Below are 50,175 nucleotides of genomic sequence, written 5' to 3'. Positions count from 1 at the left end.
CTCCGTGTGCGGTGAAGCCTAGACACCTCCACCACACCGGAGGTCTTCGCCATGATCAAGACCAGACAGCGTTAACAACGCTCGTGATCAATACACCTAGGGCCTCTCGTTCGACGAAAGACCCTACCCAGGATGGATGCGTTACGGCTTCTGGAAGCCCGCGTCCTGGAGGATCTTCTGGCCCTCGGGCGAGGACAGCCAGGCCACGAAGGCGGCGGCGGCCTCGGCGTTCTTGGAGTCCTTCAGCGTGGCGGCCGGGTACCGGGCGACGGCGTTCTGGGCGTCCGGGATCTCGACCGCGTCGACCTTGTCCTTGGCGCTCTCGGCGTCCGTCTTGTAGACGAGACCGGCGTCGGCCTCGCCCAGCTCGACCTTGCTGAGCACGGCGCGCACGTTCGGCTCCTGGGAGACCGGCTTCACCGTGATCTTCTGGGCGTCGAGGACCTGCTTGCTGTACTTGCCGGCCGGGACCTCGGGCGCGGCGAGGACGACCTTGAGCTTGGTGTCCGCGAGGTCCTTCAGGTCGTCGACCTTGTGCGGGTTGCCCTCGCCGGTGGCGATGACCAGCCGGTTCTTCGCGATGATCGCCGGGGTGCCGGTGTCGGCCTTCACCTTGTCCATGCTCTTGGTGTCGGCGGTGACCAGGACATCGGCGGGCGCGCCCTGCGAGACCTGCGCGACGAGCTCCTGCGAGCCGGCGAAGGAGAAGGTGACCTTCGTACCGGGGTGGGCCTTCTCGTACGTGGCGCCGGCCGTCTTGAACACGTCGGTCAGCGAAGCCGCGGCGAGCACGGTCAGGTCGGCCTTGGGCGCGGCGCTCGCAGAGCCGGACGCGGAGGCGGTGGAGCCGCCGGTGTCCTTCTTGGTGTCCTCGCTGCCGCACGCGGCGAGCGGGACGAGCAGGGCGGCGGTGAGCGCGACGGTGGCCGTACGGCGTCTGGCGACGGTGAGGGTGAAGGACATGAGGGTCGTAGCTCCTTGGGGACGAACGGAAAGTGCGGCGGGGGCCGGTCGCGCCGACGGCCGGGGTGCCTCGGTGGTGCGTGAGGCGGGGTCAGGTGCGGTCGATGTGCACGCTGGTCGACTTCACGCGGGCGGTGGCCTGCATGCCGACTTCCAGTCCGAGTTCCTCCACGGCCTCGCGGGTGAGGAGGGAGACGAGGCGGTGCGGGCCGGCCTGGATGGTGACCTGGGCCGCGATGTCGCCGAGCTTGATCCCGGTGACGATGCCGGGGAAGGCGTTACGGGCGGAGGTGTAGGACGCGTCGTCCTCGCCCCCGCTCTGGCCGATCTCCGTCGAGAATGAGGCGAGCGACTTGCCGTCGATGACGCGTCGCCCGCTCTCGTCGCGATGCGTCGCGACCCTGCCCGCATCCGCCCAGCGCCGCGCGGTGTCGGGGCTCACGCCCAGAAGCCGTGCGGCCTGCCCGATGGTGTAGGACTGCATGTGCGACACCGTAGGGCGATCTAGCTCTCATCTGCAACAAAGCCGTGCGACTCTCCATCGCGGATGAGAGTGGGGTTGGAGGAAGGTACGGGGCGGGAGGGGTGACGTCTCACCCCTCGGACGGAAGGGGGTCGTGCTCGGCGCGGCCTCTGCGTCGTACCGGCGTCGCCGCGGCGTCGACCCGGTGGAACATTCGAGAGGTATTTCGCCACACTGACTTCGCACTTACGATGATGGAACTCTCATTCACATGGTGAATGTGAGGTGCGGGCCTCGTCCGCGAGCACACAAGGAGTCCCGTATGCAGGTCGATCACCTTCTCCGCCTCGACCGTCTCGACCTGTCCCTCGTCTGGGGCGAAGCGGCCCTGCTCGACCAGGAGATCGGCGGGGTCACGGCGACCGACCTGGAGGACCCGGCCCGGTTCCTGCAGCCGGGCGAGATCGTCCTCAGCGGCCTCGTGTGGTGGGCCCGCGACGGCGATCCGGTCAAGGCCGACCGGTTCGTGTCCGCCCTGAGTGAGGCGGGCGCGGTGGCCCTGCTCGCGGGGGAGGAGACGCACGGCGAGGTGCCGGCCGAGCTGGCGGACGCCTGCCGGAAGCACCGCGTCGCCCTGCTCGCGGTGCCCGCGCACACCAGCTTCCGGGCCATCACCGAGGCCGTCTACCTCCGGCAGTGGGGCGAGTTCAGCCGCCGCCCCACGGACCACTACGCGCTCCCCGAGAACGTACGCGTCGACCTCGAACGCGCCCTGGAACGGGGCGCGTCGGCGGCCGAACTGCTCGACCTCTCCTTCGCCCACCTCGGTACGCCCGACTGCCATCTGCTCACCGGCAGTGGGCGTACGGTCGCCCGGACCGCGACCGCGCCCGAACTCCCGGCCCAGCGCGCGGCGGCGGCGTTGCGCGACCGGCTCGGTACGACCGTACGGATCGAGGCCGACGACAGCGTCTTCGACACCTGGTACCTGCACCTGCCGGAGGACGGTCAGGTGCCGCCCCGGATCCTGCACGAGATCGGCGAGCTGGTCGGCCGCCACCGCCGACGCCAGGACCTGCGTGCGGCGCCCGGCCGACAGGCCCACGAGGAGCTGGTGACCCGGGTGGGCTCGGCGTACGGGGAGGTGAACGTCCTTGAGGAGGCGCTCCGTTCGTGCGGCCTCTCCGGCGCCGCCGCGTACACCGTCGTCGTCGCGGCCTCGGGAAACCCGGACGAGCGGGGCGACGCCGCCGCGGCCCTCGCGGAGGGCCTGAAGCACCTGCGTACGGTCGCTTTCGCCGTCGCCGGACGCGTGGAGGGCGAGGCCGTCGCGGTCCTCGCGCACGAGCCGGACCCGGGCGGCGAAGTGCCCGCACGGCTCCGCGAGGTGTGGCCGCTGCTCCACGCCTGCCGCCCCGGCGCCACCCTGCACGCCGGGGTCAGCGACCCCGTCCCGGGCCCCGCCGACCTCCCGGGCGCCCTCGCCCAGGCCCGTTACGCCCTGGCGGCCGCCCGCTCGGCGACAGCGACAGCGACACCGACAGCGGGGTCGGGGGCAGCCGCCGATGCGGGGGCGGCGGCGCGGGTGGCGCGGCCGGCGGACCTCGCCGACCTCAGGACGCTGCTCGCGGGCGTCCCCGTCGACGTACGGGCGGCGTACCTGGACACCGTCCTCGGCCCGCTGCTGGACGCGGGCAAGGGCTCGCACGCGACCCTCCTGGAGACCCTGGAGGTCTTCCTGGCGCACAACTGCTCCTGGGCGAGGACCGCCGAGGCCCTGCACCTCCACGTCAACACGGTCCACTACCGCGTCGAGCGCATCGAGGCCCTCACCGGCCGCGACCTGTCACGGCTCGACCACAAGCTCGACCTGCGGGCGGCGCTGCTCTGCCGCTGAGGGCTGCCAGGGCGAGGGTCAGGGAAGGTCGATGTGCACGCTGGTCGACTTCACCCGCGCGGTGACCGTAACGCCGACCTCCAGGGCCAGGTCCTCGACGGCCTCGCGCGTCACCAGCGACACCAGGCGGTGCGGCCCGGACTGCACCTCGACCTGCGCGGCCACGTCGTCGACGCGTACGGCGGTCACGATCCCCACGAACGAGTTCCGTACGGAGGTCGGGACATCGTCCTCCGGTACGGCGTGCAGCCCGGCGCCACGCTCTCCCGCGAACCGGGCCAGCGCGACCCCGTCGATCGTGCGCTTGCCGGACCCGTCGCGCTCCATGCCGAGCCTGCCGCCGTCCGCCCACCGGCGAACGGTCTCCGAACTCACTCCGAGCAGCTGCGCGGCCTGCCCAATGCTGTACGACGGCACACCCGCACTCTAGGTCACCGCTCCGGCGGCCGGCGGCAGGGGCGGGGGCGGGATCGCCCACCGGACCAGGGCGATGATCGCGCGCCCGGCGAGCGGGGCGAAGGGCAGCATCAGGCGGACGGAGAGCGGCGGGTCGAGCGAGGCCCTGACCCACCGGGGCAGGAGCGCGACCGCCGCGGCCGCCAGGAAGGCGTACGGGAGCCGCGCGGGGCGGGGGATGGGCGGGTGCGCCAGCAGGAAGCGCGCCGTCGCGCGGGACTCCGGGGTGCCGCGCAGCTCGGGCCGGTACGCGGCGAGGCAGGCGGTCAGTTCGGCCATCGTCTCGGGCGGGTGGGCCACGCCGAGCCGGCGCGCGACGAGCGCCATGTCCGCGACGTAGCCGTCCTGTTCGGCCGTACCGAGGGGGCGGCGGCCGTAGCGTTGGTGGGCCCGCAGGAAGCAGGACGCCTCGGCGATGTGCACCCAGGTGAGGAGGTGCGGATCGGACGCGCGGTACGGCACCCCCTCCGACGTCCGCCCGGTGACCCGCTCGTGCACCTCCCGCACCCTGCGTGCCGCCTGCTCCGCGTCGTCGCTGGTGCCGAACGTCGTGACCGCGAGGAAGGTGCTGGTGCGCTGCAGCCGCCCCCAGGGGTCTCCTTGGAAGCCGGAGTGCGCGGAGACCGCGGCCATGGCGACCGGATGGAGCGACTGGAGCAGCAGGGCCGCGAGCCCCCCGACGTACATCGACGCGTCGGAGTGCACCCGGCGCACGGGCCGGTCGGGGCCGAACCATCGAGGCCCCGGCGTGCCGTGGATACGGGCGCGCTTTTCGTGCGCCGTCGGGCCCGCGACCCGCTGCAGCAGGGCCTCACCGGCTCGTTCCCGCAGTCCTTGGGCGATCAGTGACGGCGATTGCACACGTCCAGTATGTCCGGCAGCGGTACGGGGTGGCCAGGGGCCGGTCAGGACGATTCGGAGGACGCTCCATACCGGATGGCGATCGCCGAGGCGCGGTCGCGCAGGGAGTCGCGCAACCACTGCGGCCCCAGGGCCTCCGCGTTCGTGCCGAGCTGCCAGACCGCCCATTCGGCGTGACGCGGGTCTTGGAAGGTGACCTCGAGCCGCAGCCAGCCGTCTGTCGAGTCGCCTGCTGTGTCGGCTTCCTCGGTGAGGACGGCCAGCGCGGTGCCCACCAGGTCGTCCCGCCGGGCCGGGTGTATCCGTACCAGCGCGGTGACTTGGTCGCCGCCGGTCCGGAACTGCCTGCTGCGTTCCTGCCAGGCCCGGTCCAGGTCGACCCGGTCCGGTCGCTGTGCCGGTTCGGAGAGTTCCTCGGCGGCCAGGATGCGGGACAGCCGGTACGTGCGGTCCGCGCCGGAGCGCGTGGCGAGCAGGTAGCCCTGGTCGCGCACGGTGACCAGGCCGATCGGGTCCACCGTGCGCCACTTCGGCGCCTGGTCCACGGCCGCGTAGTGGATGCGCAGCTTGTGTCCGGCGAACACCGCGCTCCGCACCTCGGCCGCGATGGCGTCGGGGACCTCCTCCGCAACCAGCCGGCGGGAGAGGAGGTCGGTCTCCGGGTCGATGAGCAGCCGCTGAGCCGCGCCGGCGGCGGTGGCCCGATAGCCGGCGGGCAGTGCGTCGACCACCTTGAGCATGGCCGAGGCGAGCGCCGAGCCGAGGCCGAACACCTGCGCGCCGCGCCGCGATCCGGCGACCAGCAGGGCGAGTGCCTCGTCGTGGTTCAGTCCGGTGAGCTCGGTACGGAAGCCGGGCAGCAACGCGAATCCGCCGTGCCGCCCGCGTTCGGCGTAGACCGGGACACCGGCGGCGGACAGCGCGTCGATGTCGCGCAGCACGGTCCGGGTGGAAACCTCGAGTTCGCGGGCGAGGGTTGCCGCGGACAACCGACCGTGCTGCCGCAGCAACAGCACCAGCGAGACCAACCGATCGGCGCGCACGCGAAAACGCTACCGGAATACATGACAGACGGTGTCGTGATTGCTTGCGAGGCTCTCCACACACAGACCAACCGCCCCATCACACACGCGAGGTGACCCGCATGGCACACGCCATCGTCAACCCGGACGGCCTGCACGACCCGGTCCCGTTCGGCTACAGCCACACCGCCACCGTCCCCGCGGGTACGGAACTGGTGCTCGTCGCGGGCCAGTACGGATCCGGTCCCGACGGCGCGGTCGTCTCGTCCGACTTCACCGAGCAGGTGAAGCGGACGTTCCACAACATCGGCGTCGCCCTCGCCGCCCATGGCCTCGACCTCAGCCACGTCGTCCAGCTCAGGACGTACGTCGTGAACCACGACGTCAGCAAGCTCGGCCCGATCGCCGGGGCCGTACAGGAGGTCTGGGGCAAGAACCCGCCCACGCAGACTCTCATCGGTGTCGCGAGCCTGGCCACGTCCGACGTGCTCTTCGAGGTCGAAGCCCTGGCCGCCCGCCCCTGACGCGCGCGCCACCTCCGCGCAGGCGAGCGCACGCACCGGTGGCTCGCCTACGCGGAGCGGCCGGGCGGCGGCAATATTCGGCCAACATCCCGACGATTTCTTCCCTCCGGACAACCCGGCATCCCGCCGCCCCCTCTCTCCCCACGGGCGCAGCGAGTGCCTCTCACCGCGCCGGCCGGACCGAACGGACCGTAAGTCCGTCCCTGTCCCGCTCGGCCGGGTGGCCCGCTGTCCGCTTCCTTCTCACAGCATCCGGAGGACGAGGGAACGATGACCACCAAGCGCACCACCCGGCTGCGGCGTCCGCTGCTCGCCGGTACCACGGCCGTCGCCGCCATGGCCGTGACGGCCGGCTTCATGGCCGCCACGCCGGATCAGGCGAAGGCCGCGACGGGGCCCAAGCTGAGTCTGATCGCGGCGACCGAATCGGTCACGCTCACCTCGTGGAAGGAGGAGCCGGGCGTCTATCTGGACCTGGGCACCTACCTGACCGCGGAGGGGACTCCGCTGGAGTTCAAGGTGAACCGGAAGTCCTACAAGGACCCGGTGACCATCACTCAGACCGTGTTCAACGGCGGCAAGGCCACGTCCAAGACGCTGCCCCTGGGCACCGTGAAGGACTTCTCCGGGCTGCCGGGCTTCGCGGAGATCACCATCACCGACAAGGCGGGCAAGAAGGTCGTCACCCGGACGGAGAGCTTCTGTCCGAACAACGCCAGCGGACGGGTCCGGCCCGACGCGCCCTCCACCTCGAAGTATCCGGAGAGCTGCCCCACCAACCCCTTCACCCTCGGTTCCGTGTGGGGCGTCGAGAAGGGGTGGGCGTCCAACACCTACGCCGGTTCCTACACCGAGTCGGTGAAGCTCGCCGCCGGCACGTACACGGCCAAGGTCGGGGTCGCCAAGAAGTACCGCGACCTCTTCGGCATCGCCGACAAGCCCGCGACGGTGAAGGTCACCGTCGAGGAGCGCAGTTGGGAGGAGGGCCGTGGCGGCGCGGGCGCCCGCTCGGCCGCCGCCGGGGAGCACGCCGGGCACGGCGCCGGCCACCAGGCCGCCCCGTCCGCGCACGCCGGGCACGGGCCGGGTCACGCCCCGACGCCGGCCCAGGCCGGCGCACCGGAGACCAGCGGCGCGGGCGTCTCGTACAACGTGGGCCACGGCCCGCTGAAGGCCGCGCCGCCGGCCCTGCCCTGGGCGCTGAAGAAGCAGCAGCAGGCCGGGCGCGCCGACGCGCAGATGCAGACGGGCGACACCGCCGGGCAGACCGACGGATCGCGCAAGGCGCCCGCCCTCAAGCCGATGTCCCAGCGGCCCACCGGCAAGGCCTCCGTCCCGGACGTCCCCAAGCCCGACCTGCGGTCGCTGCCGGCCTACGGCATCACCATCAGCGACGGTGGCGAGGACGTCCCCGGCAAGGACTACCTGGCCTTCAGCGCCAACGTCTGGAACGCCGGTCCGGCCCAGCTCGTGGTGGACGGCTTCCGTTCGCCCGGCAAGGCCAAGATGGACGCGTACCAGTATTTCTACGACGCCCAGGGCAAGCAGGTCGGCTACACCCCGACCGGCACCATGGAGTGGGACCCGCGTCCGGGCCATGTGCACTGGCACTTCACCGACTTCGCCAGCTACCGGCTGCTGAAGGCGGACCAGAAGGAAGCGGTGCGCAGCGGCAAGGAGGCCTTCTGCCTGGCCAACACCGACGCGGTCGACTACACGGTGAAGAACGCCAACTGGCACCCGTACAACACCGATCTGGCCACCGCCTGCGGCCAGGAGAACTCCATCTCCGTCCGCGAGGTGCTTGACGTCGGCTCCGGTGACACCTACTCCCAGGACCTGCCGGGCCAGTCGTTCGACATCACGGACCTCCCCAACGGCACGTACTACATCCAGGTCCTGGCCAACCCGGCCAAGCGCCTGAAGGAGACCAACCTCGACAACAACAGCGCCCTCCGGAAGATCGTCCTCGGCGGCACCCCCGGCAAGCGCACCGTGACCGTTCCCGCGCACGACCTCGTGAACGCGAACTGATCACAGAAACGCCAACTGATCACAGAATCGCGAACTGATCGCGGAATCGCGAACTGATCGCGGAGCGGGTGGCGCGGCAACCGCCGCGCCACCCGCATCGGTATTTAGTCGGCGTGGTCGAGGAAGGCGAAGAGCTCCTCGTCGGTCGCGGCGTCCAGGTCGGCGTCCCGGTCGGGTCGGGCGGCGGGGTCCTCCCCGGTCGTGTCGAGCAGCCGCCTGAGCTGAGCCGTCAGCGTGGCGCGGGCGGGGTCCTCGACGTCGAGGGTGTCGACGAGGCTCCTTGCCTGGTCGAGAGCGGCGAGGACGGTGGCCAGGGAGGGCGCGCCGGAGCCGGTCTCGGACCGCGGGGTGATGAGCCGGGCGATGTGCCGGGCGAGGGCCTGCGGGTTGGGCTGGTCGAAGACGAGGGTCGTGGGGAGATGGAGCCCCGTGGCCGCGTTGAGCTTGTTGCGGAGTTCCACCGTCGTCAGCGAGTCGAACCCGATCTCCTGGAAGCTCCTTTCGGGGTTGATCGCGGTGCCCGGCGCATGGCCGAGGATGTCGTTGACGTGGCTCTGGATCAGGTCGGCGAGGCTCTGCTCGCGTGCGGCGGCGTCGAGCGCGGCGAGCCGCTGAGGCAGATCGTTGGCCGGCTGCGCGGCGCCGGCCGCCTTCCGGGTACGCGTGGCTGCCGGGACGAGGCCGTGGAGCAGCGGGTGGGCGCGGTCGGGGTTGCGGCGCAGCAGGGCGCTGTCGACGCCGGTGGCCGCGTGGAGCGGATGCTCGGTGGCGGTGGCCCGGTCGAACAGGGCCATGGCGTGCTCGGTCGCGAGCGGGGTGAGACCGAGACGGGAGAGCCGGCGCAGGTCGTTCTCGCCGAGGTCGCCGCTCAGGGCGCTCGACTCCTCCCACAGGCCCCAGGCGAGCGACGTCGCCGGTAGCCCCTGGGCTCGGCGGTGGGCGGCGAGGGCGTCCAGGAAGGTGTTGCCCGCCGCGTAGTTGGCCTGGCCCGCGTTGCCGATGAGACCGGCGATCGACGAGTACAGGACGAACGCGCCGAGGTCGGTGTCACGGGTGAGTTCGTGGAGGTTCCACGCCGCGTCGATCTTGGGGCGGACGACCGCGTCGAGCCGTTCGGGGGTGAGATCGGCGAGGACGGTGTCGTCCAGGACGCCCGCCGTGTGGACGACCGCCCGCAGTGGTGTGGTGAGACCCGAGAGGACGCGGGCCAGCTGCCGGCGGTCGGCGGCGTCGCAGGCCGCGAAGTCGACGGCGGCGCCGAGTCCTTCCAGCTCGGTGCGGAGTTCGGCGGCGCCCGGGGCCTGCTCGCCGCGGCGGCTGAGCAGCAGCAGGGAGCGTGCGCCGTGCCGGGTGACGAGATGCCGGGCCAGGACGCCGCCGAGGGCGCCGGTGGCTCCGGTGATCAGTACGGTGCCGCCCTCCCACGTTCCGTCCGTCGCCGAGGCTGTCGTGTCGGGAGCGGGAGCGGGAGCCGGGGCGGGGGTCAGCCGGGGCCTGAGGATCCGCCCCTCGCGGAGCGCCACCTGCGTCTCGCCACTGCCGACGGCCCGCGCGATCAGCGGCACATGGGCCGGGTCGGCGGGATCGAGATCGGTGTCGACCAGGACGACCCGGCCGGGGTTCTCGGTCTGGGCCACCCGCAGCAGCCCCCAGAGCCCCGCGTGGACGAGGTCGTGGACGCCGTCGCCGTCGCCCTTGCCGTGTCCGTCGCCCCCGCCCTTGCCGTCGCCCTCGCCGATTCCGGCCGCGACGGCGCCACGGGTGACGACGACGAGTCGGGAGGCGGCGAGCCGGTCGTCGGCCAGGAACTGCTGTACGCGCTCCAGGACCCGGCACAGCTCGACCCTCGCGAGGGCGGCGATGCCCTCGCCGTGAACCGGCCCGGGATCGGAGACCAGCGACCACAGCACCGTGCGCGCCCCGGTGGACGCCGCCTCGTCGAGGTCGGCGCAGGCGGGCACCGGACCGGCCGGCCAGGCTCCCCACGTGGCCCACTCCGAAAGGTCGGCCGCCGGAGCGGACACCTCCGACCACGTCATACGGAACAGCCCGTCGCGGCCCGTGTCGGCGCCGCGCAGGGCCGCGCGCGACAGCGGCCGCAGGGTCAGGCCACCCACGGACAGGACCGCCGCGCCGGTCTGATCGGCGACGGTCAGCGACACCACGTTCGGGTCGGTGTCGCCGCGGGTGATGCGTACCCGCAGGTGGGTGGCGCCCACGGCGTGCAGGCGAACGTCGGACCAGGAGAACGGGAGCACGGCGGTGTCCGTGTCGCCGGTCACGCCCGGCAGCAGCGGGTGCAGCGCGGCGTCGAGCAGCGCCGGGTGCAGCAGGAACCGGGCGGCGTCCGCGGCGACCGGCTCGGGCAGCGCCACCTCGGCGAACGTCTCGCCCGGCGCGTGCCACACGCGGCGCAGCCCTTGGAAGGCCGGGCCGTACGCGTAGTCCCCCTCGGCCAGACGGTCGTAGAGGCCGTCGAGGTCGACCGCGGAGGCGTGCGTCGGCGGCCACGGCGCGGTCATCGCGGCGGTGTCCGCGACGTCCGGGAAGGTGTCCGATTCCGGCGCGAGGCTGCCGTGGGCATTGAGCTGCCAGTCGCCGTCCTGGGCGCGCGAGTGGATCTCGAGGGAGCGCCGTCCGTCGGCGTCGGGGAGCCCGGCGCTGACCTGGAGGTGCACGGCGTCGGCCCCGGGCAGCGTCAGTGGGGCTGTCAGGGTGAGCTCCTCGACCCGGGGCGCGCCGGTCTGTTCCCCTGCCCGGGCGGCGAGTTCGAGGAGCGCGGTCGCCGGCAGGACCACGGTTCCGGTGACCGCGTGGTCCGCGAGCCACGGGTGTGTGGCCAAGGCGAGACGTCCGGTGAGCACGGTCTCGTCGCGGCCCGCGATGGGGAGCGCGGCGCTCAGGAGCGGGTGCTCGACGGTGTCGAGACCCAGACCGTCGGCGCTCACGGCGGCGGCCGGTGCGCTGAGCCAGTAGTGGCGGTGCTGGAAGGCGTACGTGGGGAGCGGTACGCGCCGCGCCCCCGGCAGGACGGTGCTCCAGTCGGGCCGGGCGCCCGCCAGGTGCAGTTGGGCGAGGGCGCGGTGGAGGGTTTCGGTCTCGTCGCGGCCCTTGCGCAGGGCGGGCGTCACCAGAGCCCTGTGGTCGTCGGCGTGGTCCGCGGCGAGGGCGTTCTGGACCAGGGCGGTCAGGACGCCGTCCGGCCCCAGTTCGACGAACCGGGTGACGCCCTGCGCGGCGAGGTGCCGTACGCCGTCGTGGAAGCGGACGGCCTGGCGGATGTGGCGGACCCAGTAGTCGGGTGAGGTGAGTTCCTCGTCGGTCGCCGCGGTGCCCGTCACATTGGAGACGATGGGGATGCGCGGGGGGTGGAACGAAAGCCCGGCGGCGACCTCGCGGAACTCCTCCAGGACGTCGTCCATGTGGGCGCTGTGGAACGCGTGGCTGACGGTCAGACGCTTGGTCCGCACGTTCCTGGCCTTCCAGAGGCTCAGCTGATCCTCGACCGCCGCCGCGTCCCCGGAGATGACGACCGCTCGCGGCCCGTTGACCGCGGCGATGTCGACGGTGCCGGTCGCGGACGGGTGGGCGAGGAGCATGGCCCGTACGTCGTCCTCGTCCGCCTCGATCGCCGCCATCGCACCGCCCTCCTGGGCGGACTGCATCAGGCGACCGCGCTCGGCGACCAGGACGGCCGCGTCGGGGAGATTCAGCACGCCCGCGACATGAGCGGCCGTGACTTCGCCGATCGAATGACCCAGGAGGAGGTCGGGGCGGAGCCCGTGGTGCTCGAACCAGCGGAACAGCGCCACCTCAAGGGCGAACAGCGCCGCCTGGGTGAAGGCGGTCCGGTCGATGAGCGCCGCGTCGGCGGTGTTCTCCCGGGCGAACAGCACGTCCTTGACCGGGCGCACGAGCTCACTGTCGAGATGGGCGGCGACCTCGTCGAGCGCCGCGGCGAACACCGGCGAGGAGGCGTACAGCTCCTGCCCCATGGACAGGCGCTGGCTGCCCTGCCCGGAGAAGAGGAACGCGGTCCTGCCCTCACCGACCGGGCGGCCGTGCACAAGGCGGGGGGAGGAGCCGCCCCGCGCCAGGGCGTCGAGTCCTTCGAGGAGCTCCGCGCGACCGGCACCGACGATCGCGGCCCCGTCCTCCAGCGCCGCGCGGTTGGCGACGAGCGAGAACGCGACGTCGGCGGGGGCCAGTTCGGGGCGTCCGTTCAGGTGGTCGTGCAGCCGGCGGGCCTGGTCGCGGAGGGCGTCCTCGCCACGGGCCGTCAGGACCCAGGGCACGACGGCGTCGTCACCCATGTCCGGCGAGGTGCCGTCCGTACCGCCCGCCGCCGAGGACGCCGCGGGCGGCTCCTCGATGATGACGTGGGCGTTGGTCCCACTGATCCCGAAGGACGAGACGCCCACGCGGCGCGGCCGGCCGTGCTCGGGCCACGGACGCGCCTCGGTGAGCAGCTCCACCGCGCCCGACTCCCAGTCGATGTGCGACGACGGCTCGTCCACGTGCAGCGTACGAGGGAGAACCCCGTGCCGCATCGCCTCGACCATCTTGATGATCCCGCCCACTCCGGCCGCGGCCTGGGAGTGGCCGATGTTGGACTTCAGCGAGCCCAGCCACAGCGGGCGGTCCTCGCCCGCACGCTCCTGCCCGTACGTGTTGAGCAGGGCCTGCGCCTCGATGGGGTCGCCGAGCGTGGTGCCCGTGCCGTGCGCCTCGACCGCGTCCACGTCGGCCGCGTCGAGCCGCGCGTTGGCCAGCGCCTGGCGGATCACCCGCTCCTGGGAAGGACCGTTGGGCGCGGTCAAGCCGTTGCTCGCGCCGTCCTGGTTGATCGCGGTGCCCCGCACCACGGCGAGGACCTGGTGGCCGTTGCGCCGGGCGTCGGACAGCCGCTCCACCAGCAGCACGCCGACGCCTTCGGACCAGCCGGTGCCGTCGGCGGACGCGGCGAACGCCTTGCAGCGGCCGTCGGCCGACAGGCCCCGCTGACGGGAGAACTCGACGAACGTCGTCGGCTGCCCCATCACGGTCACGCCACCGGCCAGGGCGAGGTCGCACTCACCTGACCGGAGGGCGTTCGCGGCCAGGTGGAGGGCGACCAGCGAGGACGAGCACGCCGTGTCGACGGTGACGGCAGGGCCCTCCAGACCGTAGGTGTAGGCGACCCGGCCGGACACCACGCTGGAGAGGTTGCCCGCGAGCAGAAAGCCCTCGAACTCGCCCGGCGCGGAGTTCGCGCGGGCCGGATAGTCGTCGTACATGGCACCCGTGAACACCCCCGTGGCACTGCCGCGGACACTGTCCGGGTCGATACCGGCGCTCTCGAACGCCTCCCAGGTGGTCTCGAGGAGCAGCCGCTGCTGCGGGTCTGTCGCGGTGGCCTCGCGCGGCGACATCCCGAAGAACTCGGAGTCGAAGAGCCCGGCGTCGTGCAGGAAGCCGCCGTGGCGGGTGTAGCTCGTACCGGGCCGCTCGGGGTCGGGGTCGTACAACCCCTCCACGTCCCAGCCGCGGTTCGTCGGGAACTCGCTGACCGCGTCGACACCCTCGGACACGATCCGCCACAGATCCCCCGGTGACGCCACTCCGCCGGGATACCGGCACGCCATGCCCACGATCGCGATCGGCTCGTCCGCCGCCCGGACCCCGGGACGGACCCGCACGGCCGCGGGCGCCTTGTCGGCCGCGACCCGGCCCAGCAGATACGTGGCGAGCGTGCGGGGGGCGGGGTGGTCGAAGACGAGCGTGGTGGGCAGCCGCAGTCCGGTCGCGGTGCTCAGCTGGTTGCGCAGCTCGACCGCGGCCATCGAGTCGAAGCCGATGTCGTTGAAGGCACGGTCGGGGTTGATGGCTCCCGCCCCGGCGTGGCCCAGTACGGCGGCCACCTTGCCGCGCACCAGGTCGAGGGCGGCCTCCTTCCGCTCGTCCTCGCCCAACGCCAGGATCTGCCGGCTCCACGCCGACGCGCCGCCCGTGTCCTTGCCGGAGCCGCCGGAGCCGGCCTTGGGGCGCTCGACGGCCCTGCGGGCGCGCGGAGCGACCAGGTCACGCAGGACGGCCGGAGCCGCCGAACCCTCGGCGAGGAGGGAAGGCCGCAGCACGAGCGGGGCGAACAGCGGCCCGCCGCGCGCCAGCGCCTCGTCGAAGAGGGCGAGCCCCTGCCGGGGCGTGAGCGGCGGCAGGCCGGCCCGCACCCAGCGGGCGATCTCGGAGTCGGTGAGGGTCGCCCCCATGCCGTGCGTGGCGTCCCACAGACCCCAGGCAAGCGAGGTCGCCGGGAGGCCGTGGACGTGACGGTGCTGGGCGAGAGCGTCCAACGCGGCGTTGGCGGCAGCGTAGTTGGCCTGCCCGGCGGTGCCGAGGAGCCCCGAGACGGAGGAGAACAGAACGAACGCTCGCAGGTCGAGCCCGCGCGTGAGGTCGTGCAGATGCCGTGCGGCGTCCGCCTTCGGCCCCAGTACTCCCGCCAGCCTGTCGGCGGTCAGGGACAGCACGGTCGCGTCGTCGAGGACACCGGCCGTGTGGACGACGGCGGACAGCGGATGCCCGGCGTCGATCCCGGCGAGCAGGTCCGCCACGGCATCCCGGTCCGAGACGTCGGCCGCTACGACGCGGACGGTCGCTCCGGCCTCGGAGAGCTGGGCGGCCAGTTCGGCGGCGCCTGGAGCACGATCGCCCCGACGGCTCGTCAGGAGCAGGTGCCGTACACCGTGTTCGGCCACCAGGTGGCGTGCGAGGAGCGCGCCAAGGCCGCCGGTACCGCCGGTGACGAGGACCGTGCCCTCCGGGTCGAACGAGGCGGGCGCCCCGCCCGACTGTCGGCCGGATACGGCGAGGCGTGGCACATGCACGACGCCGTCACGCAGGGCGAGCTGCGGCTCGCCGGTGGTCAGGGCCGTGGGGAGGAGACCGTCGGACGCGGGGCTGCCGTCCGTGTCCACGAGGACGATACGGCCCGGGTGTTCGGACTGAGCCGAGCGGATCAGGCCCCAGACCGGGGCGGAGTCGAGGTCCGTGACGTCCTCGCCGGGCAGTGCGGCGACGGCTCCCGATGTCACGACGGCCAGACGCGAGTCGGTGAACCGCTCGTCGGCCAGGAACTCCCGTACGAGGTCCAGAGCACGCGCCGCGCCCCGTCCGTCGCCGGGCGGAGACGCCGGGAACCGTACGAGGATCAGCTCGGCCGCTTCCACCCCCGCGAGGCCTTCCACGGCCGCCTCGACCCACGCTTCGTCCACCTGCACCTGGGGTGCGGGGAGCACCGGCCAGCGCAGCTCGTACAGGGCACCGCCCTCGGCCCGCGCCGCGTCGGCCAGCTTGGCCTTGTCGACCGGGCGCAGGGCCACCGACTCCACGACGGCGACCGGCGCGCCAGCGCCGTCGGCCAGGGTCAGCCCGTAGGAGCCGGAGCCCGGTGCGTGCGGCCGGATCCGTACGCGCAGCTCGGCGGCTCCGGTGGCGTGCACGGTGGCGCCCGAGAGGGAGAACGGCAGCCTGATCGAGCCGCTGTCGCCTTCCTCGCCTTCGGCGGCGTCCAGGACCAGCGGGTGCAGGGCGGCGTCGAGCAGGGCCGGATGCAGCGCGAACCCGGACGCCTCGGCCGGCCCGGCGGGCAGCGAAACCTCCGCGTACAGGTCCTCGCCCGCGCGCCAGAGTGCGGTCAGCCCCTGGAAGGCGGGGCCGTAGGAGTAACCGAGCGACGCCAGCCGCTCGTACACGTCATCGATCGGCACGGGCGCCGCACCGGCGGGCGGCCAGGAGCCCGCCAGCTCCGACAACTCCGACAGCTCTGACTCGTGCGCGCCGGGCCTCTGCGGGGACAGCGCGCCGACGGCATGGCGCGTCCACCGACGGGCGCCTTCACTGTCGTCGTCGGGGCACGCGTGGATCGTGAACGACCGCACGCCGTCGCTCTCCGGCGCGCCCACGGTCACCTGGACACGGACCGCCTCGCCCTGCGTGAGCGCCAGCGGCGCCTCCAGCGTGAGTTCCTGCACCTCCGGCAGCCCCACGTGACCGCCGGCGGCGACAGCCAGCTCCAGGAACGCAGTCGCGGGCAGCAGGACGGTGGTGATGGCGTGGTCCGCCAGCCACGGTTGGCCGCCGAGTCCGAGTCGGCCCGTGAGCACGGTGGTCTCGCCGTCGGCGAGGTCGACGGCGGCGGAGAGCAGCGGATGGTCGGCGGCGTCGAGGCCGAGGCCGCGTGCGTCGACTGTCGGCTGCGGAGCGAGCCAGAAGTGGTCGCGGCCGAAGGCGTACGTCGGCAGGTCCACCAGCTCCCCGTCGGGGAAGAGCGCCGCCGGATCCAGGCCGGCACCTGCCGCATGGGCACGCGCGAGCCCCTCGGCCACGGTGTCCGCCTCGGGCTTGCCGGGGCGGAGGAGGGCGATGGCTTGCGTGGTGTCGAGGGTGGTGTGGGTGAGGGTGGTGAGGACTGCGTCGGGTCCGATTTCGAGGTAGGTGGTGGTGCCGTGGTTGTTGAGGGTGTGGAGGGTGTCTGTGAAGCGGACGGTGCCTCGGAGTTGGTCGGACCAGTACTGGGGGGTGGTGAGGTGCTGGTCGGCGGGTTGTCCGGTGAGGGTGGAGATGATGGGGATGGTGGGTGGGTGGTAGGTGAGGGTGGCCGCTGTGGCGTGGAGTTCTTCGGCGGCGGTGTCCATGTGGGGGGAGTGGAATGCGTGGCTGACGGCGAGGCGGTGCGTTTTGCGGCCTTGTTGTGTGAAGTGTTCGGCGATTTTTTCGATGGTGTGGGTGTCGCCGGAGATGACGGTGGAGTGGGGTGTGTTGAGGGCGGCGATGGATGCGTGGTGTTCGTGTCCTGCGAGGTGGGGGGTGATTTCGGTTTCGGTGGCTTGGATGGCGATCATGCTGCCGCCGGTGGTGGCGTTCTGCATGAGTCGGGCGCGAGTGGTGACGAGTTGTGCGGCGTCGGGGAGGTCGAGGATCCCGGCGATGTGTGCGGCGGTGAGTTCGCCGATGGAGTGTCCGGCGAGGTAGTCGGGCCGGAGTCCGAAGGATTCGACCAGACGGTAGAGGGCGACCTCCACCGCGAACAGCGCGGGCTGGGTGTAGGCGGTCTGGTCAAGCTCGTGCCCGGTACGGATGACCTCGGCGATCGGCCGGTCGAGGTGGACGTCGAGCGCGGCGCACACTTCGTCGAAGGCTGCCGCGTAGACGGGGTAGGTCTCGTACAACTCCGTGCCCATACCGGCCCGTTGGGCGCCCTGGCCCGTGAACAGGAAGGCCGTACGGCCCGCGTTCGCCGCGCTCCCCGTGATCAGCTTCGGGTGGTCACGGCCGTCCGCGAGAGCTTCGAGCGCGTCGAGGTGCTCGTCGATGTCCAGGCCCAGAACCGAGGCCCGCTCCTCGAAGACCGTACGCGTCACAGCGAGCGACCGCCCCACGGCGACCGGGTCGGCCCCGGAACCGAGGTGGGCCCGCAGTCGTGCGGCCTGTGCGCGCAGCGCCCGCTCGTCCCGACCGGAGAGGACCCAGGGGACGGGCAGCCCGTTCGCATCCGGGGCGGGGCTTTCGGCTGTGGGGGTGGGGGCCGTCGCGGGGTCGTACTCCAGGACGACATGGGCGTTGGTGCCGCTGATGCCGAACGAGGAGACGGCCGCCCGACGCGGCCCACCGGTCTCGGGCCACTCCCTCTCCTGGGTGAGCAGTTCGACCGTACCGGCCGACCAGTCGACCATCGGCGTGGGCTCGTCCGCGTGGAGCGTGCGGGGCAGGATCCCGTGCCGCATGGCCTCGATCATCTTGATGACCCCGCCCACACCGGCGGCCGCCTGCGCATGCCCGATGTTGGACTTCAGCGACCCCAGAAGCACCGGAGACCGGTCACCGCGCCCGGTGCCGTACGTCGCGATCAGCGCCTCGGCCTCGATGGGGTCGCCGAGTCGGGTGCCCGTCCCGTGCGCCTCCACGGCGTCGACATCGGCAGGGGTGAGGTTCGCGTCGGCCAGCGCCTGCCGGATGACGCTCTGCTGCGCCAGGCCGCTGGGAGCCGTCAGGCCGTTGCTGGCGCCGTCCTGGTTGATCGCCGAACCGCGCAGGACCGCCAGCACCTGGTGCCCGTTGCGGCGGGCGTCCGACAGACGCTCAAGGAGCAGGAGCCCGACACCCTCCGACCAGCCGGTACCGTCCGCGTCGGCCGCGAACGACTTGCAGCGGCCGTCGGAGGCCAGGCCGTGTTGGCGGGAGAACTCCACGAACATGCCGGGCGAGGACATCACGGTCACACCGCCGGCCAGCGCCAGATTCGTCTCGCCGCTGCGCAGCGAACGCATCGCCAGGTGAAGGGCGACCAGGGACGAGGAGCAGGCCGTGTCGGCGGTCACCGCAGGCCCGAGCAGCCCCAACTGGTAGGCGATCCGCCCCGAGAGGATGCTCGTGGTGGAGCCGGTGAGCACGTTGCCCTGCACGGACGCGGGCGCGTCCTGCATCCGGGGCCCGTACTCCATGCCGGTGGCGCCGACGAAGACGCCGGTACGGGTCCCGTGCAGCGACTCGGGCAGGATCCGCGCGCGTTCGACGGCCTCCCAGGCGGTCTCGAGGAGCAGCCGCTGCTGGGGGTCCATGGCCAAGGCCTCGCGCGGGGAGATCCCGAAGAACGCGGGGTCGAACTCGCCCGCGTCGTGCAGGAATCCGCCGTGCCGGACCGAACTCTTCCCCCGCTGTTCGGAGTCCGGGTCGTACAGGTCCTCGGCCCAACCCCGGTTCGTCGGGAACGCGGAGACGGCATCGCCGCCCTCGGACACCAGACGCCACAGGTCCTCGGGGGAGGCCACACCACCGGGGAATCGGCAGGCCATGGAGATGACGGCGATCGGATCGTCGTCGGCCGCCGTCGCGGTCACCTCGGTGTGCGTCCCGGCCGCCCCGAGCAACTCGCCCTCCACGAACCGGGCGAGCGCCTCGGGCGTGGGGTGGTCGAAGAGCAGCCCGGTGGGCAGGCGCAGTCCGGTGGCGCTCGCGAGCGCGGCGCGCAGCTCGGTGGCCATCAGCGAACTGAACCCGAGCTTCTGGAACGCCAAGTGCCGGTCGATCCGATCACCGGGTCCGTACTCCAGGACGGCCGCTATGTGTTCGTCGACGAGGTCGGTCACCGCCTGCCGGCGGGCCGACTCCGACAGCGTGGCCAGACGCGTGCCCAGATCCCCACGGGGGTCGGCGTCCTGCTGTCCCTCGGCTTCTTCACGCGACAGCCCGGGTGCCAATGCCTTGGTGGCGCGCGCTGCCCCGTCGAGCCAGTACCGCCTGCGTTGGAAGGGGTAGGTGGGGAGGTCGACGCGTTGCGGGTTCAGCTCGGCGTAGGGGGTGGTCCAGTCGACGGTGGCGCCGTGGACGTGGGTCGTGGCGAGGGCGGTGAGGAGGGTGTGTGTCTCGGGTTTGCCGGGGCGGAGGAGGGCGGCGGCTTGCCTGGTGTCGAGGGTGGTGTGGGTGAGGGGGGTGAGGACTGCGTCGGGTCCGATTTCGAGGTAGGTGGTGGTGCCGTGGTTGTTCAGGGTGTGGAGGGTGTCGGTGAAGCGGACGGTGCCTCGGAGTTGGTCGGACCAGTACCGGGGGGTGGTGAGGTGCTGGTCGGCGGACTCTCCCGTGAGGGTGGAGATGATCGGGATGGTGGGTGAGTGGTAGGTGAGGGTGGCCGCTGTGGCGAGGAGTTCCTCCGCCGCTGTGTCCATGTGGGGGGAGTGGAAGGCATGGCTGACAGCCAGGCGAGTGGTCTTGCGGCCCTGTGCCTTCCAGATGTCGGCGATCGCCTGGACGGTGTGGGTGTCGCCGGAGATGACGGTGGAGTGGGGGGAGTTGAGGGCGGCGATGGATGCGTGGTGTTCGTGTCCAGCGAGGTGCGGGGTGATTTCGCTTTCGCTGGCTTGGATGGCGATCATGGTTCCGCCGGTGGTGGCGTTCTGCATGAGGCGCGCGCGGGTCGTGACGAGTCGTGCGGCATCGGGGAGGTCGAGGATCCCGGAGATGTGCGCCGCGGTGAGTTCACCGATGGAGTGTCCGGCGAGGTAGTGGGGCCTGAGTCCGAAGGACTCGACCAGACGGTAGAGGGCGACCTCCACCGCGAACAGGGCCGGCTGTGTGTAGGCGGTCTGGTCGAGCAGATGCCCGGTACGGATGACCTCGGCGATCGGCCGGTCAAGGTGGACGTCGAGCGCCGCGCATGCCTCGTCGAAGGCGGCGGCGTAGACGGGATAGGTCTCGTACAACTCCGTTCCCATACCGGCCCGTTGGGCACCCTGTCCCGTGAACAAGAACGCCGTCTTACCGGGTGCCGCGACTCCCGACACGACACCGGGGGCGATGCGGCCCTCGACGAGTGCGCGGAGGCCGGCGAGGAGTTCGGCTCGATCGGAGCCGAGCACCACACCCCGGTGGCTGTGTGCAGTACGGGTCGCCGCCAGGGACCAGCCGACGTCCACGGGGGACACCACCGCGTCCTCGGACGAGCCGAAGGCCAGGAGGCGTTCGGCCTGGGCCCGGAGCGCAGCGGGTCCCGCGCCGGAGACGCTCCACGGGAGTACGGCGGGGGCGGGCCCGCCGGCCGCCTCCGTGTCCTCGGAGCCCTCCGCGCCGCCCCTGGCCGGGGCCTGGGCGACGACGACGTGACAATTCGTACCGCCCATGCCGAAGGAGCTGACACCGGCCACCAGCGGGCGCTCGGGCTCGGGCCAGGCCGTCAGCTCCTGCTGGACGGCCAGACCGAGCTCGTCCAGGGCGATGGCAGGGCCGGCCTCGATGAAGTTCAGGCTGGGCGGCAGTTGACGGTGGTGGAGGCTCAGCAGGGTCTTGATGAGGCCCGCGATCCCTGCCGCGCCCTCCAGATGGCCGATGTTGGTCTTGACCGAGCCGACGCGCAGCGCCCGCTCGGCGTCCCGCCCCGCGCCGAGCGCGGCGCCAAGCGCGGCGGCCTCGACGGGGTCGCCGACGGGGGTGCCGGTGCCGTGCAGTTCGACGTACTGCACCTCCTCGGCGGCCACGCCCGCACGCTCGCGGGCGGCGAGGATCACCTGCTTCTGGGCGTCGGAGCTCGGGACGGTCAGCCCGTCGGTGGCACCGTCGTTGTTGACGGCGCTGCCGCGGAGCACGCCGTAGATCCGGTCACCGTCGGCGACGGCGCGCCGCAGCGGCTTGAGCACGAGCACGCCGGCGCCCTCGCCGGGCACGAAGCCGTTGGCGCGGGCGTCGAAGGTGTACGTCGTCCCGTCCGGCGACAGTGCCCCGAACCGCTGCTCGGTGACGGTGTTCTCGGCGAGCAGGTTGAGGTTCACGCCCGCGGCCAGAGCGGCGGTCGACTCCCCGTTCCGTAGGCTCTCGCAGGCGAGATGTACGGCGACCAGCGAGGACGACTGGGCGGAGTCCACGGTGAGACTGGGCCCTTGCAGGCCGAGCAGGTACGAGACCCGGTTGGCGATGACGCCCCGGTTCACCCCGGTCATGGTGTGCTGCGTGACGGCTTCGGCACCGTACTGGTACAGCAGGTTGGTGTAGTCGTCGCGCAGGGTGCCGACGAACACGGCGGTCCTGCTGCCGCGCAGCGAAGCGGGCACGATGCCCGCGTCCTCCAGCGCCTCCCAGGCCAGTTCGAGCACCAGCCGCTGCTGGGGATCCATCGCCGCCGCCTCGCGGGGCGAGACGCCGAAGAAGGCCGCGTCGAAGTCGGCCACGCCGTCGAGGAACCCGCCACGGGACAGCGCGCCGGCCGCGCCCTCCGCCCACCGGTCCGCCGGTACGTCCCCGATGGCGCTGACGCCCCCGGCCAGGAGGTCCCAGAACGCGGTGGGCCCGTCGGCCCCGGGAAGCCGGCAGGACATGCCTACGACGGCGATCGGCTCGTTCCGCTCCGTGTCCGTGTCCGTGTCCGTGTCGGTGCCGGTCCAGGACGCAGGCTGCTCACTCATCATGACCTTCGGTTGACCTTTCAGACAGGACGGGTTCCACGGGGTTTCAGGGGAGGGAGGCGGCCCGGTGGGCGGGGAGCGTCAGGCGGGGATCGCCAGAAGGTCCCCCTGCTGCTCCCGCAGGATCACGCACACATCGGTCAGCGCGATCCGCAGCCGATCGATCTCCTCGTCCGTGAGGAACACCGAGGGTTCGAAGCGCAGGGTGTGGACGGCGCTGGCCGTGGGGAAGGTGCGGATGCCGTGGGCGTTGAGAAGGTGTCCGGCGATGATGTAGCCGAACATTCCGGAGCGGGCCGCCGTACCGATCGCCTCGGACGTGGCCCCGGACTGGTCGTGGAACTCCAGGCCGAGCATCAGGCCTCTGCCGCGGACGTCCTTGACGATGTCGGGGAAGGACGCCTGGACCTTGTCCAGCATCGTCTCCAGGGCGGCCCCGCGTTCCACGGCCTGCCGGTAGATCCGGCCGCCGTCGGCCTCCAGGAGTTCGAGCACCTTCAGCGCCACGTGGCAGGAGAAGCTGTCCTTGGCGAACGTGGAGCTGTGGATGAGCTCGAACTGCGGCTGGTACCGGGCCGCACGCACCAGCATCACCGCGGCCTTCGCGATGCCGCCGCCCAGGGACTTGGCGAGCGCGTAGTAGTCGCCCCGCAGCCCGAGGTGCGAGCTGGCGAGCAGCGCCCCGGTGCGGCCCATGCCGCTCTGGATCTCATCGACGACGAGAGGGCAGTCGGCCGCCTCGCCGAACTCCTGGATGTCCCGGGCGAACGTCTCCGACAGCGGCCGGATGCCGCCCTCGCCCTGGATCGGCTCCAGGAGGAAGGCGCAGAAGGCCGGGTGGGGCCGTTCGTCGAGCCGGACCTGGCCGTCCTCGACCGTCGGCCGGAGAAGGGTGCCGCGCTCCTGCGCGAGGATCGCGCGCAGCACCTCGGGCGCGTCGTGCGGCACGAACCGGGTGCGCAGGCCGAGCGCGGCGAACGGGGCCCGGTAGCCGGCGTTGTGGGTCAGCTGGACGCTGCCCATCAGCTTCCCGTGGAAGCCGTTCTCCAGGGCGAGCAGGACCGGAGCCTTGGCGCTCCGTTCCTCGTTCCTGCGCGTGACTTCGGCGATCACCGCTTCGAGCGCGTCCCGATCGGCCGCGGGCCGGGCGATCCCCAGGTGGGTGAAGACCGCGTCCGGCACCGCCGCCCGCCCGGCGCGGGCCGCCGCACGCACCTCCTCGACACCGGCGGCGACATCTGCGAGGAGCTCTCCGAGGCGGACCACCCGGTCCATCTCCGCGTGCTTGACGGCCGCTTCGATCGCCTCGGCACCGCTGTTGGCGAAGGTCGCGTAGTACGGCTCGTCCGTGCCGGTCTCCCGGTGGATGATCCGGTTCAGCTCGGCGGCCAGGTCGTTGGCGTACGGATGCGAGGAGAACTGCGCGTGCACGGGTGTCTGCTCGTCGATGAGCCGATGGGCGTGCGCCGCTATCTCGGGGTGGTGGTGGCCGAGGATCAGCGAACCGTAGCCGCCGGCGTAGTCGATGACCGGAACCTCGCCCCCGTCCGCGTCCCAGCGGAAGAGCGTGTTCCCCTCACCGCGTACGTATTCGACGTCAAGCCCTGCTGTCGCCAGCAGCGCGCGGAGGTTGGGCTCGGCGAGTTCCGACATAGCGGCTCCTGAGTTGGTGTGGACGGTCTGATCCATCCTGTTCCGCGCATGCCAGTTCCCGGTCATGAGGAAGTCATCGGCGGATGCGTGAGTGGTCGGTTACCTGGTGATGGGGCGACGCTGGATGGTGTGGCGCGGCCCGGGTGCGGCGCGGGATGGCGGGGCGCGGCGGGGGTGTGGAGCGGCGCGGGACGGTGCGGTGCGCCGGGCGGTCAGACCGCGGCGGAGTTCCTCGGCCGACGCGGGCTTCGGGCGGGCTCGTTGCGGGACGCCGAGAGCAGGAACTCCACGAGCTCCTCCTGGGTGATGCGCTCGGGCCGGTCCAGCGTGACCGTGGTGGTGTGGCTCTTGCCGCCGGCCCAGGACGGCCTGCGGGCGAGGAGCTCCGGGCCGGCGCAGGCGATCACGAAGAGCGGCACCGCCCCGGCGGACTCGGCCAGTTCCTCGATCGCGTCCAGGGCCAGGTCGGGCAGCCGGTGCAGGTCGTCGACGCAGAGCGCGATCGGCCTCCGTTGCGCCGCGTCCTGGACGAACTCACGCCAGGTGTCCAGTACTTCGCCCGGGCACAGGTCGCCGAAGTGCACATCCGCGCCGGACGGGGCGACGAGGGTACGCAGCCGTCGCAACGGCACCTCGGCCGCCCGCTCGGACGGGTACAGGGCGCGGACCTCGCGTTCCAGGGCCGCGTGGACGACGTCCTCGTCGTCGCCGGGCAGGACCCCGCAGTAGGCCGACAGGAACCGCCCCGCCACCGCGAGCGGGGACTCTTCGCCACCCTCGATCGGACGATCTGTCAGAACCAGCGGACCGTCCGGGAGTTCGGCGGACCAACGGGCGAACTCGCCCAACAGCCTGCTCTTTCCGGTACCCGCCTCGCCGAGGACCGTCACCAGGTGGGGCACGGCGCGGTGCCGGGTGCGTTGCGCGAGACCCCGCAGGACCTCGAGCTCCATGGCCTGCTCGGTGCCCTGGGATTCCGTCGCCCGCGCGCCCAGTGCCTGCCAGCCTCCGGGCACGCCGTCACAGGGGCGATAGACGACGGTGTGGTCGCTGGCGCGGCGTACGGCCTCGCTCACCCGTACCTCACCCTCGGGTACGGCACCCAGCAGCGCCTGGGACTCGTCCAGCACGGCCCCGACCACGGTGGGCCCTTCCTGACCGGCGCGCCGGCGCAGCAGGACCTCCCCCCGGGTGATGGCGGCCGCCACCGTCGAGTGGGCCGTACCGCCACCGGCGCCCGGCCCGAGGGACACGTCGAGGACGTCCCGGACCGCGAGGGCGGACAGGACCGCGCGCGCGGCGTCGTCCAGACCCTCGGCATCCTCGGCTCCCTCGTCAACCTCGCCGTCGAGCCCGAACAGGGCCAGGGACACCGAACCGATGGAGGCCGTCACCACGCCGCCGTACCGTTCGACCTGTTCCCTGACCAGGAGCGCGGCGCCATCGAGGAGACTCTCGAGTTCCCGCTCCGTGCCGCTGCCCAAGGAGGGGGCCAGTCGGGTGCGCAGGCAGACGACGCTGACCTGGCGGCGGGCGGTGCCCGCCTGGCGTCCTGCCGGGCCGGGGCCGGGGCCGGGGCCGAGGCCGGGGCCGAGGCCGGTGCCGAGGCCGGTGCCGGGGCCGGGGCCGAGACCGGACGGCTCCGCGACCTCGCCCGCGCCGTCGCCGGCCACACCTGACGACGGCGCGGACGACGGCGCTGACGCCGGCCCTGACTGCTGCGCCGTCGGAGCCTGCTCCGCCGGTGAGCCGGTGGTGTCGGCCGCCCGGCCGAGCGTGATGCGCTCGCGGGCGCGTCCTTCGCCGTGCGGGCCGTCCAGGGCGGGCGGCCGGCGCAGGGTCAGCGTGGGGTCCTGCGCGAGAATCGCCTGTTGCAGCGACTGGAGGCCGCGGCCGGGCTCAAGGCCCATGCTCTCGACCAGTACGGCCCGCAGCCGGCTGTACTCGGCGAGCGCGTCCGCCTGCCGCCCGCAGCGGTACATGGCGAGCATCAGCTGACCACAGGAACGTTCCCGCAGAGGTTCGGCCCGCACCATGGACTCCAGCTCGGCAAGGATCTCGTGATGCCTGCCACAGGCCAGCTGCGCTTCGAAGTGCTCCTCCATGACGTTGAGCTGGGTGTTCTGCAGAGCCACCAACTCGGGCCACTGGACGCCGTTCTCCACCAGATCCGCCAGGGCGGGGCCCCGCCACAGCGCCAGCGCGTCGCGCAGCAGCGGCGCCGCCGCCTCGGGCTCCCCCTTCGCCAGCAACTCCCGCCCCCGGCCGACCCACGTGTGGAACTGGTGGAGGTCCACCTCCTCCGGATCCACCCGCATCATGTACCCGGGCGGCCGGGTCAGCAGGGTCGCGCCCCCCGCCCCGGCAGCCCCGCGGGCCGCCGACAGGGCGCCGCGCAGTCCGTAGACGGCGTTCTGCAGGATCTTGCGCGCCGTCATCGGTGCTTCGTCCACACCCCACAAGGCGTTCAGGAGCTGACTCGTGGCCACCGCCTTGTTCGCGTTCAGGAGCAGGAATCCCAGGGTGGCTCTCTGTTTGGTACCCCCGAGCCCCACCGTCCTGCCGTCGTCGACCACTTCCATCGGCCCCAGCACTCGGAACTGCATCGATTCCCCCCGCTTCCCTCCGCGATCGAACGGAGGCCGTCCTTGTCGGTGAATTCCGCGACACCAGCCTGCATGAGGCCGGTCGAAGCCCACACAAATCTCGAACAAGGTGCCGAACGGCCTGCTCAGCGACGCTCCGCACCGCCGGCACCCGGCGTCATCCGCGCGCCGGACCCACCCCGGAGGCGCTGGCGGCGAGCCACGCGTCGGTGATCACCTCGGACACGAAGTCGAGGTGGGCGTCGAGGTAGAAGTGCCCACCGGCGAGGACATGGGTGCGTGCGCCCGCCGTCGTGAACTCCGCCCAGCGCTCGACCTGTTCGACGTCGACCACCGGGTCGCCGGCCCCGACCAGAAGCGTGAACGGGACGGTCAGCGGCGGTCCCGGCCGCCAGGTGTAGGAGCTGAGCGCGCGGTAGTCGGCGCGGAGCGCGGGCATCACCATCTCCCGTAGCTCCGGATCGTGCAGCACCTCCGGCATGGTGCCGCCGAGCCGGGACACCGCCCGCACGATCTCGTCGTCGGTGCGCAGCCGGTCGTGGCGCCCCGGCTCGGGTGTGGGCGCGCCACGGGCCGAGAGGACCAGCGCGGCCGGCCCCCGGTCCTCCGCCAGCCGGCGGGCGACCTCGTAGGCGAGGAGCGCGCCCATGCTGTGACCGAAGAGGGCGTACGGTCCCTCGGCCCGGCGCGACACCTCGACCGCGAGCGCGTCGGCGAGCCGGCCGATGTCGTCGAAGGGTGCCTCGAGACGACGGTCCTGCCTGCCGGGATACTGCGCGACCAGCACGTCGAACGTGCCGGTCAGGGTCTGCGCGAGAGAGCGCAGCGCACTGGCGGCTCCGCCCGCGTGGGGGAAACAGAAGAGCTGGGGTGCGCCGTCCGTCGGGCCGTCCTGGCCCGGCGGCGGATCGAACCCGCGCAGCCAGCTGCTCGTCACTCGCGCCACATCGACTCCCTCGCTCGGGCCACGCCTTCCGGGCTCCGGCGTGGTCACGCGTCGCTTCCCATCGTGTGCGGCGCCGTTCAAAGAGCGCTCAAAGCACGCGCAAAGAACACGCAACTCCCGTGCGGCAAAGGCCTTTTCCGAGCTATGCGGCGCCACAGGTCTCGGCCATGTCCCACTCCTCGGAGGTGAGGGGCGGTTCCGTCTCCTGCGGTGGCGGCGCGGTGCCCTCAGGGGAGAGAGCGGCGGCCGTGTCCGGGCCCGCCAGTTGGGGCAGCATGAGTCGCCAGAAACCGGTGACGGCACTCCTGGAGGTCCATTCCGTCCCGATACGGGACAGCACTTCGAACCCCGCGATGATCGAGGTGATGGCCAGAACCGCCTCCTCGATCACCACGTCGGAGGTGAGCATCTCCCGCTCCCGGGCGACGATCAGCATCAGCTGCACCCAGTCCTGCCACTCCTCCCAGAGGTTGATCCGTCCCTGCCAGGTGGCGTCGCTGGCAAGGCTGAATCCGGCCCTGAGTACGGGGTCGTGCAGCAGGTACTCGGCCAGCAGCTGCGAGGTGTCCACGAGGAGCTGCAGCGGGGCGGGATGTCGCAGCGGCACCCGCCCCGTGACGTGCGCGAGTGTCTGCGCGGCGGCCAGCTCGACCGCCTCGCCCAGAGCCCGTTTGTTCCTGAAGTGGAAGTGCAGCGCCCCATTGCTCACGCCGGCCCCGGAGCTGATCGCGGCGATCGAGGCGTCGGCGAACCCGGCGCGCTCGAAGACGACGGCGGCGGAACGGATCAGATCCTGACGGGTACGAACGGCACGGGGTTGCTTGGCCATGTGGCGCTCCGATACGGGCAGTAAGCATCTGGTCGGGCGCACGAGAACATGCCACAGGGAGCAGGTGAGTTGTTACTCGAGCAACGACCGGGCCCCCGAGTTGGCCGGAGTTCGGCTGTCGTCGGCCGGTGATGACCGTGCGGTGACGGCCCCCTCACCACGTCACCCTCCCCTTGGCTTCGCTCTCGAGCAGGTACGTGCGCGGGCAAACTGTATGCCCGGCGGTCGGCTGGTAGCCAGGAGTTCACCACGTGGCGCGCCATGAGCCCTCTCTCTAGAAAGAACGCTCTAGATAGTACCCTCGCAGGATAAAGGAATTGCCACGGGGTAACGCGGAGCAGTTTGGGCCCATGCTGTGATCAGCACCCTGGAAGGCCGCCGAGCCGGCCGCCCGGCCGCCCGCGAGCCGCGCCCCTTGGAGATCGCCGCCAAGCACCTGGCTCAGCTCATCAACGCGTATCGGTAGAGATCCCTCAGCCGCCCGCGCGGCCGCTCCGGGCCCAGCGGCCCAGGGCCCGGACGAGTGCGGCCGGCCGTCCGTCGTCGCCGAGTTCGGGGCGTTCCGACAGGACGAGCGCGGCGGACTCCATCAGGAGCGTCACCACCAGGTGCTCGTGCCGGGGAAGCAGGGGTCCCGTCGTACCGTGCGCCTGCCGCTGCCCCTGAGGGGGCGGCAGGCCCAGGGCCGCCGCCAGCATCTCGTGGCCGCGCTGTTGCAGCGAGGCCAGCACCGCCGGGCTCCCCCCTCCCTCCGCGCCCGGCAGGGCGGTCTCGAACGCCCGCATGACCGCGGCCGCGAAGGGATGGGGCAGCTCGTGCGACCGCGACACCAGGCGCGTACCGCTCCGGGCGCGCAGGGTCGGGGGGCCGGCCCTGGCGAGCCCGTCGTTCAGCGCCGCGACGAACGTCGAACCGACGATGTCCCAGAAGCTGTTTCCGTCGTACGTCTCACCACGCGAGGCCATGGCGGGTTCCGACTCACCGGGGAGCGGTGAGGATCTGCTGGAAGCGACCGTTGAAGAACAACAGCCCCGACTCGTCGGCGGACGGAGCCGCGCTCACGACATCGCCGACGAAGATGGAGTGATCGCCCGAGTCGTGTGCCTCGGCCAGCTCGCATTCGAGCCAGGCCACCGCACCGTCCAGCAGGGGCGCCCGGGTGACCTCGCCCGGCCGCCAGCCTATTCCTTCGAACTGGGCCCGCCCCAGCGGTCGCCGCTTGTCGGCGAAGTGCCGTGCCAGGGACTCCTGTTCGGCGCCGAGCACCGAGATCCCGAAACTGCGCGCCGAGGTGATCGCCTTGTGCATCACCGCGCTGTGGGACACGCAGCAGAGCACGGTCGGCGGTTCGAGCGACACGGAACTGAACGCGTTGGCCGTCATCGCGTGCAGGTGTTCACCACCGACACTCAGAACGATGACCCCGGTCGCGAAACGCGACATCGTCTCGCGCAGCGCGGACGGCGCGATCGGGTTTCGGTTGACGGCTCCGCCTACGGACACATGACTCATGCCGAACCCTTCGAGAGAACCATGGGAGAAACAGGATTTCCGGCGATCTCCGACCGGCCACCGTGAGGTGACCAGGAGACGGGACCGCCTCCGCGCCGCATCAGCCACCCACCCGTGGGTTCGGGAAGTGACCGGTCCGCGCGAAGTACTCGACGTACTTCCGGAAGAGTCGCCCGCCCAGCGGCGGGCAGGTGATGCCGCTGCCTTCCAGCTCCGCCTCGGTCTCCGTGGTGTCCATCGCCGGATAGAACGAGTCGGTGTCGTCCGTCATCATCTCGAACGCGTGCAGGAGCGGGGCGATCGCGTTCGTCCCGTCCGCGTGCACCCGTTCGCGCCAGGCGCCCCAGTCCACGTCCGCCACCGAGTAGCCGAACGACCGCAGCCGTTCCACGCACTCCCGCAGGCTCAACGCATGCCGATTGAACAGGTGGAACGTCCGGCCCGCCGCGCCGGCGCGGCGGGAGATCCTGAGGACGGCCGCGCTGACGTAGTCCACCGGGAGGAGGTGGAAGCGCCCGTCGGCATCCGCCGGAACGGCCCCGGCCTGCACCAGCCCCTTGAGGCTCAGCCACACGAAGTCGCTGGTCTGGCAGGCGCCGTTCTCCTGGTCGCCCGAGATGACGTCGACGCGGTACACGGACACCGGCAGACCACGCCCCCGCGCCCGTTCGACGAGCTGCTCCGCGACCCACTTGCTCTGCAGATAGCCGCTGGGCAGCCGCTCGGGAGGGCCGGTCGGGTCGGTCACCTTGAGGGGAACACCGGGAGTCACCGCGGCTTCGAAGACACCGACGGTCGACACGTAGTGCACCGGTACCGTCCGATGGCGCGCCGCGAGGCGCAGAATCTCCTCAGTCCCCCTCACGTTGGCCGCCTTCAGCGTCGTGTACGGGTGGAGCCAGTGCACCTGGGCGCCGTTGTGGTACACCGCGTCGACGACCTCGGACAGCCGGTCGAACTCCGGCTCGGTCAGCCCGAGTCGGGGCTTGCCCAGGTCGCCCACGACCACGGAGAGCCGGTCGGGATCGACCGCGTCCCACACCATGTAGCGCTCCATGTTCTCCCGGAGCCGTGCGCGGGCCTGTTCCTCGTCGGCGGCGCGCACGAGGCAGTGCACCCTCGCCCTGGTCGAGCGCATCAGATCCCGCAGCAGGAAGGCGCCGAGGAACCCGCTCGCGCCGGTCAGGAGCACCTCCTGAGGGTCGTCCACGAAGCGGAGGACCTCGGCCGCGGGCCGGATGTCCTCGGCGAGGCGTACCTCCTCGGCGAAGTCCGGTGCCTCCGGCGCGGAGGACTCGGCAACGCCGGCCTCCTGCCCCGCGAGCAGCTCGCCGAGGAGGAATCCGGCCAGGGACGCCGGAGTGGGGTGGTCGAACACGACCGTGGGCGGCAACCGGACACCGACGAGGGCGTTGCACCGATTGCGCAGCTCCACTGCTGTGAGCGAGTCGAAGCCCTGCGCCAGGAACGTGCCGTCGTCCTCGATCCGCCGCGCGTCGCCATGGCCGAGCACCCGCGCGATCTCCTCTCTGAGCGCCGCCAGGACCAGACCGGCCCGCTCGCCTTCGGCAACGGCAGCCAACCGCTCCACCAGGGACGGTCCGCTCGCTCCACCCTCCTCGGCCCTACGACGCGCGGGAGAACGGACCAGCCCCCGCAACAACGGCGGGACCTCCTCCAGCTTCCGTACCGCACCGAGGTCCAGCGGCGTCGCCACGACCGAGGGCCGGCCCGTCGCGAGGGCGAGGTCCAGCAACGCGACGCCGGACTCGGCGGTGACGGGCAGATACCCACCCCGGGCGATGCGCCTGAGATCGGCCTCCTCCAGCCCTCCCGACATCCCGCCGGCCACGCCGCCGTCCTGTGCCCACAGACCCCAGGCGACGGACGTGGCGGCCAAGCCCGCGGCGGCCCGATGCTGCGCCAGACCGTCCAGGAAGGAGTTGGCCGCGGCGTACGTGGACTGGCCCGGGCCACCCACCACGCCGGCGATCGAGGAGAACAGGACGAACGCCCTCAGCTCCCTCTCGCGAGTCAACTCGTGCAAATGCCAGGCCGCTTCGACCTTGGGCCGGAAGACGGCGGCCAGCCGCTGCGGGGTCTGCGACCCGATCAGACCGTCGTCCAGCACACCCGCGGCATGGATCACCGCGGTCAGCGGGTGCTCCACCGGTACGGTCGACAGCAACTCGGCCAGCTCTTCACGGTCGGCCACGTCACAGGCGGCGATGGTCACCTCGGCGCCCATCTCCTTCAGCTCGGCAGCCAACTCGCCGGCACCCTCGGCCTGTTCGCCCCGACGGCTGGTCAGCAGCAGATTCCTGACACCGTGCTCGCGGACGAGGTGCCGGGCGAACAGGGCACCGAGCGCACCGGTACCGCCGGTGATCAGCGTGGTCCCCTCGACACTTCCGTACGCGGACGAGTCGGCCGGGAAGCCGGCCCGGAAGCCGGTCGGGGAGCCGGTCGGGGAGTTCGCGGGGAGATGCTTGGGGGAAGGCTTCTCGGTCGGCTGGGCGAGGTACTGGAGGCGGGGCGCGAACAGCCGGCCACGGCGTAGAGCCGACTGGGGCTCCTGGGAGCCGAGCGCCACCCGAGCGGCGGCGGCGAGCCGCGCGTACCCGTCGCCTTCCGGTTCGTCGAGAAGGCCTCCGCCCCCTTCGAGGTCCACGAGCCAGAACCTGCCGGGCGCCTCCGACTGCGCCGAGCGCAGCAGACCCCAGACGGCCGCCGAGCCCGGATCCACCGGCTCACCCTCGTCCACCGCGACCGCCCGCCGGGTGACCACGACGAGCGGCACGTCGGCGAGCCGGTCGTCCGCCAGCCACTGTTGAGCCACGTCGAGCAGACGGCGTGTCCCGTCCTGAGCGGCCACAGCACCGTCGTCCACGGAGGAGGAGACGGCCGGGACGAGCACCGCGTCCAGCTCCTGCCCGGCGCCGACCGCCCGCGCCACGTCGGCCACGTCGCCGAAGCGTGCCGCCTCGACGTCCGCGCCGTGATCCGTCCTGGAGCAGCCCAGTACGCCGAACCGCATCGGTCCTGTGGCCGGTTCTGCGGCCGGTTCTGCGCCTGGCAGGGACGTCCACGTGACGTGGAGCAGGCTGTCAGAGGTCCGCGCGTGGGCTTGTGCGACCTCGCCGCCACTCGTCCGTCCCCACGTGACGGATTGCAGGAGCGCCGTAGGCGCACCGCTCCGGTCGGCCAGACGGACCGTCAGTTGTCCGTCACCCTGGGCCCGAGTGATCCACACCCGCGCCTCCGAGGCGCCGATCGCGTACAACCGGACTCCACCCACCCTGGCGACCGACGGCGCGCCCGCCCCCTGGAGGCCGTCCGTGCCGACGAGGGATGCGAGGAGGGCCCCGTCGAGCAGTGCGGGATGGAGTAGATGGCCCGCCCCGTCCGCTTCCGGGGACAGGCTCACCTCGGCGAAGACGTCGTCCCCTCGCTGCCACACGGTCCCGAGCGACTGGAAGACGGGGCCAAGCCGTACGGCATCACCCGTGAGCCGCTCGCCGAGCTTGTGCGAGGGCACGATCTGCGCGTCCCTCGGCGGCCACGTTCCGAGATCGAAGGGCAGCTCCGGAGCCTGCGGGCTCAGCCGTCCGCGCGCATGGACGGTCCACGGGACATCCCCCTGGTCCGGACGCGCGTACACGGTGACCGGCCGCTTCCCGGTCTCGTCCGGCGCCCCCACAGCCACCTGGAGGTCCATCCCGGAACTCCGCCTTAGCACCAGAGGGGCCGCCATCACGAGTTCGTCGAGGACCGGGCTGCCGAACTCGTCGCCGGCCCGGATCGCCAGCTCCACGAGGGCCGACGCGGGCACCACGACAGCTCCATGGACCTCGTGATCGGCCAGCCAGGGGTGCGTGCGCAACGAGATCCGGTTGGTGAACAGCCCCTCGTCGGAGGCCGCCACCGGTACGGCCGCACCCAGGAGCGGATGCTCCCCGGGTCGGAGCCCGAGGCTCTCCGCGTCGACACGATCGCCGGTGTTCTCGACCCAGTACCGCTCGCGTTGGAAGGGGTAGGTGGGGAGGTCCACGCGTTGCGGGTTCAGCTCGGCGTAGGGGGTGGTCCAGTCGATGGTGGCGCCGTGGACGTGGGCGGAGGCGAGGGCGGCGAGGAGGGTTCGGGGCTCGCTGTGGTCTCGGCGGAGGGTCGGGGCGGTGGTGATGTCGGCGTTCTCGAGGGTGGTGTGGGTGAGGGTGGTGAGGGTGGTGTCGGGTCCGATTTCGAGGTAGGTGGTGGTGCCGTGGTTGTGGAGGGTGTGGAGGGTGTCGGTGAAGCGGACGGTGCCTCGGAGTTGGTCGGACCAGTAGGTGGGGTTGGTGAGGTGCTTCTCTGCGGGCTCTCCCGTGAGGGTGGAGATGATGGGGATGGTGGGTGGGTGGTAGGCGAGGGTGGCCGCTGTGGTGAGGAGTTCTTCGGCGGCTGTGTCCATGTGGGGGGAGTGGAATGCGTGGCTGACGGTGAGGCGGTGGGTCTTGCGGCCCTGTGCCTTCCAGATGTCGGCGATGGTCTGGACGGTGTGAGTGTCGCCGGAGATGACGGTGGAGCGGGGTGTGTTGAGGGCGGCGATGGATGCGTGGTGTTCGTGTCCTGCGAGGTGGGGGGTGATCTCGTCTTCGGTTGCCTGGATGGCGATCATGGTTCCGCCGGTGGTGGCGTTCTGCATGAGGCGCGCGCGGGTCGTGACGAGTTGTGCGGCGTCGGGGAGGTTGAGGATGCCTGCGATGTGTGCGGCGGTGAGTTCGCCGATGGAGTGTCCGGCGAGGTAGTCGGGCCTGAGTCCGAAGGATTCGACCAGACGGTAGAGGGCGACCTCCACCGCGAACAGCGCGGGCTGGGTGTAGGCGGTCTGGTCAAGCTCGTGCCCGGTACGGATGACCTCGGCGATCGGCCGGTCGAGGTAGACATCGAGGGCCGCGCACACTTCGTCGAACGCGGCGGCGTAGACGGGGTAGGTCTCATACAACTCCGTGCCCATACCGACCCGTTGTGCGCCCTGGCCCGTGAACAGGAACGCAGTCTTACCGGGCGCCGCTATGCCGGTGACTACGTCGGGTCCCGCGTGGCCGCCCTGGGCCAAAGCCCGTACGCCGCTCTGGAGGTGACCGACATCGCTGCCGAGGACGACGGCGCGGTGGCGGTGTGTGGCGCGGGTGGTGGCAAGGGACCAGGCGATGTCGCCGCGTGAAGCGTCGGGGTTGCGGGTGAGGAAGTCGTCCAGCCGCTCGGCTTGGGCGCGCAGGGCCTGCTCGGTCTTGGCCGACAGCAGCCATGCCGTCGGGGTACTGTCCGCCGCGACGGACGCCGGCGGGGGTGGCGCTGTGGTGCGGGAACCGTCCTCGGTCGGGGCCTGCTCGAGAATCACATGCGCGTTCGTCCCGCTCACGCCGAACGCGGACACGGCAGCTCGACGCGGCGCCCCCGTGTCGGGCCATTCCCGTTCCTGTGTGAGGAGTTCGACGGCTCCTGATGTCCAGTCGACCATGGGGGTGGGTTCGTCGACGTGGATGGTTCTGGGCAGGATGCCATGCCGCATGGCCTGCACCATCTTGATGACCCCGCCCACGCCGGCCGCGGCGACCGTGTGCCCGATGTTGGATTTGAGGGAGCCGAGGTAGAGGGGGTGGGGGGTGGTGCGGTGGTTGCCGTAGGTGGTGAGGAGGGCTTGGGCTTCGATGGGGTCGCCGAGGCGGGTGCCGGTGCCGTGGGCTTCGACGGTGTCGATGTCGTTGGTGGTGAGGCCGGCGTCGGTGAGTGCTTGGTGGATGACGCGTTCTTGGGAGGGGCCGTTGGGGGCGGTGAGTCCGTTGCTGGCGCCGTCCTGGTTGACGGCGGATCCGCGGAGGACGGCGAGGATCTGGTGGCCGTTGCGTCGGGCGTCGGACAGTCGCTCCACCAGCAGCATGCCGACGCCTTCGGACCAGGCGGTGCCGTCGGCCGCCGCGGCGAACGACTTGATCCGCCCGTCGGGTGCCAGGCCGCTCTGGCGGGAGAAGTCGACGAAGCCGCTCGGCGTCGCGGTCACGGTCGCGCCACCGGCGAGTGCGAGATCGCATTCGCCTCGGCGCAGGGCGTTGGCCGCCAGGTGCAGGGCCACCAGGGAGGAGGAGCACGCGGTGTCGACCGAGATCGCCGGACCCTCGAAACCGAACGTGTAGGCGATGCGGCCGGAAGCCACGCTGCTGAGCTTGCCGGTGAGCAGATAGCCCTCGGACTCCTCGGGCCCTTCAAGTCCCAGATAGCTCTGCTCCACCACGCCGGCGAACACACCGGTTCGGCTGCCCTTCAGCGTGTCGGGGTCGATCCCGGCCCGCTCGAAGGTCTCCCACGCCGTCTCCAGCAGCAACCGCTGCTGAGGGTCCATGGCTCGGGCTTCACGCGGCGCGATGCCGAAGAACTCCGCGTCGAACAGCGCGGCATCGTGGAGGAAGCCGCCCTCCCGGGTGTACGACGTGCCCGGTGTCGCCGGGTCGGGGTCGTAGAGCTTCTCCAGGTCCCATCCACGGTCCGTCGGGAAGGGGGTGATGGCGTCGACGCCCTCGGCCACCACCCGCCACAACTCCTCGGGTGACACCGCCCCGCCGGGGAAGCGGCAGGCCATCGACACGATCGCGATCGGCTCACCGGTGCCGCTCTCCAGTTCGGCGAGCCGCTGCTGAGCCTTGTGGAGATCGGCGGTCACCCGCCTGAGGTACTCGACGAGTTTCTCTTCGTTCGACATGTCGGATCAATCTCTCCTTGAGGCACAGGATCGGCGAACGAGCCGTACGGGATGCGGATCAGCTGAGCTGGGAGTCGATGAAGCTGAAGAGCTCCTCCGCGGACGCCGAGGCGAGCGCGTCGGTCTCCTCCCGTGCCGACGGTTGGGCCTCGGACTTGTGCAGCCTCCCCACGAGAGCCTGGAGCCGCGCGGTGAGTTCTTCACGTTCCGCGTCCCCGGGCGGCGACTCAGCCAGGAGCGCGTCGACCTTGTCGAGTTCGGCCAGCACCACGTGCAGCGGGTCACCCATGAGCGGACCGAGCCGCTCCAGGAGATGGCCGGCGAGGGCCGAGGGCGTCGGATGGTCGAAGACCACGGTCGCCGCGAGGCTGACGCCTGTGGCTGCGTTGAGCCGGTTGCGCAGCTCGACACCGGTCATCGAATCGAGCCCGAGCTCCTGGAACGAACCCTCCGCCAGCACGGTCCGCGCGGACGCGTGCCCCAGCACCGACGCCACTTCGTCCCGTACGAGGGACAGAGCCCACTCCTGTCGTTCCAGAGGCGACAGGGAGGCCAGGCGCTCCGTCGGGGACTGCGGCGCCGCCGACCCGGCTGGAGCCTCGGGGGTATGCCCCTCTTGCCGCCCCGGCACTGCCGTGCGCAGCAGGTGCGGGATCGGGCCACCGGAACGTATCTCCGTACGGTCCAACGGGGTGGCGACCACCGCCGGCACGCCCGATGCGACGGACTGGTCGAACAACGCGAGACCCTGCGTACTGGACGTGGTGCGGAAGCCGCTCCGGGCGAACCGGTCCTGGTCCTTGTCGTCCAGCCGCCCGTTGATCCCGCCGCCTTCCCACAGCCCCCAGGCGATGGACGTGGCCGGCAGGCCGTGCGCCCGACGGTGCCGGGCGAGGCCGTCCAGGAAGGCGTTGGCGGCGGCGTAGTTGGCCTGACCGGGACCGCCGAACACGCCAACGGTGGAGGAGAAGAGCACGAAAGCCACGAGGTCCATGTCCCGGGTCAACTCGTGCAGGTTCCAGGCGCCGTCCGCCTTGGGGCGCAGGACCGTACCGAAACGCTCCGGCGTCAGGGTCTCGACCAGGCCGTTGTCGAGGACGCCCGCCGCATGCACGACACCGGTGAGCCGACGCCCGCCGGTGAGCCCGGACAGCAGGGCGGCGAGTTCCTGCCGGTCGGCGACGTCGCAGGCGGCGATGACGACCTCGGCGCCCAGCTCCTTGAGTTCGGCGGCCAACTCCGCCGCGCCGTCGGCCTGGTCACCGCGACGGCCGACGAGCAGCAGGTTGGTGACGCCGTGTTCCGCGACCAGATGGCGGGCGACGGCGGCACCCACCAGCCCCGTACCACCCGTGACCAGAACGGTTCCGGTGGAGGACCACTGCGGCGTGCTCCTCTTGTCGGGCGCGGGCAGGGCCCGCAGCCGAGGCGTCAGGACAGCGCCACCCCGCACGGCGTTCTCGGGCGCCTCGCCGACCAGCACCGAGGACAACACGGAGGGGGAGACCGGTCCGTCCGCGTCGACGAGCACGATCCTGCCTGGGTGCTCCGACTGCACGGAACGCACCAGCCCCCACAGTGCGGCCGCAGTCGGATCCGGTGCGTCCCCCGGCACTGCCTGCACCGCGCCACGCGTGAGCACGACGAGCGGAATCGCCAGGAGTCGTTCGTCGTCCAGCCACTGCTGGACAAGGCCGAGAGCCCGGGCCGTGTCGACGTACACGGAGGCAACAGGTCCGGACGACGCGCCCGACAGCCACGGCACGACCACCGCGTCGACCTGGGAGGCGGCAGCGGAAGCCGCGGTGACGTCATCGATCTCCGTGATGAGACCGTCCCCGCCACCGTGTTCCAGGGCGGCCACGGCGTCGGCGCCCAGCACCCCCCACCGACGCGCCTGGCTGTGGTCCGGGTGGGCCGCCGTCTCCCACTCGACGGTGAACAGCGCCTCGGAGACGGCGTCGTCAGGGTCGTCGCCGGCCGTCGGCATCAACCAATGGCGCTCGCGTTGGAAGGGGTAGGTGGGGACGTCGATGCGGCTGGGGTGGGTGCCGGTGTAGAGGGGTGACCAGTCGACGGTGGTGCCGTGGACGTGGGCGGAGGCGAGGGCGGCGAGGAAGGTGCTGACCTCGTCGTGGCCGGTGCGGAGGAGGGCGGTGGCTTGGGTGTTGTCGAGGGTGGTGTGGGTGAGGGGGGTGAGGACTGCGTCGGGTCCGATTTCGAGGTAGGTGGTGGTGCCGTGGTTGTTGAGGGTGTGGAGGGTGTCGGTGAAGCGGACGGTGCCTCGGAGTTGGTCGGACCAGTACTGGGGGGTGGTGAGGTGCTGGTCGGCGGGCTCTCCCGTGAGGGTGGAGATGATCGGGATGGTGGGTGGGTGGTAGGTGAGGGTGGCCGCTGTGGTGAGGAGTTCTTCGGCGGCGGTGTCCATGTGGGGGGAGTGGAATGCGTGGCTGACGGCGAGACGGGTGGTCTTGCGGCCCTGTGCTTTCCAGATGTCGGCGATGGTCTGGACGGTGTGGGTGTCGCCGGAGATGACGGTGGAGTGGGGGGAGTTGAGAGCGGCGATGGATGCGTGGTGTTCGTGTCCTGCGAGGTGGGGGGTGATCTCGGTTTCGGTTGCCTGGATGGCGATCATGGTGCCGCCGGGGGTGGCGTTCTGCATGAGGCGGGCGCGGGTCGTGACGAGTCGCGCGGCATCGGGGAGGTCGAGGATCCCCGCGATGTGTGCGGCGGTGAGTTCGCCGATGGAGTGTCCGGCGAGGTAATCGGGCCGGAGTCCGAAGGACTCGACCAGACGGTAGAGCGCGACCTCCACCGCGAACAGCGCGGGCTGGGTGTAGGCGGTCTGGTCAAGCTCGTGCCCGGTACGGATGACCTCCGCGATCGGCCGGTCAAGGTAGACGTCAAGCGCCGCGCACACTTCGTCGAACGCGGCGGCGTAGACGGGGTAGGTCTCGTACAACTCCGCGCCCATACCAGCCCGTTGCGCGCCCTGGCCCGTGAACAGGAACGCCGTCCTACCGGGCTTCGCGACTCCCGATACGACACCGGGTGTGGTGCGGCCGTCGACGAGTGCGCGGAGGCCGGCGAGGAGTTCGGTCGAGTCCGCTCCGCCGATCACGGCTCGGTGCGGGTGGGTGGCGCGTGTCGTGGTCAGGGACCAGGCGACGTCGACCGGTGAGACAGTGGGGTTCTGGGCGACGAAGTCGTGGAGGCGTTCGGCCTGGGCGCGTAGGGCCTGGTCGGTCTTGGCCGACAGCAGCCAGGGCGTCCGGGGAGCGCTCGTGTCCGCGGGACCGGCCGGTGCGGGGGCTTCGGCGGGCGCCTGCTCCAGAATCACGTGGGCGTTGGTCCCGCCGAATCCGAAGGACGACACCGCCGCGCGTCGTACCCGGCCCGTGTCGGGCCATTCCCGTTGCTGCGTGAGGAGTTCGACGGCTCCTGATGTCCAGTCGACCATCGGGGTGGGCTCGTCGACATGGAGCGTCCTGGGCAGGATGCCGTGCCGCATGGCCTGCACCATCTTGATCACACCACCGACGCCCGCCGCCGCCTGGGCGTGCCCGATGTTGGATTTGAGTGAGCCGAGGTAGAGGGGGTGGGGGGTGGTGCGGTGGTGGCCGTAGGTGGTGAGGAGGGCTTGGGCTTCGATGGGGTCGCCGAGGCGGGTGCCGGTGCCGTGGGCTTCGACGGTGTCGATGTCGTTGGTGGTGAGGCCGGCGTCGGTGAGGGCTTGGTGGATGACGCGTTCTTGGGAGGGGCCGTTGGGGGCGGTGAGTCCGTTGCTGGCGCCGTCTTGGTTGACGGCGGATCCGCGGAGGACGGCGAGGATCTGGTGGCCGTTGCGTCGAGCGTCGGACAGTCGCTCCACCAGCAGCATGCCGACGCCTTCGGACCAGGCGGTGCCGTCGGCCGCCGCGGCGAACGACTTGATCCGCCCGTCGGGCGCCAAGCCTCGCAGGCGGGAGAACTCGACGAAGGCCAACGGCGTCGACATCACGGTCGCGCCACCGGCGAGTGCGAGATCGCATTCGCCTCGGCGCAGGGCGTTGGCCGCCAGGTGCAGGGCCACCAGGGAGGAGGAGCACGCGGTGTCGACCGAGATCGACGGACCCTCGAAACCGAAGGTGTACGAGAGCCTGCCCGCGGCGATGCTGCCCGCGCTGCCGCTGAACAGGTAGCCCTCGGAGTCTTCCTTCGGAAGTCCCGGCCGTGAGCCGTAGTCGCTGTACATGACCCCCGCGAACACACCGGTACGGCTGCCCTTCAGCGTGTCGGGGTCGATGCCGGCCCGCTCGAAGGTCTCCCACGCCGTCTCCAGCAGCAACCGCTGCTGAGGATCCGCGTTGAGAGCCTCACGCGGGGACATCGCGAAGAACGCGGCGTCGAACAGCGCGGCATCGTGCAGGAACCCCCCTTCACGGCCGTAACTCGTGCCGACGCGCGCCGGGTCGGGGTCGTAGAGCCGGTCGAGGTCCCAGCCGCGGTCCGTGGGGAAGGGCGTGATGGCGTCGACGCCGTCGACCGCCACCCGCCACAACTCCTCGGGTGACACCGCTCCACCGGGGAAACGGCAGCCCATCGACACGATCGCGATCGGCTCCCGCGCTTTCTCCTCGACCGCGCGCAGCCGGTCCCGCGCGTCACGGGCGTCCGTGATCGCCCGCTTGAGGTACTCGCGGAGGGTGTCCTCGTCCGCCATGATGCTCAGCTCCCCGGTGTGATGTGCCCGTGTTCCCCTGGCGTGCGTCCCATGACGGAAGCCGAAGGCCTCTCGCGAAGGGAATTCAGAGGCCGGCCAGGAATGCGGCGAATTCAAGAAGGGCCTGTAGATCGTAATGCGAGCCTACGCACGGTGCGGTAACTGCGCGGGATGTCGAGGGAGTGGTCGTCTCATTACTTCGCGATGAGTGGGGGGTTCCTGACCCGTCGTTAGCCTCTCCGGAGATCAATCCGAAATGCTCATGGGCGGTAGAGCGCGGACAGAAGCAGAGGAGTTCAATCGTGGCCCAACTCACGAACGACGTCGAAAAGCACACGGCAATCTATGTCGAGGCGTTCAACGCGGGTGACGTGGACGCTGTGAACGCGATGTACACCGACGATGCCGTCGCGGTCTGGGAGCGGGGCGTTCCGCTCACCGGCCAGGCGCGGATCGATGCGGTCAGGGAGTTCCTCGCCGCCGGTCCGACGATGACGGCGGTTCCCCGGCAGTCGTTCGTGGCGGGCGACACCGCCCTGCTGATCGTCGACTGGACCATCGACACCAAGGGCCCGGACGGAAACCCCGAGCGCCTCACGGGTGTCGGAGTGGACGTACTGCGTCAGGGCGCGGACGGACACTGGCGTTACGCCGTCGACGACCCCTACGGCGAGCAGTAGGCCACCGCGGAGCCCAAGAGCTCCGGAGCGTCGTCACCGCGACGGTTCCCGTCGTCACCGCACCGGTTGCCGGCGCCACCGCACGGGTACCCGTCGTCACCCGTCGTCACCCGTCGCCACCCATCGCCAACCAAGAAAGCAGGGGTCCGCATCTCCATGGCCATCACCGTCGACTTCGACTCCGACAATCCCGACCTGACCTCCGACACCGACACGCAGAACGAGATCTTCCTGCAGATCTTCAACTCCGGTGACGGCGAGCTGTTCGACAAGCTCTACCGTTCGGACGCGATCTCCAACTTCTCGGGTGCCCCGCTGACCGGCGCGGACCGACTGAAGTTCTTCAAGGAATTCCTCGCGTCCAAGCCCGTGCTGCAGGCAGAGGTCACCCACTCCTACGTCGCCGGCGACGTGGCGCTGATCGGAGTGCGGTTCGTCATCGACGGCACCACCGACGACGGCGAGCCGCTGCACATCGAGGGCAACTGCACCGACGTCCTGCGTCGCGGCGAGGACGGCCGCTGGCTCATGGCCATCGACCGCCCGGTGGCCGGCAGCCTGCTCCCGGAATAGCTCCCCGAGCAGCTTTTCCGAACAGCCACCCGCCAGGGCCGGAGATCCACCCGTCCCCGTGTGCCGTGACGTTCCGTCCGGCACACGGGGACGTCCGTCGTTCGCCGACGTCCGTCCCGGCGCGTCGGTATCGGGATTACCGCCGCGTTACTGCGCATGAACTGGTCCCGTGCATGCTCGATCTGGTTCTGTCCGGCCGATAGTTGAGGAGTTCCTATGGCCACGTCCGTGAAGGAAACGGAGTCCGTGCTGAACGCGGTGAGGGAATGCGTTCCCCGGCTGCGCGAGAACGGCCTCGAGGCCGAGAACCGCGGCTGGATCCCGGACGAGAACGTCGAACTGCTGGAGAAGGCGGGCGTTTTCCGTATCGCCGTTCCCGAGCGCTTCGGCGGCCTCGATCTGCCCGTGGCCGACCAGGCGGCGATCGTCGCCGAGATCGGCCGCGGCTGTGGTTCGACCGGTTGGATCGCCTGTGCGTGGGTCTCCAGCGCCTGGATCGCCAGCCAGTACCCCGACAAGGCCCAGGAAGAGATCTTCGCCGACGGCTCCGTCCGGATCTCCGGTGGCTTCACCCCCACCGGCACGGCTGTCGAGACCGAGGGCGGGTACGTCCTCAACGGCAGCTGGCGCTTCAACACCGGCATCAAGGGCGCGGACTGGAACATCTACGCCGCGATGCTCCAGCGCCCGGGCCAGGAGGACGCCGAGGTCTTCGCCATCGTCCCCGCCTCCGACGTCTCCATCGCCGACGACTGGGACGTCACCGCCGCGTCGGGCACCGGCAGTTCGACCACCTCGGTCAAGGACCTCTTCGTCCCCGCCCACCGTGTCGTGGACGGAATCGAGGTCATCGAGGGGCTGGTCGGCGACCGCTCCAACGCGGGGGCCACGGGCCGCAACTACGGTCTCACCGCCTACGTGATGGCTCTCTCCGTCCCGGTCTACATCGGCCTGGCCCGCGCCGCGCTCGAGGTCTTCCTCCAGCGCCTGCCGGGCAAGGGCATCGCGTACACCCACTGGGCGGAACAGCGCGAGCACCCCTACACCCAGGTGAAGGTGGCCGTCGCCGCCAACAAGATCACCGCCGCCGAGTGCCTCGCCGAGGGCTGGCACCGCCTGATGCAGGTCGGTGCGGACACCGGCGAACAGCTGACGGTCGAGCAGAAGGCCGCCATGCGGGGCCAGTTCGGCTACGCCGTCCAGCTCGCCAAGGAAGCCGTCCAGGAACTCCACGACATCAGCGGCGCCTCGATCATCGCGCGCACCGCCCCGTTCCAGCGCATCCAGCGGGACATCGAGGGCCTCTACCTGCACGGCTTGATGACCCCTCTCGGCAGCCTGGAGGCCCACGGTCGCGTCCTCGTCGGCCTCGACCCCAACAACGACTACCTCTAGACGCCGATCGGCGCGCGGCCCGGGCCGGCGCATGCCCGGGGAGTCCCGAAGGACTGCGGGCGCGCGCTCCAGCGCCGAGTACGCCCCGGTGCGGCCCTGCTCATGCCGGTGGCCGCACCCGGAGGCGATCCCGGACTCCGGGAGTTACCGCCGCATGACCTGCGCGTGAGCGGGCGCGCCTAGCCTCCTGCGCGTGGGCACGGCACACCGAAACGGCCGGGCCGCGCCTCCGGCCGTGCACGCATCGAGAGAAAGTTGCCTCCTCATGAACTCCACCACACAGGCCGACACCCAGCACGCCGCCGTTTCGGTCGTCGGTCTCGGCCTGATGGGGCAGGCGCTCGCCGGCGCCTTCCTCGGGTCCGAAGCCCGCACCACCGTGTGGAACCGCTCGCCGGAGAAGGCCGAAGCGCTCGTCGCGAAGGGCGCGGTGCTCGCCACGTCGGCGGCGGCCGCGGTCGAGGCGGCCCCGCTGGTCGTCGTGTGCCTGACGGACTACGACGCCTTCCACGCCGTCCTGAACCCGCTCGCGGACGCGCTGCGGGGGAAGACCGTCGTCAACCTCACCTCGGGCCACTCCGACGGCTCCCGGGAGACCGCCCGGTGGGCGGACGAGCACGGCATCGCCTACCTCGACGGCGCCATCATGGCGATCCCGCCCGTCATCGGCACCGAGCACGCCACGCTGCTGTACGCGGGCGCCCGGGATGTGTTCGACGCGGCGGAGGCGACCCTGGCGGCCCTCGGCACCGCCACCCACCTCGGCGAGGACCACGGCCTGGCCTCGCTGTACGACGTGGCGCTGCTCGGCATCATGTGGGGCGTCCTCAACAGCTTCCTGCACGGCGCCGCCCTGCTGGAGACCGCGCAGGTGAAGGCGTCCACCTTCGCGCCGCTCGCCAACGCCTGGATCGGCGCGGTCACGAACTTCGTCTCGGCCTACGCGGGGCAGATCGACGAAGGTTCCTACCCGGCACACGACGCGACCATCGACACGCACCTGGCGACGATGGTGCACCTCCTCCACGAGAGCGAGGCGACGGGCGTCGGCACCGAGCTGCCGGCCTTCGTGAAGCAGCTCACCGACCGCGCGATCGCCTCGGGCCGGGCCGGCGACAGCTACGCCGCCATGATCGAGCAGTTCCGCAAGCCCACTGCCTAGACCGGGCCCGGCAAGTCCCGAGCCGCCCCCGCCTCGCCGTGCTTCGGCGATCGGACCGAGTCCGTAGCGGCTGGGGGCGGGCACTTCTGTCGTCGTCCACGCACTGAGGCTCCGGTGACCACCCACGGGTGGTCACCGGAGCCTCAGTGCGCTGGGGGAGGGCGCCTCTACCGCCTCTACCGCCTCCCCCAGCGGTGGTCAGCTCTCCTCGGGAGCGACCAGCACCGCCTCCGTGGGGCAGCATTCGGCCACGTCGATGGCGGCTTGGATCGCCTCCTCACCGTCGAGCACGGTCTGGAGCACCACGCCCGTACCGTCCTCGACCTGGAAGAGGGCCGGGTTCATCGCCATGCAGGTGCCCGCGCCGGCGCAGGCGTCCCTGTCGATCGTGAGCAGCATCTTCATCCTGGGTCGCCTCCCGAGCTCAGTGTGATCCCGTGCCGTGCAGGTCGACCGGGAGTGCGGTCAGGCTGCGCAGCAGCCAGCTCTCCCCGTAGCGGACCTCGTCGCGCGGCACGGAGAGCCGGGCATTGGGGAACCGCTCGAAGAACGCGGGGATGGCGATTCGGGACTCCAGCCGGGCGAGGGCCGCACCCAGGCAGTTGTGCAGCCCGTGCCCGAGCCCCAGGTGTCGTGGTCCCGAGCGCGTGATGTCCAGCGCGTCCGGATTCTCGAACACCTCGGGGTCCCGGTTGGCGGACTGGAGCGCGGCGATGACCGTGGCACCCTTGGGTATGGTCGTGCCGAGCAACTCGACGTCCTGTGTGGCGAATCGGATCAGCGCCACCGTCAGTGCACCGTCGTAGCGCAGGAACTCCTCCACGGCGGACTCGGCCAGCTCGGGCCGCTCGGCGAGCAGCAGCCGCTGGTCGGGGTGGTCGAGGAGGGCGAGGACCGCCGAACCGATCAGGTTCCGGGTGGTGTCGAGACCGACCATGATCATGAGCGCCACCATGGCGATGAGCTCGTTCTCGTCCAGGCGGTCGTCACCGTCGCGGGCCTGGATGAAGACCGAGGTCAGGTCCTCCCCCGGGTTGCGGCGCTTCTCCTCGATGACCTCGCGACCGTAGTCGACGATCTCCTGGTAGGCGAGGGTCGACTCGGTCATGTGCTCCGGGTCGACGTGCAGGGCCCGCTCGATGGCGTCCAGGATCTGCCGGAACTTGGCCAGCGGGATGCCCATCACCCGCCCGATCACCTCGGCCGGGACGGTGGACGCGTACTCCATGACGTCCGGGTTCTCCATGGCCTCGAGGCGGTCGAGGGCGGAGCTGACGATCTCCCGGGTCGGTTCCTCCCACAGCGCCGTGCGGCGGGGGGTGAACGCGCCCATCGCCAGTTTGCGCACGCGTGTGTGGTCCGGGGGGTCGAGGACCGACAGGATGCGCTCGATGACCGTGCCCGAGCCGAACACCAGACCTGACTTCTTGAACTCCTCGGTGGCCCACACGGTGGCGTCACTGCTGAAGCGCTGATGGTCCCCCAGCAGCTCCCGCACGTCCTCGTAGCGGGACACCATCCACATGGGCAGGTCGCCGACCGGGAAGGTCAGCCCGTGCACCGGGGCGTTCTTGCGGAGCCACGAGAAGGCGGGATACGGATCCTGGAAGTAGTCGTGACTGAAAAGGAAGGGCGCAAGCGCCGAGGATGTCATCGCTGACCTCTCCATCAGGGGTTACGCGGACTCCGTGCGGAACGTCGGACAACGTCCACGTGCTGTGGCAGAGGCTACGAGCGGAGGACAACTGGCCAGTCACGAGCGGGCAATCGCCGGCGGATTCAAGCCCTCCGCACCCTCCCTCCGGCTGCTCGATGACCCGCCGATGACCGGCCCGTGAGCGCTGCCTTGGCCTCCGGAAGGACGTCTGTGGTGAGGTGGTTCCGCCTCTGCGGGCCCGGCTGGATCCGGCCAACGTCGTCAGAAGTGCACGTCCCTTTCCGGCCGTTGCCATGTGTCGACTCCCAGCGTGTCCCGGATCGATCCGCCGGGCCCGTCCATTCCAGTCACTCAGGGAGAGACCTTGGCTGCCGACAACAACCCCATGGCAGGGGTATCGCGCAGACGGACCGTCCTCAAGGCGGCGGGCCTGGCCACGCTGACCGCCGCCGCCGGCGTCGGCGCAGCGGCCGGGCCTGTCCACGCCGAGCAGGGGCCGGGCGATCCGTACGATGTGATCGTGATCGGCGCCGGCTTCGCCGGAGTCGCCGCCGCCAGGGCCGTGCGGGCCCAGGGCAAGAGGACGCTGCTCCTGGAGGCCCGGGACCGGATCGGCGGACGGACCTGGACCGGCACATTCGCCGGCGAGCTGGTGGAGATGGGCGGCGCCTGGGTCCACCCGGTGCACACGAAGGTCTGGCACGAGATACAGAGCCACGGCATATCCCTCGTGGCCGACGACACCCCGCCGGACCGACTGGTCCTGCCGTCGGGCAGCGGATACGCCGACTTCGACCCCGCAGTGGCGGGGACTCGGCTCGGAGAGCTGCTCACCGACTTCTTCGCCGGGTCGGAGTCGTACTTCCCCCGCCCCCACGACCCGTTGCACCGGGCGGACCTGCTGGCCGAGCCGGACCGGCTGACGCTGCGCGACCGACTGAACCAGCTGCGGCTCGCGCCACAGGACGACGCCTGGCTCAACGGACACACGGCCACCGCCGGCGGCAGCAACACTCGTGGCGCCTACACGGCCCTCGTCCGGCAGCTCGCCCTTTCCGGGGACCTGGCGACGTACAACGGGCTCAACACCTACCGTCCCGTCACCGGCATGGGCGGCCTGATCAGCGCGATGCTGGCCGACCAGCCGGTCACCCTTCAGCTCAACTCGCCGGTCGCGGCGGTCACCGACACCGCGTCCCACGTCTGCGTCGAGACCCGCGACGGGCGGAAGTACACCGGCCGATCGGTCGTCGTCGCCGTCCCGGCCAACGTGTGGAACTCCATCACCTTCCGCTCCGGACTGCCCAGGGAGTTCGCCTCGGCGTCCACGGCAGGCATCGCCGTGCCGCACGCGAAGAAGATCTGGATGAAGGTCCGGGGGGACGTGGGCCGATTCATCGCCCAAGGAGCGGAGTCGGGCGCCCCGCTCATCGGAGTCGTGCCCCACACGACGCTCGCCGACGGCAGCCGGCTGATGATCGGCTTCAGCGTCGACCCGCAGCTCGACCACACCAGCACCGCCCAGGTGCAGGCCGCCCTGCGCCGGTTCGTGCCACAGGCCGTCGTGGAAGGGATCAAGTCGCAGGACTGGGGCGGCGACCCGTACGCGCGCGGCGGCTGGTCGTTCATGCGCCCCCTCCAACTGACCCGGCAACTGCGCACTCTCCAGCAGCCGCAGGGCCGGCTCGTCTTCGCCGGCAGCGACATCGCGTCGGGCTGGTCCGGCTTCGTGGAGGGAGCCATCGAGTCGGGTGAACGCGCCGCCGTCCTCGCCCTCGAGGCCGCGGCCCGCCGGGCGACGCCGGTGCGCGCCTGAGGACACCAGCCGCGGATGTCGCGACTGCCCGCCGGGCAGACCCGCGAGCGCGTGGGCGACCGCCGGAGCGGGGGAATCCCGCTCCGGCGCTGCCGTACCCGCGAGGGTCCGGTGGGCGAGGCACGAGGGGCTCGGCCGTTACCCGGCGATGAGATAGCGGTGGGAAGGCTCCGGCTACGGTCGCCGCAACCCAACTGCGCCGTGTGACACCGAACTTCGTACGCAGACGGTGCGACCGAGAAGCGACCGACGGAGTAACTCCCTTGCGAGTCTTGTTCACAGTCTGGCCCGCGACCGCCCACCTCTATCCGATCATCCCGCTCGCCTGGGCCCTGCAGAGCGCCGGACACGACGTCCGGGTCGCCGCGCATCCCGCCATGGCGCCGACGATCTCCTCCGTGGGGCTGACCGCGGTGCGGCTCGGCGACCCTGAGGTGGTCCCGGCGCCCAGAGCGGCGAACAGGCCGCTCTCGCCGGAGACCGAGAGCCGGCTCGACCGGCTGACCGACCAGCTCGACCTCGACCCGGCCGGCCAGTACGCGTGGGGTGCCTTCCGCCGCTTCATGATCGCGTGCCTGCGCGACTTCCACCCGGCCGACGCGTCACCCTCCGACCCGATGCCGGCCGTGGACGACCTCGTCGCCTTCGCCAAGGCATGGCGGCCGGACCTGATGATCTGGGACCCGTGCTGGCCGTCCGCCGCGGTGGCCGCGCGTGTCTCCGGAGCCGCCCACGCCCGTCTCATGTGGGGACTGGACTACTTCGCCTGGACCACCGAGACCCTTGCCGCCCGCCGTGAACTCCTCGGTACGGCGCTGGGGGAGAACCCCCTGGTCGAGGCCGTCAGGCCGGTGGCGGAACGCTTCGGCGTCGAGGTCGACGACGAACTGCTCCATGGACAGTGGACCATCGACCCGATACCCGAGCCCATGCGGCTGCCGACCCGCACCCGGACCGTGCCGATGCGCTGGACCCCGTTCACCGGCGCGGCACCGCTCCCCGACTGGCTGCGCACACCCCCCGAGCGGCCCCGCGTCGCTCTCTCCCTCGGGGTGTCGGTGCGGAAGTTCTTCAAGGACGGGGCGGACCGCATCGGCGCCCTCCTCGAAGCGGTGGCGGACCTCGACGCCGACATCGTCGCCACCCTCGACGACGAGCAGCTCGACGGACTCTCCCGCCTCCCCGCGAACGTCCGCACCGTCGACTACGTCCCGCTCAACCAGCTGCTGCCGACGACCACCGCACTCATCCACCACGGCGGTATCGGAACGTTCGCCGCGGCCGCGGCCTTCGGCGTCCCCCAGCTGATCAACGACGAGGAGAGCGAGTTCATCGTCGTCGACGACCACGGCGTGCACAGCACCTTCCGTGAGCGGCACATGGACGCCCCACCCACCTCCGCCTACGTCACGGCGCGCAACGCCGGACTCTCCCTCGACCGGCACGCCCAGTCCACCGACGAGATGCGCGAGCGGATCAGGCGCGTCCTGAGCGAGGAGTCCTTCCACGCCGGCGCCGCGAGCATCCACCACGACATGCTGGCCATGCCGAGCCCCCACGACCTCGTCCCCGTACTGGAGGGCCTCACCGCCCGTTTCACCCGGCGCGCCCGGAGCGGCGGCGGTGTCAGCAGCGCTTCGGGCGACTGAGCGGCAGCGACGGCGGGGCCGGTGCTCCACGCGGAACGGCACGGAGTGGGGCCACACCTAGACGGGTGGGCCCCCACCCATCAGCTACCCATTACCCCACCCCGTCCG

23 protein-coding genes and 2 pseudogenes are annotated in these 50,175 nt (G+C 71.4%); 9 read left to right on the top strand and 16 right to left on the bottom strand.

Features of this window, described 5'->3' with window-relative positions; translation table 11 throughout:
- Positions 1 to 141: 141 nt before the first annotated feature.
- Both modA and ACFWRO_RS24970 read right to left on the bottom strand, forming a co-directional pair.
- Positions 142 to 963 carry a molybdate ABC transporter substrate-binding protein gene (modA, locus tag ACFWRO_RS24975; RefSeq protein WP_384513405.1) on the bottom strand — a complete coding sequence of 274 codons (822 nt, stop codon included), beginning with the start codon at positions 961 to 963 and terminating at the stop codon, positions 142 to 144.
- Positions 964 to 1,054: 91 nt separating this feature from the next.
- Positions 1,055 to 1,447 carry a molybdopterin-binding protein gene (locus ACFWRO_RS24970; RefSeq protein ID WP_384513403.1) on the bottom strand — a complete coding sequence of 131 codons (393 nt, stop codon included), beginning with the start codon at positions 1,445 to 1,447 and terminating at the stop codon, positions 1,055 to 1,057.
- Positions 1,448 to 1,748: 301 nt separating this feature from the next.
- On the opposite strand from ACFWRO_RS24970, the gene ACFWRO_RS24965 reads away from it, so the two are divergent.
- Complete coding sequence (locus ACFWRO_RS24965) at positions 1,749 to 3,323, top strand: PucR family transcriptional regulator (RefSeq protein ID WP_384513401.1); 1,575 nt, start codon at positions 1,749 to 1,751, stop codon at positions 3,321 to 3,323.
- 18 nt (positions 3,324 to 3,341) lie between these two features.
- On the opposite strand, the gene ACFWRO_RS24960 is transcribed toward ACFWRO_RS24965, so the two are convergent.
- Genes ACFWRO_RS24960 through ACFWRO_RS24950 form a run of 3 tightly spaced genes read right to left on the bottom strand, consistent with a single transcriptional unit; the run spans position 3,342 to position 5,683 of the window.
- Positions 3,342 to 3,740: a molybdopterin-binding protein gene (locus tag ACFWRO_RS24960; protein WP_384513400.1), complete on the bottom strand. Its 399-nt coding sequence runs from the start codon at positions 3,738 to 3,740 to the stop codon at positions 3,342 to 3,344.
- Positions 3,741 to 3,749: 9 nt separating this feature from the next.
- A complete protein-coding gene (locus ACFWRO_RS24955; RefSeq protein ID WP_384513398.1) occupies positions 3,750 to 4,640 on the bottom strand; it encodes an oxygenase MpaB family protein in 891 nt (296 codons plus the stop codon).
- A gap of 44 nt (positions 4,641 to 4,684) precedes the next feature.
- Positions 4,685 to 5,683, bottom strand: a complete 999-nt coding sequence (locus ACFWRO_RS24950) for a helix-turn-helix transcriptional regulator (RefSeq protein WP_384513396.1) — start codon at positions 5,681 to 5,683, stop codon at positions 4,685 to 4,687.
- Between the two features lie 101 nt (positions 5,684 to 5,784).
- Here ACFWRO_RS24950 and ACFWRO_RS24945 point away from each other — a divergent pair, with 101 nt between their 5' ends.
- Together ACFWRO_RS24945 and ACFWRO_RS24940 are read left to right on the top strand one after the other, a co-directional pair.
- On the top strand, positions 5,785 to 6,186 hold the full coding sequence (locus ACFWRO_RS24945) for a RidA family protein (RefSeq protein ID WP_384513395.1): 402 nt from the start codon (positions 5,785 to 5,787) through the stop codon (positions 6,184 to 6,186).
- A gap of 270 nt (positions 6,187 to 6,456) precedes the next feature.
- Positions 6,457 to 8,220 (top strand): lysyl oxidase family protein, encoded by a 1,764-nt coding sequence (locus ACFWRO_RS24940; protein WP_384513394.1) that lies wholly within the window; start codon positions 6,457 to 6,459, stop codon positions 8,218 to 8,220.
- Positions 8,221 to 8,324: 104 nt separating this feature from the next.
- Here the strand turns inward: ACFWRO_RS24940 and ACFWRO_RS24935 are convergent, their stop codons facing one another.
- The 9 genes and pseudogenes from ACFWRO_RS24935 to ACFWRO_RS24895 all read right to left on the bottom strand — a co-directional run.
- Positions 8,325 to 22,148 (bottom strand): SDR family NAD(P)-dependent oxidoreductase, encoded by a 13,824-nt coding sequence (locus tag ACFWRO_RS24935; RefSeq protein ID WP_384513393.1) that lies wholly within the window; start codon positions 22,146 to 22,148, stop codon positions 8,325 to 8,327.
- Between the two features lie 81 nt (positions 22,149 to 22,229).
- Positions 22,230 to 23,801: an aspartate aminotransferase family protein gene (locus ACFWRO_RS24930; RefSeq protein WP_384513391.1), complete on the bottom strand. Its 1,572-nt coding sequence runs from the start codon at positions 23,799 to 23,801 to the stop codon at positions 22,230 to 22,232.
- Between the two features lie 212 nt (positions 23,802 to 24,013).
- Positions 24,014 to 26,407, bottom strand: coding sequence for a BTAD domain-containing putative transcriptional regulator (locus ACFWRO_RS24925; RefSeq protein WP_384513389.1), 2,394 nt, complete (start codon positions 26,405 to 26,407; stop codon positions 24,014 to 24,016).
- A gap of 157 nt (positions 26,408 to 26,564) precedes the next feature.
- The gene (locus tag ACFWRO_RS24920) at positions 26,565 to 27,353 is read right to left on the bottom strand and encodes a thioesterase II family protein (RefSeq protein WP_384513387.1); all 789 of its coding nucleotides are present in this window, start codon (positions 27,351 to 27,353) and stop codon (positions 26,565 to 26,567) included.
- 142 nt (positions 27,354 to 27,495) lie between these two features.
- Complete coding sequence (locus tag ACFWRO_RS24915) at positions 27,496 to 28,182, bottom strand: ScbR family autoregulator-binding transcription factor (protein ID WP_384513385.1); 687 nt, start codon at positions 28,180 to 28,182, stop codon at positions 27,496 to 27,498.
- Positions 28,183 to 28,655: 473 nt separating this feature from the next.
- The gene (locus ACFWRO_RS24910; protein ID WP_384513383.1) at positions 28,656 to 29,147 is read right to left on the bottom strand and encodes a hypothetical protein; all 492 of its coding nucleotides are present in this window, start codon (positions 29,145 to 29,147) and stop codon (positions 28,656 to 28,658) included.
- Between the two features lie 13 nt (positions 29,148 to 29,160).
- Positions 29,161 to 29,694, bottom strand: a complete 534-nt coding sequence (locus tag ACFWRO_RS24905; protein WP_384513381.1) for a flavin reductase family protein — start codon at positions 29,692 to 29,694, stop codon at positions 29,161 to 29,163.
- A gap of 100 nt (positions 29,695 to 29,794) precedes the next feature.
- A pseudogene (locus tag ACFWRO_RS24900) lies at positions 29,795 to 36,430 on the bottom strand (type I polyketide synthase); the annotation flags it as partial.
- Between the two features lie 61 nt (positions 36,431 to 36,491).
- Positions 36,492 to 41,135: pseudogene (locus tag ACFWRO_RS24895) on the bottom strand (SDR family NAD(P)-dependent oxidoreductase); the annotation flags it as partial.
- A gap of 302 nt (positions 41,136 to 41,437) precedes the next feature.
- Between ACFWRO_RS24895 and ACFWRO_RS24890 the strand changes: the two are divergent.
- The 4 genes from ACFWRO_RS24890 to ACFWRO_RS24875 all read left to right on the top strand — a co-directional run bounded on the left by ACFWRO_RS24890 (position 41,438) and on the right by ACFWRO_RS24875 (position 44,945).
- Positions 41,438 to 41,815, top strand: a complete 378-nt coding sequence (locus tag ACFWRO_RS24890) for a YybH family protein (protein ID WP_384513379.1) — start codon at positions 41,438 to 41,440, stop codon at positions 41,813 to 41,815.
- Positions 41,816 to 41,971: 156 nt separating this feature from the next.
- Entirely contained in the window at positions 41,972 to 42,388 is a 417-nt protein-coding gene (locus ACFWRO_RS24885) for a YybH family protein (protein ID WP_384513377.1), read from the top strand.
- Positions 42,389 to 42,604: 216 nt separating this feature from the next.
- Positions 42,605 to 43,783 carry an acyl-CoA dehydrogenase family protein gene (locus ACFWRO_RS24880; protein WP_384513375.1) on the top strand — a complete coding sequence of 393 codons (1,179 nt, stop codon included), beginning with the start codon at positions 42,605 to 42,607 and terminating at the stop codon, positions 43,781 to 43,783.
- Positions 43,784 to 44,048: 265 nt separating this feature from the next.
- The gene (locus ACFWRO_RS24875; protein WP_384513374.1) at positions 44,049 to 44,945 is read left to right on the top strand and encodes an NAD(P)-dependent oxidoreductase; all 897 of its coding nucleotides are present in this window, start codon (positions 44,049 to 44,051) and stop codon (positions 44,943 to 44,945) included.
- 198 nt (positions 44,946 to 45,143) lie between these two features.
- Here the strand turns inward: ACFWRO_RS24875 and ACFWRO_RS24870 are convergent, their stop codons facing one another.
- Both ACFWRO_RS24870 and ACFWRO_RS24865 read right to left on the bottom strand, forming a co-directional pair.
- Positions 45,144 to 45,350, bottom strand: coding sequence for a ferredoxin (locus ACFWRO_RS24870; RefSeq protein ID WP_384513372.1), 207 nt, complete (start codon positions 45,348 to 45,350; stop codon positions 45,144 to 45,146).
- A gap of 19 nt (positions 45,351 to 45,369) precedes the next feature.
- Positions 45,370 to 46,599 (bottom strand): cytochrome P450, encoded by a 1,230-nt coding sequence (locus ACFWRO_RS24865; RefSeq protein ID WP_384513370.1) that lies wholly within the window; start codon positions 46,597 to 46,599, stop codon positions 45,370 to 45,372.
- Positions 46,600 to 46,987: 388 nt separating this feature from the next.
- Here ACFWRO_RS24865 and ACFWRO_RS24860 point away from each other — a divergent pair, with 388 nt between their 5' ends.
- Both ACFWRO_RS24860 and ACFWRO_RS24855 read left to right on the top strand, forming a co-directional pair.
- Positions 46,988 to 48,418 carry a flavin monoamine oxidase family protein gene (locus ACFWRO_RS24860; RefSeq protein ID WP_384513369.1) on the top strand — a complete coding sequence of 477 codons (1,431 nt, stop codon included), beginning with the start codon at positions 46,988 to 46,990 and terminating at the stop codon, positions 48,416 to 48,418.
- Between the two features lie 272 nt (positions 48,419 to 48,690).
- Complete coding sequence (locus ACFWRO_RS24855; RefSeq protein WP_384513367.1) at positions 48,691 to 50,067, top strand: nucleotide disphospho-sugar-binding domain-containing protein; 1,377 nt, start codon at positions 48,691 to 48,693, stop codon at positions 50,065 to 50,067.
- The last annotated feature ends 108 nt before the right edge of the window (positions 50,068 to 50,175 follow it).

The sequence above is a fragment of the Streptomyces sp. NPDC058579 genome (assembly GCF_042718575.1).
Taxonomy (GTDB): domain Bacteria; phylum Actinomycetota; class Actinomycetes; order Streptomycetales; family Streptomycetaceae; genus Streptomyces.
The sequence above is the reverse complement of the archived record's forward strand: the minus strand, read 5'-3'. Positions and strand labels throughout refer to the sequence as shown.

Excerpts from the sequence above, each read along its gene's own strand:
- modA (WP_384513405.1), bottom strand. The coding sequence starts at position 963 with ATGTCCTTCACCCTCACCGTCGCCAGACGCCGTACGGCCACCGTCGCG.
- ACFWRO_RS24970 (WP_384513403.1), bottom strand. The coding sequence starts at position 1,447 with ATGCAGTCCTACACCATCGGGCAGGCCGCACGGCTTCTGGGCGTGAGC.
- ACFWRO_RS24965 (WP_384513401.1), top strand. The coding sequence starts at position 1,749 with ATGCAGGTCGATCACCTTCTCCGCCTCGACCGTCTCGACCTGTCCCTC.
- ACFWRO_RS24945 (WP_384513395.1), top strand. The coding sequence starts at position 5,785 with ATGGCACACGCCATCGTCAACCCGGACGGCCTGCACGACCCGGTCCCG.
- ACFWRO_RS24940 (WP_384513394.1), top strand. The coding sequence starts at position 6,457 with ATGACCACCAAGCGCACCACCCGGCTGCGGCGTCCGCTGCTCGCCGGT.
- ACFWRO_RS24935 (WP_384513393.1), bottom strand. The coding sequence starts at position 22,148 with ATGAGTGAGCAGCCTGCGTCCTGGACCGGCACCGACACGGACACGGAC.
- ACFWRO_RS24930 (WP_384513391.1), bottom strand. The coding sequence starts at position 23,801 with ATGTCGGAACTCGCCGAGCCCAACCTCCGCGCGCTGCTGGCGACAGCA.
- ACFWRO_RS24925 (WP_384513389.1), bottom strand. The coding sequence starts at position 26,407 with ATGCAGTTCCGAGTGCTGGGGCCGATGGAAGTGGTCGACGACGGCAGG.
- ACFWRO_RS24915 (WP_384513385.1), bottom strand. The coding sequence starts at position 28,182 with ATGGCCAAGCAACCCCGTGCCGTTCGTACCCGTCAGGATCTGATCCGT.
- ACFWRO_RS24910 (WP_384513383.1), bottom strand. The coding sequence starts at position 29,147 with ATGGCCTCGCGTGGTGAGACGTACGACGGAAACAGCTTCTGGGACATC.
- ACFWRO_RS24905 (WP_384513381.1), bottom strand. The coding sequence starts at position 29,694 with ATGAGTCATGTGTCCGTAGGCGGAGCCGTCAACCGAAACCCGATCGCG.
- ACFWRO_RS24885 (WP_384513377.1), top strand. The coding sequence starts at position 41,972 with ATGGCCATCACCGTCGACTTCGACTCCGACAATCCCGACCTGACCTCC.
- ACFWRO_RS24880 (WP_384513375.1), top strand. The coding sequence starts at position 42,605 with ATGGCCACGTCCGTGAAGGAAACGGAGTCCGTGCTGAACGCGGTGAGG.
- ACFWRO_RS24875 (WP_384513374.1), top strand. The coding sequence starts at position 44,049 with ATGAACTCCACCACACAGGCCGACACCCAGCACGCCGCCGTTTCGGTC.
- ACFWRO_RS24870 (WP_384513372.1), bottom strand. The coding sequence starts at position 45,350 with ATGAAGATGCTGCTCACGATCGACAGGGACGCCTGCGCCGGCGCGGGC.
- ACFWRO_RS24865 (WP_384513370.1), bottom strand. The coding sequence starts at position 46,599 with ATGACATCCTCGGCGCTTGCGCCCTTCCTTTTCAGTCACGACTACTTC.
- ACFWRO_RS24860 (WP_384513369.1), top strand. The coding sequence starts at position 46,988 with ATGGCAGGGGTATCGCGCAGACGGACCGTCCTCAAGGCGGCGGGCCTG.